The sequence below is a fragment of the Streptomyces sp. NPDC020958 genome (genome assembly GCF_055562175.1).
This window is the reverse complement of sequence record NZ_JBVHFU010000011.1, coordinates 165,226-220,445: the sequence shown is the minus strand read 5'-3', so window position 1 is coordinate 220,445 and position 55,220 is coordinate 165,226. Positions and strand designations below refer to the sequence as shown.

The following is a 55,220-nucleotide window of genomic DNA, read 5'->3' as shown; positions in this document are numbered from 1 at the left end:
TCGTCGGCCGACGCGTTTCCCGTGTCAGTCTGCTGCGAGCGCGGGAGACGAAAGTCTCCGCGGTCGGCCGATGACGGGGGAGCCGGGGCTGGGAAGCGTCGACGGGTGCCGTGACGTCCGGCCCGTGAGGAACGGACCGGCCTGCCCCGGCCTGCCCCGGCCGGTGGCGCCGACCACCGCAGCGCCTGCGCGGCCCCGACGTGCTTGTGGGTGTTCCGCCGCGCGAAGGGCGCACAGCGGCCACCCGGATGTGGTTCGCTGCGGGGGTGAATCAGGACTTGGAGATCGTCGCGTTCGAATCCGCCGAGGCGTTCCAGGAATGGCTAGGCGAGAACCACGCCGTCTCGCCCGGCGTGTGGCTCAAGCTTCGCAAGAAGGGCCCCGGAATCGTCGCGCTGGACTACGCCCAGGCGCTCGACGTGGCCCTCTGCTACGGCTGGATCGACGGCCAGAAGGCCAGGTTCGACGACCAGTGGTGGCTCCAGCGGTTCACCCCGCGCAAGCCGCGCAGCAAGTGGTCGAAGATCAACCGGGACAAGGCCACCTCCCTGATCGAACAGGGCCGGATGCGTCCGCCGGGGCAGGCCGAGGTCGACCGCGCCAAGGCGGACGGCCGCTGGGAGGCCGCCTACGACGGGGCGAAGACGGCCACGGTGCCGGACGACCTCGCGGCGGCCCTGACCGCCGAACCGGCCGCTGCGGAGTTCTTCGAGACACTCGACCGGCAGAACCGCTACGCGATCCTGTACCGGATCCAGGACGCCAAGAAGGCCGAGACTCGGGCGCGCCGGATCGAGACGTACGTGGCGATGCTGGCGAAGGGCGAGAAGCTCCACCCGTAGCCACCAGGCGTGGACGAGCGCCGGTGAACGTCCACGTGTGGTCCCTGGTGCCCGCTGAGCTTGCGCGTCGGTGTCAGGAGCGGAGGGTGCGCAGGCCGGTGCGGATTTCGCTGACCAGGATCTCGGGCTGTTCCAGGGCCGCGAAGTGGCCGCCCTTGTCGGCCTCGCCGTAGTGGATCAGATTGCTGTAGGTGTCTTCGATCCAGCTACGTGGCACGCGTGGGATGTCCCTCGGGAAGACGGTCACCGCGACCGGAAGCGTCACCTTCGGGCCGGCGAAGGTGAGCGACCTGTTCTCCCAGTAGATGCGGGCGGACGACGCTGCGCTGTTGGTGAACCAGTAGAGGGATATCGCGTCGAGCATGTCGTCGACGCCGAGAGCGTCCTCGGCGAGCCCGTGGTTGTCGGTCTTGGACTGGAACTTCTCGTAGATCCAGGCCGCCTGGCCGGCGGGAGAGTCCGCCAGGGCGAATCCGACGGTCTCCGGCTTGGTGCCCTGAAGATGGTTCGACCCACCGAGTTCGCCGGTGTAGAGGGCGAGGGTCTCCACGGCGTGGCGCTGTTCGGGCGACAGGGTGTCGGGGATCCGTGCGGGAAAGGCGTACTGGGTGTTCAGATGAATTCCGAGAAGCCCCGCAGGTTGCATGGCCCCGAGGGCGGTGGTGACGACGGCACCCCAATCGCCGCCCTGCGCGGCCCATCTCGTGTAACCGAGTCGCTTCATCAGCTCCGCCCATGCGCGTGCGATGCGCGATACGGTCCATCCGGTCTCCGTGGGTTTCTGGGAGAACCCGAACCCGGGGAGCGACGGGACGACGACGTCGAACGCATCGGCGGCGTCTCCTCCGAACGAAGCCGGATCGGTCAGCGGGCCGATCAGCTTCAGGAACTCGACGATCGAGCCCGGCCATCCGTGCGTGAGGATCAGCGGCATCGCGTGGGGGTTCTTGGACCTGACGTGGATGAAGTGGATGTCCAGCCCATCGATCTCGGTCAGGAACTGGGGGAAGCGATTGAGCTCGGACTCGAAGCGCCGCCAGTCGTAGCCGCGCTCCCAGTGCTCGACCAGAGATCTGGCGTTCTCCACGCGAACCCCCTGCGACCAGTCGCCCACAGTCTCCGGATCCGGCCATCGAGTTCTGGACAGTCGCTGCTTGAGGTCGTCGATCGCCGATTCCGGGACCGAGACGGTGAACGGGCGGAGGGGGGCCGAGGCGGGTGGCGTCGGTGCGGTCATGGCCTTCTTCTCTTCTCGTGAGCTTCGAAGGGCAGCGCAGCTCTTCACTGCACACTGCTGTACAGTCAATCTCACTGTACACCGGTGTGCAATACTGACGCCGTGTCCACCAAGTCCTCCCGGGTGCGCTCGATGATCGAGACGCGCGATCGCATCCTCGACGTCGCCCTCGATGTGCTGGGCGAGAACCCCGACGCCGGAATGGGCGAGATCGCTACCACCGCCGGAGTCGTCCGTCGCACGGTCTACGACCACTTCCCCTCCCGCCTCGACCTGGTGCGGACACTCACGGAACGCGCCGTCGCCGAGATGACAGCCGTGCTCACCGAAGTCAACGCCTCCGACGCGGAAGCGGATGCGACGTGGGTCGAATTCATCGCCCGCCTCTGGCCGGTCGCGCACCGGTACCGAGTGCTGCTGGCGCTGCGCCGTGGCGAGTACGGCGAGGCGATCCACGGTCTGCTCGGGCCGGTCGACGAGCTCCTCGCCGACCTCGTGAAACGCGGCCAGGACACCGAGGTGTTCGCACAGCACCTGCCGGCGGGCATTTTGAGCCAGGTCGCCTACGGCGTGGTGTTCGCCATCGCGGACAGCGACCTGTCGAACGGGACCCTCGGCGCCCGAGCAGCGACGATCACGAGCCTGCTGATGCTGGGAGTTCCCGAGACGCGCGCCGTCGCTCTCGTGGGCGACCAGCCCTGACCCCCGGTACGCACCACAGCCAAGCCCTACAGGTCAGAGCCGCAACCGGGCCAGAGCTTCAGCCATCACCCGTGCGAGGCGCTTCGACCCGTTGACATTGGGATGGGTGTGGTCGGGGGCGGCGTATTCGCCTTCGAGGAGGGAAGGGTCGGCTTCGGAGCGGATCGCTGCGTCGAAGTCGACGAACTCGTGCCCAGACGTGCGGATCCATTCGTTGACCGCAAGGCGGAAGTCTTCTCGGCCGAGGTCGACCGCGAGATCGGGGCCAAGCGGGGTGACGGTGGTGAGAAGCACGGCGAGCCCTGCCGTCCGGGCCCGGTCGATGAGCTCTCGGTAGCCGTCGATCAGCTGGGCGAGGGTCGGCATCTCGTCCAGCGGCGTCACCCTGCCGGGAAGGCACCAGTCGTTGCTGTTGTAGGAGATCACCAGGTGCGTCACGCCGTGGGTTCCGAGCACGTCCTCATCGAACCGGGACAAACCGGCCCGTCCCCATGACGGAGTCGCCGATGGCGCGTCGCGTCGGATGCGGTTCCCTGCGATTCCTCGATTGACGACGGCGATCCCGGCGTCAGCGGGAAGCAGGGCTGCGGTGTACTGCGGCCACCCCATTGCCGTGCTGGACGCCCCGAGGCATACGACCACCGCCTTCACCTCGGCTCCGGCCACCTCGATGGTACGCAGGAAAGGACCTCCCGGAGGCAGGGACCAACCAGTCCCGTCGGGCTCGGGTTCGGTGTCGGTGTCGGTGTCGGTGTCGGTGTCGATGGCAGGGAATGCGCGCGATTCGTCGGCCTCCGCCGGCGTCGATCCTTCGCGCGGCAACGCCCGTGATCCCACGAAGTCGCCCGGCAGGGACCGGTCGAACGTGAATCCGTTCGCCGACGTGTAGGGCGTGAACTCGGGCAGATACAGATCGACGACGATCTCGTCGCCGTGGCTGACGGTCAGGTCGACCGGGTCGGTCCACCGCGATGTGCCGGCCGGGATCTCGATCGATGACTGCCCGTCGATGGAGACCTCGACGAACCGGCCCCGGACTCCGATGGCGCCGCGTGCGATCCGAACGGCGCCGTCCCCGAAGAGATGGGACAGCTCCACCCGGACGCGGCTGCCACCGATGCCGGCGGGCACGGTCATGCGGACGGTGACGTCGTCGAAGGGCGGCTCGTCGTCCTCACCGCGGAAGTCGGTCATGGCCTGGGTCCACGTCGGCGCCCAGCCCACGCCGTCATCGGTCCCGTATGTGCTCAAGTCGGCCTCTTCTTCGTCTGCTGCGGTTCGGCTGCCGGGTGTCGACGTCACTCGGCCTGGTCCGCGGCGGTGAAGAGGTCGAGGAATCCGGACGGTGCGTTGTCGCCGATCATGAGGTTCAGCATGGCGTGCGCCTCGGCGTAGAAGGGTTCGGTTCGGGCGAACAGCGCCTCCTCGTAGGCAGTGAGAGCCGCCTCGACGTCGTGGGGGTGAGCGGCGATCGCCTTGCCGAGTTCGGCGCCGTCGAACATCGCCAGGTTTGCGCCGTCACCGGACGGTGGCATCAGGTGCCCGGCATCGCCGAGGAGCGTCACTCCGGGCACGCGCTCCCACCGGTGTCCGTCCGGGAGTGCGTGAATCGGGCGGGCGACCGGAGCGGTCTCGCCGTCGGTGATCAGCGCGGTGAGCTCCGGGGCCCAGCCGTCGAACTCGGCCGCGATCCGGGCGGTCGAGGCGGCGGCGTCGGTGAAGTCGATGGCGGCGATCCACTCGGCGGAGCGGTTCAGTTCGACGTACGTGTGCAGGACGTTCCCCGCCTCGCGGTGCGCGATGATCCCCTTGCCCGGAGCCAGTGCGTACATCGCGCCGGCACCGACCGCCTCGGCCGCCGCGGGGTGCCGCTCGTCGGCGTCGTGCAAGTAGATGTCGATGAACGTCGTGCCGGTGTACCGGGGTTCGGCGTCGGAGAGCAGTGGGCGGACCTTCGACCAGGCGCCGTCGGCGCCGACGAGGAGACCGGTGGTCGCGGTCGTGCCGTCGGTGAAGGTCAGCTCGTGTCGGCCGTCGCCGAGGGGCCGGACCCCGGTGACCTTGTGTCCCCACCGGACCGTCTGATCGGGCAGGGAGTCGAGCAGGATCCGCCGCAGGTCTCCGCGGAGCACTTCGGGACGCCGCCCCGCGCCGTCGTCGGGAGCGTCGAACAGCAGCTTGCCGTCCTGGTCGAGCACGCGCGACGCCTCGGCGCCTTCGTGGATGATCGCGCGGAACTCCTCGGTGAGGCCGGCCTCGGCGAGCGCGCGCTGTCCGTCGGCCTCGTGGATGTCGAGTTGGCCGCCCTGCGTGCGGGACCTCTCCGAGGGATCGGCCTCGTAGACCGTCGCCGGTATGCCGTGGACGTGCAGGACCCGGGCGAGAGTCAGGCCGCCGAGGCCGGCGCCGACGATGGCGATCGGATGGTGGCTGGTGTTCATGGGCTTCCTCGTTTCCGCAGGCGCAGCGTCGGACGTGCCCGACGTCTATATGGACCGGCGTTCCATTAGGAATATGGAACACCGGTCCAGGGTGTGTCAAAATGAGGTCATGCAGCGGACGCGAGGAAGAGCACCCACCGGGGGGCGTGCCGGCGCCCTCTCCCAAGAGCTGATCGTCGGCGCGGCCGTCTCACTGCTGGACGAGCTGGGCGAGCGGGGGCTCACCTTCCGGCTGCTGGCCAAAGAGCTGAACACCGGCCCCGGCGCGCTGTACTGGCACGTGTCGAACAAGGACGAGCTGGTCGCCCTGGCCGCCGATCAGGTGCTCGGGCACGCCTTCGTCACGCGCCCGAGCCCTGAGGAAGAGGCCGGCTCCGGGCTGCGCGCGCTTGCCGTCGCCGTCTTCGACGCCCTTGACCGGCACCCGTGGGCGGCGTCCCACGTCTCCGCACCGCCCACGCTGGCGAACGCGCTGCGCCTGCTCGACCGCATCGGCACCCTGGTCGCACGCACCGGGCTGCCGGCCGAGCGGCATTTCGCGGTCTCCACCGCGATCTCCTACTACATCACGGGCGTCAGCGCCCAGATCATCTCCCCGCGCATCACCCACGACGCGACCGTCAGCCGCGACGACTTCCTCGCCCGGACCGCCCGACGCTGGGAAGAACTCGACCCGGCCGAATACCCCTTCCTGACGCACACCACCGAGTACCTGCGCGACCATGCCGATCGCGACCAGTTCATCGCCGGCCTCGACATGCTCCTGGACGGCCTGAACACGACCGCGGACCCGCGACCGCCCGCCCCGAGGTGAGGAACGCGAGGGGGCGCGCAGCAGCCGGGGGCGTGGCCGAGGAGGGGCCGGCGACCGACTGCGGCCCTTGCCCACGCGCTCACCGCACGGAGCGTTCCAATGCGGCCCGGTGATCGGAAACCCACTGATGGGCCGCCCGAACGTGCCGCACCGCCCCTGCGTCACGGAGCCGGGCCATGGCGACGTCACCCGCGTCGGCCTGCCTGTCGATGCCCCGCCAGCACCGGTCCTGCCACCACAAGATCGTGGACACGAGACGGTGCCGGTCCAGCAACTCGTAGTTGTCGACGATCAGCCTCATGCGCCGGGCTGCCTCGCCGACGTCGGTGACCGAAGGGCCCAGATCGAGGTACTGCCAGCAGACATGAGCGATGTCGTGGATCCGCGCGCCAGGCGCAGCAAGGTCCCAGTCGATGAACGCCGTCGGGCGAAGCTCGCCACTGGACAGGCGATAGACGGTGTTCTTGGGCGACAGGTCGTTGTGACACACGACCTCTTGGTCGCCGACCAGTGGGGTGCCGGCCGTCAGGTCGTGGAATTCACGCACGAGGCGGGCGACCGTCACCAGACTCTCGTCGCATGACACAGCGGCGGGTTGCTGCGGCTCCCATGCCACATGGCCATCGAGGTAACCGAGGACTTCACGGCCCTCGTCATCCACACCGAGATACCGCGGAGCACCACTCCAGCCACTGGCTTCGAGCAACCTCAGCAGATCACCCACGAACTTCGTGCGGGCCGAGGCCGGACGGCGCACCGTCTCCCCGACACGAACGACCGCATTGACGAAACCTCCGGGCAAGGACGACTCAGGCATCCGTCCACGACAAGCGTCGATACTGCCGTCAGGAGAACGAGGCCCTGCGGCGGGCCGCGGCCTGTCTGTCGCAGGCACATCTGCCGGAAAAGCCGACCGGACCCGCTCCTCGAGGTTCATGCGCACGTCGCCGACCCTAGCGCGCTTCGCCGGTTCAGCAGCCGACCCGGGAGGCTAGAGGCCCAGGTCGAGGGCCAGGCACGAGTAGTACTTCCAGCTGCCTTCGGGGGTGTACGAGTCCATAGGGCCGCCGGGGGCGGCCTTCACCTCCTGGGTCATCTGGTCGAAGCGGATGCGCTCGGGGAGCCGGCCGAACCGGGCGTGACGCAGCTCCGCCGCGGCGGCGTCCATGGTGAGTTCCTTCTTCATGACCATTCTCCACTTCGTGGACCGCGCCTCTGTTCGTCGCCTGGACGGCTATCAGCATGCCCCTCCTGGCGTCACCAGTCAAGACGGTGACGGAAGCGTGAGGTCCAGACCCGGGGTGGCCGCGTGGACCGTGGACGTATGGGTGCAGCGGCCGGACGGCGCCGATTACGACGCTCCGCACCTGGCCGGCGTGGTTCGCGCCAGCCCGCGCAGCCACGCGTGGGCGCGGTCGGTGTCGTAGCGCTCATGCCACGACAGGTACACCGGTGCCGACGCCAGTGCGAGCGAGAGGGGGAGCACGACCAGGCCGCCCGGGCCGCACAAGCCGCGATCCTGTTCGTACCGCACGTCATCCGGTCCGCCGGATTCACACCCTTCACGATCTCGATCGCCCGCTGACGAGCTGCGCCGGCTGGAGGCAGCCGGAGACGGCGCGTGGCATGGGTGGTACTGCAGGGTTGCGCCGGCCGTCGAGCCCGGCCATGTACGCGGCTACGCCGCCCGGCGGGTTCAGACGGTGATGGTCTTGTACTCGGTGTAGGTGCCGAGGCCGACCGCACCGTACTCGCGGCCCACGCCGCTGGCCTTGAAGCCGCCGAAGGGACCGTCGAAGGCGACGGAGGCGCCGTTGACCGTGACGGTGCCGGTGCGGACGCGGCGGGCGACGGCCAGGGCGTGTTCCTCGTCGGCGGACCAGACGCCGCCGGAAAGGCCGTACTCGGAGTCGTTGGCGATGCGGACGGCGTCCTCCTCTTCGTCGTACGCGATGACGACCAGGACCGGACCGAAGATCTCCTCCTGGGCGATCCGCATGGAGTTGTCGACGTCGGCGAAGACGGTGGGCGTGACGTAGTTGCCCTTCTCCAGTCCCTCGGGGACCTGCGGGCCGCCGGTGACGAGGCGGGCGCCCTCGTCGATGCCGAGCCGGATGTAGTCGCGTACGCGCTGCTGCTGGTCGGGGCGGATCATCGGGCCGATGAAGGTGTCGGGGTCGTCCGGATCGCCCACCTTCAGCGACTCGACCAGTTCCTTCAGCGCCGTCACGACCTGCTCGTACCGCTCGCGCGGGGCCAGGATGCGGGTCTGCGCGATGCAGGACTCGCCGTTGTTGAGCAGGGAGCCGAACTTCAGGCCCGTGACCGCCTTCTCGATGTCGGCGTCCGGCAGGATGATCGCCGCGGACTTGCCGCCCAGCTCCAGACTGACCCGCTTAAGCTGCTCGCCCGCGATGGCGGCGATACGGCGGCCGGCCCGCGTCGACCCGGTGAAGGCGATCTTGTCGACCTGTGGGTGCGAGATCAGGTGCTCGCTGGTCTCCCGGTCGGCGGGCAGCACGCTGATCACGCCCTCGGGCAGGCCGACCCGCTCCAGCAGCTCGGCCAGAAAGCCCATGCTCAGCGAGTTCTCCGGGGACACCTTGAGGACCACGGAGTTGCCCGCGACCAGGGCGGGGATGATCTTCGAGGTGGCGGAGGAGAACGGCGAGTTCCACGGGATCACCGCGGCCACGACGCCGATCGCCTCCCGGCGCACCACGCTCCGCACCGGGGACGCCGGGTCAGAGGGCGCCAGGGCCTCCTCCCAGCCGAACTCCTCCGCCGCCTTGAGATAGGCGTTGGCCTGCCGGGTCAGCCCGGGCTGTCCGGCGCGGGTGAACCAGCCGGCCGAGCCGTTCTCCAGGGAGATCAGATGCGCGATCCTCTCGGCGTTCTCCTCACGGAGCGCGTTGAACCTGCGCAGGGCCGCGATCCGCTGTGCGGGCGGGGTGAGACGCCACTCACCGGTCTCGAAAGAGGCCCGCGCCGCGGCCACCGCACGGTCGATGTCCGCGGGCCGGGCCTGGGCGGCGCGGCCGACCACCGACCTGTCGTGCGGCGAGGTGATGTCGAGCAGTTGGGGGGCGCTCGGCTCGGTCCAGGAGCCTCCGATGAAAAGCCGGTCATAGATGATCACGCGCGTTCCTTTTCCGTCCATCAAGCCAAACCGTCACTTAAATGTAGCAGTTACATACACTAGATGCACACAGTCGCAGCACTACAACACTCATAGGCCTCACTGAGGCTGCTGACTACTCTTTCGCCACGCGAGTCGACGCCGCACGCAACCTGGCCACCGCCCCAACGGCGCGCACGCATACTCGCCACCGATCCAGCGAGCCATCGCGGACGTGCAACTGCGGGCGGCACCCGCACCCGTCGCACTGCACCAGTGCGTCGAGAACGTGGTCGCCGCCAACCGCAGCCGGCCGGTGGGCGGGAGCGCTGCCCGTCGAGCTGGTGACCCTCGCTCCGCGCACCCAGTCACACCTGAGTCCGGCGCAGGCGGCCGACACGATGGTGGACACGTTCCTCAGGGGCCCGCACACCCGGCCCCACCAACCGTCACCGGTTTGACAGGTGACGAGCGTTGTGCGAGGGTCGTATCACACCAATGAGCCGTGCGGTGATCCCACTTGCCGAAGCGAGCGGGAGACATCCCGGGCGCGGGCCGGTCACCGGAAACGCACGAGAGGGACTCACATGATCAACAGGCGCACCTTCAGCAAGGCCGTCGGCCTGGGCACCGGCGCCGCCGCGGTCTCGCTGTCCGGCCTCCAGACCGGCGCGTCCGCTGCCACCTCGAAGCCCACCGAAGGCGGTTCTCCCGCTCCCACGGTGCCCACCATCACGCCCGGCACCCATACGGAGTTCAGCTCGCTCAAGCACGTGAAGGCGGGCGTCCTGGACATCGGGTACGCCGAGGCGGGCCCCGCACACGGCCCGGTGGTCCTCCTGCTGCACGGCTGGCCCTATGACATCCACAGCTTCGTCGACGTCGGGCCGCTCCTCGCCGACCAGGGCTACCGCGTCCTCGTCCCGTACCTGCGCGGCCACGGCAGCACCCGCTTCCTGTCCGGGCACACCCCGCGCAACGCCGAGCAGTCGGCCATCGCGCTGGACATCATCGCCTTCATGGACGCCCTCAAGATCCACCAGGCGGTCCTCGCCGGCTTCGACTGGGGCTCGCGCACCGCGGACATCATCGCCGCCCTGTGGCCGGAGCGCGTCAAGGCGCTCGTCTCCACCAGCGGCTACCTGATCACCAACGTGAAGGCCCAGCTGGAACCCGCCGCCCCGGCCGTGGAGCACAACTGGTGGTACCAGTGGTACTTCGCCAGCGACCGCGGCAAGAAGGCGATGGAGAACGAGGACCAGCGCATCGCGCTGTGCCGCTACGTGTGGACGCTCGTCTCGCCGAACTGGAACTTCGACGACGCCACCTTCGCGCGCACCGCCCAGGCCTTCAAGAACCCCGACTACGCCGCCATCGTCCTCTACAACTACCGCTGGCGCATCGGCCTGATCGAGGGCGACCGCCGCTACGACCGCTACGAGAAGCAGCTCGCGGCCCAGCCCCCGATCCACGTCCCCACGGTCACCCTCGACGCAGCCCTCGACCCCTTCACCCCGCCCGGCGACGGCGCCGCCTACCGCGACCACTTCACCGGCCCGTACCAGCACCGGACCGTGGCGAACATCGGCCACAACCTGCCACAGGAGGCACCCACCACCTTCGCCCAGGCCGTGGTCGACGCCGACCGTCTCTGAGAGCCTGTGGAGACCCGGTTGGGCGAAGTCGTGCGGAGCCGGCTGACAGCTGCCGAACCGCGCACCCTGGCGACATGCGACGCGGTGGTGCTGCTGCCCGCCGGAGTCACCTGACAGCACGGTCCGCACCTGCCCACCGGTGGCGGCGACCTGCTGGCCGCGGCGGTGTACCACCGGACGGCACTGCCGGCCGCCGAGCAGACCGGTGTGATGGTGACCCCGTCGATCGCCACGGGACTCACCGAGCACCACAAGACCTTCGGCGGCACCCTCTCGATCAGCCCTCCCACCCTGCACGCGCTCCTGCGCGCCCTGTGCCGTTCCATGGTCCGAGCGGGTCTCTCCCGCATCCTGATCACCAACGGGCACGGCGGCAACATGACCGCCCTCAACGCCCTCACGACGCAACTGACCGCGGAGCTGTCGATGCCGATCACGTTCGACGGCTACTTCGGCGCGAACGAATGCTGTCCAGCTGCGCGCAGGCGGAGATCATCCTCAAGGATCCGTGGGCACAACTGCGGCCAGCACCCTTGCCGACGCCCCGAGAAGGCGCGAGTGGCTTCGTTCACTTCAAGCAGCAGCGTTCGTCCATCGGTTTGAGCGTCGATGGGCGGTCTGCGGGGCCGTGATGTTCGCGAGAAATGACGTCACTTCGTGGGACGCCCCGCAGCCCGTGAGGGCCGCGGGCCGTCGAGTGCCTGACCAGCCTTTTCAGCCGGCCTCGAGTGGGTCCTTGCGTCACCTTCGCCAGAACAGGTGGTGCGTCACGCCGCTCGGGCTGGGCACGACCTCCAGGTGGAAGCGGTCAAGCAGCTCATCGGGGGACTCCCAGAGTCGTAGCCCGGACCCGAGCTTTACCGGCGAGACCGCCACATGCATGGTGTCCACGAGATCGGCGTCGAGGAACTGCCGGATGGTGGTGATCCCGCCGCCGAGCCGGACATCCTTGCCCTGTGCCGCTTCCCGCGCCCGTTCGAGGACCGTGGCCGGGTCGCCGTCGACGAAGTGGAACGTGGTGTCGCAGAGCGTGAACGACGGACGCGTGTGGTGGGTCATGACGAACACCGGGGTGTGGAAGGGGGGCTCCTCCCCCCACCAGCCGCGCCACTCGTCGTCTGGCCAGGGTCCGCGCTGGGGCCCGAACTTGTTGCGGCCCATGATCTCGGCGCCGATGTTGCGTGCGAAGTCTCGCGTGAAGTAGTCGTCGAGGCCCCGGCTCCCGCCGGGATCCGTGCGCATGGGCCAGCTCGCCGTGGCTCCGGCCCAGGCGAACAGCCTCTCGGGATGGTCGAGGCCGAACGGTCGCTTGAAACTCTGGTGCTCACCGGCACCGATCCCGTCACCCGAGACGTTGAAATTCATCACTCTCAGCAGTTGATCCACGTGTTTCCTCGTCAGGTCCTGTCGCGTCACTGTGTGGCGAGGCGCCGCACATCATGACGTCGAACGGGACACGGCCGGATCGACACTGGGACTTCGGAGGGCGCCGCGGTTCCTCTGGCGGGTGTCCGAACAGGCGCATCGGCCCGAACTCCAGGTAAAGAGGTGCAAAGGTCACGCGAGGAGGCAGGTGAGAGCGCTATAGGCTCCCGCTGCACTTGCAGGTCTGCAGCTCGTCGTGGGCACGGCGGCGCTCGGCCGGCCCTCGGCGGCGGCGCGCGCCGCTTCCTCCGGCACCGTGCCGCCAGGGCCTACCCGAGGGTCCTGCCCGCGTCGGAGAGGCTGTCCTTGCCGATGGTGTCCGTGACCGTGCCCACGGTGTCGTCGACGCTGAGGTCACCGAGCACGGGCTGTGATCGCCGAGGACGTGGTGGTCCCCGGTGTGCGTGGGGCTGATCGCCGCGACGACGAACCCGGCGGCGAGGGAGGCGTTGGCTATCATGCTGCGCTTCTTCATGCCCCGATCAACTGCCGGACCCGGGCCGGGGTCAAGCATGCGGCAGGCGGCTTCGGCGGGACCTCCGATGACCGCCGACTCTTGGACTGAACCAATGGCACAATCCCACACGACCGCTCCTCTTCCAACACGCTCCGACACGTCCTAACGTAAACGCGCAACTATGACGGGAACATGACGTCATCCCACCTTTGTGTGTTCGGAGGAACGTAACGATGCGTCACCCGCACACCCGCCACACCCGCACATCGCGCCGGAGATTCGTCGGAGCGCTCACGGCCGGGCTGCTGTGCACCGCCGGTCTCGCCGCACCGGCCGTCGCCGCACCCGTCGCCCGGCCCGCGGCGCCCACCCTCGCCGACGGCCTCGCCCTCACCCCGCCCATGGGGTTCAACAACTGGAACTCCACGCACTGCCGCGCCGAGTTCAACGAGTCCATGGTCAAGGGGATTGCGGACCTGTTCGTCGACAAGGGCCTGAAGGACGCGGGCTACCAGTACGTCAACCTCGACGACTGCTGGGCCCTGCCGAACCGTGACGCGGACGGGCGGCTCGTCCCGGACCCGGTCCGGTTTCCGAACGGGATCAAGGCCGTCGCGGACTACGTGCACTCCAAGGGCCTGAAGCTGGGCATCTACACCAGCGCGGGCACGAAGACGTGCAACAGCGCCGGCTTCCCGGGCGCGCTCGGCCACGAGTACAGCGACGCCCGGCAGTTCGCCGACTGGGGCGTCGACTACGTCAAGTACGACAACTGCAACAACCAAGGCGTGGACGCCAAGTCGCGCTACACCACCATGCGCGACGCCCTCAGGGCGACCGGGCGGCCGATCGTCTACAGCATCTGCGAGTGGGGCGAGAACAAACCGTGGGAGTGGGCCGCCGACGTCGGTCACCTGTGGCGCACCACGGGCGACATCAGTGACAACTGGGGCTCGATGCTCGGCATTCTGAAGCAGAACCTGCCGCTCGCCCCGTACGCCGGCCCGGGCCACTGGAACGACCCCGACATGCTGGAGGTGGGCAACGGCGGCATGACCGACACCGAGTACCGCAGCCACTTCTCCATGTGGTCGATCATGGCAGCCCCGCTGCTCATCGGCTCGGACCTGCGCAAGGCCACCCCGGCGACCTTCGACATCCTCGACAACAAGGAGGTCATCGCCGTCGACCAGGACCCGCTGGGCAAGCAGGGAAGGGTCGTCTCCTCGGAGGGTGGCCGCTGGGTCGTGGCCAAGGAGATGAAGGACGGCACCCGCGCGGTCGCCCTCTTCAACGAGACTGGCACCGCCCAGCACATCTCCACCACCGCACAGGCCGTCGGCCTGTCCGGCGCCCGCGCCTACACCCTGCGCGACCTGTGGCGGCACAGCAGCTACAACACCGCGGGCACGATCTCGGCGACCGTGCCCGCGCACGGCACGGCGCTGCTGCGCGTCTCGGCCGACCGCTCCTGGGCCACCCACCCGCCGGCCGTCGAACTGGGCCTGAACGGCAGCCCGTTGGTCGAGGCGGGCACAGCGGCCACGCTCACCTCCGTCGTCACCGACTGGGGTCGCACGCCGGCCGTCCGGGTCTCGGTCTCGCTCACCGGCCCCGACGGGTGGACGCTGCGCGCGGCCTCGCGCAGGACCGCCGCCGTGCTGCCCACCGGCCGCTCCCTGAGCACCAGGTGGACGGTCACCGCTCCGCAGGGGACACCGACGGGGTCGTACGACCTGACGCTGAGGGTGAGTTACCGCTCGCCGACCGGGCTGCGTGCCCAGGAGACCCTGCCGCTGAGCGTGTCCGTCGTCGTCCCGCCGCCGTCCGGAACCTCCGGGCTCGGCGACCTGCCGTGGCTTTCGGCCACCAACGGCTACGGACCGGTCGAGCGCAACACCAGCAACGGGGAGAGCGCCGCGGGCGACGGACACCCGATCACCATCGGCGGGGTGGTGTACGCCAAGGGCCTCGGCGTCCACGCGGAGAGCGCGGTCGAGTACTACACCGGCCGATCCTGCGAGACGGTCACCGCGGACGTAGGGGTCGACGACGAGAAGGGCGCCAACGGCACCGTCGCCTTCGAAATCTGGGCCGACGGCACGAAGGTCGCCTCGACCGGCGTCCTGACCAACGCGATGCCCGCCCAGCCGCTCACCGCGGACGTGAGGGGCGCTCAGGTGGTCCGGCTCGTCGTCACCGACGGCGGGGACGGCATCGACTCCGACCACGCCGACTGGGCGAACGCACAGGTGAGCTGCTGACACCGGCAGAACAACAGGTGACCTGGCGACACCTGAGGAGCAGGTGAGCTGCCGACACCCGAGGAGGGAAGTCGGCAGCCCGCCTGAAACGTTCCTGCCGCCAACGCCTCCGGCAGCGCCTCTAGACCGTGGCCGCGTCCGCCCGCCTGGCGAGCGCGGCCGCGGCCGCTCCCACCGGCCCGGCGTCCGTGCCCATCTGGGCGGGCGTGATCTCCAGGCGTTGCACGAAGGACAGGATGGCGTCGCGGGCGACGCTCGGCAGTCTGGGAACTTCTCCCTCAGCGCGGTCACGTTCGCAGCCGCCTGTCGGCTGAGTTCGAGCGCCAGCGGCGTGAACTGGTCCTCGGTGCGGAACAGCTCGGAGCCGACCCGGACTGCGTCCACGTGGAAGGCTAGGTGGCCCACGTCGTGCCACAGCCACATCGCACCGACGCCCAGACCGCTGCCGGCAGTGCGCGGCGGGGTGAATTCCCCGATTCCCAGCCACCACCCGTGATCATCAATCCACAGCCGCGACCGCCCACGCTGGGCCAGGCCGAGCGGCTTCAGGGACTCCCGCGCCGCCGAGGTGATGATCCGGAGAACCGGACTGCGATCTGCCACGACCGGCATCGTCAACCGTCCTACCGACACCCCCGTCGGTACCGAGCGTCACCGGTCCACAGAAGTTGGACCAGAACCACGACTCGTGAACAAAGCCACGCGAGGGCGGGGCCCCGGGCACACATGTCTCCGGCTCCACCGCAAGCGGCCGGGAGGGCACCGCCCCTCCCGGCCGCGTCGGCGTTCGGCACCCACCCCACCTTTCGTCACCACCTTGACAGGTGACGAGGGGCATGACAAGTTAATCACCCGTCAGGGCGGTGACGCTGGCCCGGTCGAGCCTCTCACCCTCCCGGACTTTTTCGACCGTATTCGCGGAACGGTGAGGGTTTTGTCATGGCTAGCATCAAGAGTGGGCGCAAGCGGCTGGTGACGGGCGCGGCGGGTCTGGCCCTGGGCGCGTTCGCCGTGGGCGGGACCGCCAACGGCGCGACGAACAGCGCCCGGGCGAACAGCCACACCAAGCCCACGATCGTCCTGGAGCACGGCGCCTTCGCCGACGGCTCCAGCTGGAACGGCGTCATCACCGCACTGCGCGCCGACGGATACCCGGTCGTCGCCGCGGCCAACCCGCTGCGCGGCCCGTCCTCCGACGCCGCCGCCCTGCGCACGGTCCTCGACCATGTCAAGGGCCCGAAGATCCTCGTCGGCCACTCCTACGGCGGCAACGTCATCACCGAGGCCGCCACCGGCGACCCCGACGTCAAAGCCCTGGTCTACGTCGCGGCCTTCCTGCCGGCCCCCGGGGAAAGCGCCCTGGAGCTCACCGGCAAGTACCCCGGCTCCACCCTCCCGGACGCCCTCGACCCGGTCACCTACCGGCAGGCCGACGGCTCCACCGCCACCGACCTGTACATTCAGCAGGACAAGTTCCGCCACCAGTTCGCCGCCGACGTGCCCGCCGGCCAGGCCGCACTGATGGCCGCCGAGCAGCGGCCCATCGCCCAGTCCGCCCTGGCGGAGAAGGCCACCAGCGCCGCCTGGAAGACCATCCCCAGCTGGGACATCGTCACCACCCGCGATCTCAACATCCCCGCGGCCGTGCAGCGTTTCATGGCCAAGCGGGCTCACGCCCGCACCACCGAGGTCGCCGCGTCCCACTCGGTCGCCGTCTCCCACCCCCGCCTGGTGGCCGGTGTGATCGAGCGGGCCGCCCACGCCACCGTGCGCTGACCCGCCCGGAGGGCGGCGGGGCGGACGCTCCGCCGCTCCGGGAGCTGCCACGGACACCGCACGGCACACCTCACGGGTGCGCGGAGCACGGGAGAATGGACGCCATGACCTCACACACCGACCCCCGTGCGCTCGGGAAGTTCCTCAAGGCGCGCCGGGCTCAACTGGATCCGGAGGACTGCGGTCTGCCCGAGGCGGACGCCCCGCGCCGGGTTGCCGGGCTGCGCCGCGAGGAGGTCGCCCGGCTCGCCGCGATCAGCGTGGACTACTACATCCGGCTCGAACAGGGCCGGGTCCGCGCCTCCGCGCCCGTCCTCGCCACCCTGGTCCGCGCCCTGCGCCTCGACGACGACCAGCAGAGCTACCTCTACGAACTCGCGGGACGCACAGACGACCGCCCGCGCCGCCGCCGGCCCGTCCAGCAGGTGCGGCCCGCCATGCGCCGCCTGCTCGACCAGCTGAACGGGACGCCCGCGCTGGTCCTCGGCCGTCGCCTGGACATCCTGGCCTGGAACCAGGCCGCCGTCGCCCTCTACACCGACTTCGCCGGGATCCCGGCCGACCGGCGCAACTACCTGCGTCTGATGTTCACCGACCCGGAGATCCGGGAGATGCATCGGGAGTGGAGCCACGACGCCCGGGACGCTGTCGCCGCCCTGCGCATGGCGGCCGCCGCCGACCCCGACGACCCGGAGCTGGACGGCCTGGTCGCCGAACTGTCCGCGCGGGACGCGGACTTCCGCACCTGGTGGGCAGAGCACCGCGTCAACAGCGCGACCTACGGGACCAAGCAGTACCGGCACCCCCTGGTCAGCGACCTCACCCTCGACTGCGACACCTGGAACGGTGCCGACGGCTCCGGACAGCGGCTGATGGTCCTCACCGCCGAGACCGGCACCCCCTCCCACGACGCCCTGCGCATCCTCACCTCGTGGACCCCCGGGCGGGCGGAACCGCGCCGGGCGCGGGACACCGCGCCGCGCGGCTGAACCCGCACACCTTGCCCGCTCGAATCGCCTCACCTCATTGACTGTATAGATCTCAACTGCGACTCCAATGACGCAGTTAATTCCCAATGTTTCGCCTCGAAGAGGCGCTAGCTGTCTCAGGTTGCACATCCGAGCACTACTATCAGGCCAGTGAGAGCCGACGCAGCACGCAACCTGGAAGCCGTCCTGACCACCGGGGCGCGCATGCTCGCAGCCGACCCGGGCGCGAGCATCGCGAGCATCGCCGCCGAGGCGGGAGTGGACCGGCGCACGGTCTACCGGCGCTTCGCCTCCCGCGAGGACCTCCTCGCCGCGATCTACGAAGTCAGGCTGAAGGCGGTCGAGGACGCCATTGAGGACGCCCGGCTACGGGAGGCGCCCGTGGCCGTCGCACTGCACCGCTACGTGGAGAACGTCATCGGCGTGAACCGCACCTGGCCGGTCGACCTGAGCCGGATGCTCGCCGACGACACCGTCCGCGCCAGCCGTGACGCCTCGGTGCGCGAGGTCGACTCGTTCCTCGAACGGGCCACCGAGGAGGGCCTGTTGCGCCGGGATCTGCCGCGGGGATGGGCGAGCGCGCTGCTGCCGCAGCTGATGCACCTGGTGAACCGCCAACTGCCGGAGCTGACCCCGGGACAGGCCGCGGACGTCGTCGTGGACACCCTGCTGCACGGCCTCGGGACCCCCTGACACACCGACGGCCCGCGCAGCACGCCTCGGGTCACGCACTCCGGGGCCCGGGCGGGCAACAGGCTGCTGCGTCAGCCCCGGCGGACTCCCGAGAGGAAACGGCCGGCCAGGTCGAAGCGTGCCCGCCCGAGGTCGGTCGCGGTGTCGGTCAGTTCAGGGTTGACGCACAGCGCGGTTCACAGCTCCTCCAGGTCGCGTCAGGCCTCGGCCGCCTCCTTGCGGACGACGTCCCACATGCCCCTCAGGTGGGGCAGCGGCATCGCCACCGGCAGCCGGCCCTCCAGCCGCCGCCCGATGCGCCGGGGACCGCCGGGCGTGAATGCGGCCAGCACCCCGGTGGTGCGGGCCGGGTGCTCGGTTTGAGCCCCAGCCGCGCGCCGCACCCCCTCCAGGGGCCGAGACCGCTGTGTACTCGTCGGGCATCCAGCCGAGGCCCAGGCCCACGACCAGACGGCCCTGGCTGAGGACGGCCAGGGACCGCGCGGCGCATGCGGACGGCCACAGCCGCGTATCCCGGTAAGGAGGTGCGCCGGGCCAGGAAGCAGCACGGGCGTGGGGTGTCCGCTCGCTCCTCCGTTGTTCTACTCCCGCCCGGCCGCCTGGCGGAGGTGCCTGCTCACGTCGCCGACCAGGTTGATGCGTACCCGTCGCTCCACGAACCGCCACTGACCGTCCCGGCGCTCGAAGCGATCGTGGTACCGCCCGCCGGCGATGGCCTGAAGGGGCAGTCCGGGAAGGGCCTGAAGCACGGTGACGTACGAGCGGGCCGCCGCCGTGCCCGCCTCCTCGTCGACCTCGACGGCGACGTTGGTGGTGACGTGCTGGGTCCGCGGGGTGCCGTCGGTGTAGACGATCACTGTGTCGCGGAACATCTTCTCGATCGCGTCGTGTCCGCTCACCGGGCCGCCGCTGCCCGTGAAGACCGCGTCGGCGAGGAGTTCGCCGACTCCGCCGAAGTCCCCGTCGTCCACCAGCTCGGCGTACCGGGCGATCAGGTTCTCGACGGCACGGTGGCTCGGTGTCCGGTCTGCGGGTGTACGGGGGGATGCAGACATGATCGCCTCCAGGCGGGACGGGCCGGGGGCGCGCGCCGCCTCCGGTCCTCGGAGCTGCGCGGCGGCCGGTGATGACACTCAGCTTGCCAGGGCGCAGACACCTGGTCGGAGGCTCCGAGTCACACCTGGGCAGGGCGGGGCGACGGCCAGCCGGTCCGCGACCTGGCGACCTTCCCGACAGGTGCCTGAACCGCCTTCAGGAGTAACCAGCTTGACGGGTGACGGGAATGCGTGCAAGCCTTTCGTCACCGGCCAGACCGGTTACTTCTCGGTGAGGACACATCCCATGGCAGTCGTACGCTTCCACCTCGTCTCCACGCTCGCCCCCAAGGACGTGCTGGGGGTGCTGACCGACTTCGGCCCTTCTCGCGCCGAAGCCTGGCCCACCATCGACGCGGACCACTTCGAGGTCCACCACCTCGACGACACCTGGGCCGAGGTCACCGAGGGCACCGCCGCCGCCTGGGAGCGGGCCCGCTACGCATGGCAGCCCGGCGGCGACACCGTCACCGTCAGCACCCTCGACTCCAAGCTCTTCGGCGCCGGCGGCGGCTGGGTGTTCAGGATGACCCCCGAGGGCGACGGCACCCGCGTCGACGTCGAGCTCACCCGGCAGCCGGCCACCCTCAAGGGCAGGATGCTCGCCTCCCTGCTCCCCCTCGCCGCCCCCGGCTCCCTGCGCACGTCCTTCGCGGGCCCCCTCCAGGCCAAGTGACCCCCGGCACGAAGGGGCCGGCCCCTTCGTCATGCCTTCGTGGGCGGGGTCACTTCCCGGCGCCGAGGCCCGCGGTGAAGAAAGCAGTGAGCTCCGCGACGGCCGGGTCGACGTACTCCTTCTTGTCATAGAGGTCGACGTGGCTCGCGCCCTCGATCCAGCGCAGTTCCTTCGGGCCGGTGGCACGCTGGTGAACGTCTACGGCCATCCACGAGGTGACGGCACGGGTGCCGACGATCTGCAACAGCGGACGGTCGCCGATCAGCGGGACGGCCTGGAAGGCGTCGAAGGCGGCCATCCTGTCGACGCTCTCCCACACGAAGAACTTCGCGGACCGCTCGTGCGCCCCGCGGGGCGTGCAGTAGTAGTCGAAGCCGTCGGCACCGTGCTCGCCGGCGAGCGCGGCCTGTTCGGCCGTCTCCGGGAAGATCGGCAGGACCGCCGGCTCCGCGCCCCGGGCGGCGGCGGTACGGGCCTGGGCGGCGGCGTCCAGCATGCCCTGGAAGACGGCGGGGTTCTGGGTGCCGTCGGCACCGAGGCGGAACTGGCGGGCGATGTCGACACCGCTGACGGTGGCCACCGCCTTGATCCGGTGGTCGCCTCCGGTGGCGGTGAGCACGTAGCCGCCGGAGGCGCAGATGCCCAGGGCGCCGATGCGGTCGGCGTCGACCTCGTCGCGTGTGGTGAGGAAGGAGACCGCGGCCTTGAGGTCCTCGACCCGGTGCGCGGGGTCCTCCAGACCGCGCGGCAGACCGCCGGACTCTCCCTGGAAGGCGGAGTCGAAGGCGAGCGCGACGAAGCCCTGTTCGGCCAGCCGGCCGGCGTACAGACCGGCCGTCTGCTCCTTGACACCGCTGCCTGGGTGACCGATCACGATCGCGGGCCGCGGGCCGGGTGCCGCGGTGTCGGGGAGGTAGAGGTGACCGGCGATCTCGATACCGGCGCTGTCGAAGGTGACACGGGTCCTGGGCATGGGGGAACTCTCCTTTGGGTGACGCTGAAGTCCGGGGGCCGCCGCACCGGTCGGTCGGCTCGGTGTCCGCACCGTCCGGGCCGGGCACACACCCACCATGCGTCCGGCCGGCCCCGGCCGGGAGAGCCAGGTTTCTGCCTGGGAAGGATCCTGCCCCCTCACACCTGCGTCTGCTCCTGCTCGACGAGCCCACCAACCACCTCTCCCCCGCCCTGTGCGACGAACTGGAGGCCGCGCTGGGCCCCGGCCCCGGCGCGATCGTCATGGCGAGCCACGACCGCTGGCTGCGCCGACGACGGCAGGGCCGCGAACTGCGGCTGGCGCCTTCGTAACACCCACCGCACCGCCGTACGATTCCGCGCACGCCCCACGACCGCGCACCACCTGGAGCGGTGACGAACGCTTGCTTCGCCTGGAGTCACCTGTCAAGATGGTGACGTGAATCTTAACCACGTGTTCGTATGCGGCCACCCCGCGCTCGACTTCGCAGCCACGCTCCGGGCCCGGCGCTCGACCCGGTTCGAGATGTTCGTGACCCCGGAGCGGCTGAATGCCTGGTACCTGGAGTCCGGGCTGGTCGACACGATCATGCAGGCCGAGGAGGACGACGTCCGGGAGGCGACCGCCGTACGCGAGGCGGTCTACCGGCTCGTCACCGACCGCCGCCTCGGCGAGCGCTTCGATCCCGAGGCGCTCAAGACGGTCAACGCCGCCGCCCGCAAGAGCCCGGTAACGCCCCAGCTCACCGAGAGCGGCCGGCTCACCGAGGCGACCCCCGAGCAGGCGCTGGCGACCGTCGCCCGGCAGGCCGTCGAACTGCTCAGCGGCCCGGACGTCCCCCTGATGAAGGAGTGCGGCAACCCCGAGTGCACGCGTGTCTACATCGACCGCTCCCGCGGGATGCGGCGCCAATGGTGCGGCATGGAGTCCTGCGGCAACAAGATCAAGGCCGCCGCCTACCGCGCCCGCAAGAAGACCGAGCCCGCCGCCGCTCACTGACCGCTCAAGTCCCCGCCGCGCCGCGAACCCGCCGGGCCCCTCACCGGAGAGGGCCAGGTGTGCTGTCCCGGGACGTTGGTGACACGCGTGCTGGGTGCTTGAACAGGTGAGGGCCTTCTGGGTTCGGTGTGGATTGCGACATCTACGCCCGACCGCAGGAGGCCCTCGTGTCCCACCGTAATACCCCGCCGTGCCGACCCCGAGCTGCGACCGGCCGACGACCTCCGAAGTCGTTCGCGGGCCATCCGCTCCCCTCGGCGTGACCTTCGCTGCTGCAAGGTCGATACTGCCCACAGCAGGATTTTGACCGCCCGGCCACCGATCACCAACGGATACCTGACACCTCATCAGGAAAGTCAGCACCAGGACCGCCAGGACCCGCTTCCAGCCGCGCTGGACCGCCGAGGTCGAAAATCGGCTGCACCCGTCCTGACCAGCAAGGACTTACATCAGAGGCCCACTGTTAACATCGCCAGGAGGAACCCGTGAAGATGCTCATCAACGTTCCGGAGACCGTGGTGGCGGACGCGCTGCGGGGTATCGCGGCGGCGCATCCCGATCTCGCCGTGGACGTGGAGAACCGGGTGATCGTGCGGCGGGACGCGCCCGTCGCCGGGCAGGTGGCGCTGGTCTCGGGCGGGGGATCCGGGCACGAACCCCTGCACGGCGGGTTCGTCGGTCCCGGGATGCTGTCGGCGGCCTGCCCCGGTGAGGTGTTCACGTCCCCGGTGCCGGACCAGATGGCCCGGGCCGCCGCGGCCGTGGACAGCGGGGCCGGGGTGCTGTTCATCGTGAAGAACTACACCGGTGACGTGCTCAATTTCGACATGGCCGCCGAGCTCGCCGAGGACGAGGGCATCCAGGTCGCGAAGGTGCTCGTCAACGACGACGTGGCGGTCACCGACAGCCTCTACACCGCCGGCCGGCGGGGCACCGGCGCGACCCTGTTCGTGGAGAAGATCGCCGGTGCCGCCGCTGCCGAGGGACAGCCGCTGGAGCAGGTGGAGTCCATCGGGCGCCAGGTGAACGAGAACTCCCGCAGTTTCGGCGTCGCGCTGAGCGCCTGCACCACCCCGGCCAAGGGCACCCCGACCTTCGACCTGCCGCCGGGCGAGCTGGAGTTGGGCATCGGCATCCACGGCGAACCGGGCCGGGAGCGGCGGGCCATGATGACCTCCGGCGAGATCGCCGACTTCGCGGTCAACGCCATCCTGGAGGACATGACCCCGCGCCGGCCGGTGCTCGTACTGGTCAACGGCATGGGTGCGACCCCGCTCCTGGAGCTGTACGGGTTCAACGCCGAGGTGCAGCGGGTGCTCGCCGAGCGCGGTGTGAGCGTGGCGCACACCCTCGTCGGCAACTACGTCACCTCCCTGGACATGGCCGGTGCGTCGATCACCCTCTGCCAGGTCGACGAGGACCTGCTGCGGCTGTGGGAGGCGCCGGTGCGCACGCCGGCCCTGCGCTGGGGGATGTGAGCGAGCACCGGAACCGACCCGCATCCGTATCGCACGTACCGCACGCAAGGAGATTCCGTGCTCGACGCCGATTTCTTCCGCCGCTGGATGGCGGCGACCGCCGCGTCCGTCGACCGTGAGGCCGAGCGGCTCACCGCCCTCGACTCGCCGATCGGGGACGCCGACCACGGCAGCAACCTCCAGCGCGGGTTCAGGGCGGTGGTGGCCGCGCTGGAGAAGGACTCGCCCGGCACTCCGGGTGCCGTGCTCACGCTCGCCGGGCGGCAGCTGATCTCGACGGTGGGCGGCGCGTCCGGACCGCTGTACGGCACGCTGCTGCGCAGCACCGGCAAGGCGCTCGGCGACGCGGCCGAGGTCAGTGAGGCGCAGTTCGGCGAGGCCCTGCGGGCGGGGGTGGACAAGGTGATGGCGCTGGGCGGGGCCGCTCCGGGGGACAAGACGATGATCGACGCCCTGGTACCGGCCGTCGACGCGCTCGCGGACGGCTTCGGTGCGGCGCGGGCCGCGGCCGAGGAGGGTGCCGTGGCGACGACTCCGCTGCAGGCGCGCAAGGGCCGGGCCAGTTACCTCGGGGAGCGCAGCATCGGTCACCAGGACCCGGGTGCCACCTCGTCGGCACTGCTCGTCGCCGCGCTCGAGGAGGCGGCCGGTGAGTGACGGCAAGCTGGTGGGGATCGTGCTGGTGTCGCACAGCGCCGAGGTGGCGGCTTCCGTGGCGGAACTGGCCAAGGGGCTGGCGGGCGGTGCCGTCGAGGTACCGGTCGCCGCGGCCGGTGGCACCGAGGGCGGCGGGCTCGGCACCAGTGCCGAGCTGATCGCGGCCGCCGCCCTGTCCGTGGACCGGGGTGCGGGGGTGGCCGTCCTGACCGATCTGGGCAGCGCGGTGCTGACCGTGAAGGCGCTGCTCGCCGAGGGCGACGAACTCCCGGACGGCGCCCGCCTGGTGGACGCCCCGTTCGTGGAGGGCGCGGTCGCCGCGGTCGTCACGGCGGCCACCGGGGCCGACCTCGACGCCGTTGAGGCCGCGGCCGCCGAGGCGTACACCTACCGCAAGGTCTGAGCACCCCGGAAGCGGGCGGGCCGCCCGTGGCTTTCGCAGCCGGCCCCAGGCCCCTTCTGCCGGGCGTCGCGACGCCGCGGAGGTCCCTCAGAAGGGTCCTAGGACAGGCCGTCCGCCACGACGGCGAGGGCCGAGCGCATGGTCTCCATGAGTTCGGCCTCCGCCGTGGCGGGGTCGGCCGTCCCGTCGGCCGCGCGCCACGCGTGGTGTTCGACGGCCGCGCGCAGGGCCGCGTTGAACATCGCGGCCTGGATGGCGGGCCGCAGATCGTCGGCGGGCAGCCCGGCGCGCGCCGCGAGGGCCCGGGCGAACGCCGGTTCGGCCTCGTCGTAGGTCTGGAGCCATTCCGCGCGCAGGCCCGGCTCGGTCCGGGTCAGCCGGACCAGGGCGCCGACGGTGGCCCGGTCGGGGCCCCGCACCAGCCGGTTGTCGCCGCCCACGGCGCTCTCGAAGGCCTCCGCCAGCGGGCGGCCGGGCCGCCAGGCGCGCAGGCCGTCGGCGACCACCTCGATACCGGCCGCGAACAGCGGTCGTACACAGGCCTCCTTGCTCGGGAAGTAGCGCCACACCGTGCGCGCCGAGACCCCGACCGCCTGGCCGATCTGCTCGCCCGTGGTCGCGGTCACGCCCTGGGCGACGAACAGGTCCACCGCGGCGCGGGCGATCTCCAGTCTGATCTCGGCCTTGCGCTCCTCGGTCAGGGGCGGCCGTCCCGTGCGTCCCCCTGCTGTGGTCATCTGCCCCTCCGGTTCCGGTGCCTGGTCCCCGGAATTCTCTCCGAGGAACGGGAGCGGCGGAAGTTTTCGGCCATGATTTTATGTCACTGGGCGACATTAAGTCGTAGGGTGGGGGCGACACCGGGCGCCGAGCGCCCTTGACACACCCGAGAGGGGCATCACATGGCCGACGGACTCGACGGGCGCGGCGTCATCGTCACCGGCGCGGGATCGGGGATCGGCCGGGCCGCCGCCCTGGCCTTCGCGAGGAAGGGTGCCCGGGTCCTGGTCGCCGACCTGAACGCCGAGGGCGCGCTCGCGGCGGTCCGGGAGATCGAGGAGGCGGGCGGCACGGCGGTGGCCGTCACCGGCGACCTCAGCGAGCAGTCCGTGGTGGACGAGGTGGTCGCGACCGCCGTGGCGCGCTTCGGCGGGGTGGACGTGCTGGTGAACAACGCCGGGATCATGGACCGCATGTCGGCCCTGGCGGACGTCGGCGACGCCGAGTGGGAGCGGGTGATACGGGTCAACCTCACCGCCCCGTTCCTGCTCACCCGGGCCGTGCTGCCGCACATGCTGGCGGCGGGCCGGGGGGCGATCGTCAACACCGCCTCCGAGGCCGGCCTGCGGGGCAGCGCGGCGGGCGCCGCCTACACGGCCTCGAAGCACGGCGTCGTCGGCCTCACCAAGAACCTGGCCGTGATGTACCGCAACCAGGGCATCCGGGCCAACGCGATCGCGCCGGGCGGCACCAGGACCGGGATCCGGCTGGACCTGGAGGAGGGCGCCCACGGTCCGGCCGCTCTCGGGCCCTATTTCGGCAACGTGGGCCAGGTCTCCGAGCCCGAGGAGCAGGCGGCGGCGATCGTCTTCCTCGCCTCGGACGCGGCGAGCAGCATCAACGGCGCGATCCTGCCGGTGGACAACGGCTGGGCGGCCGTCTGACCCCGGCACCGGAACACCGGGCGGGAGGCGCCCGCGCCCGGCGGCTCAGCCTCCGTCGGTGAACTGAGCGGCCAGGCGCTCCCCCTCCGCCTCCGCCGTCTCGCGGTTCTCGATGGGGCTGATCTCCGAGTCCCGGAAGACGATGTACGTCACGCCGGAGGAGACCCCGCCGGACCGCGGGTCGGCGTTCATCTCCAGCCCCTTGGCGGTGGCGTACGACGCCTCACCGATGATGTCGCGCGGTCCCGTGTCGCCGACGACGGCGTACTGCACCCGTCCCTTGTAGATCACCGCGGCGACCGCCCCGCCCCGGATGCCGTACGCCCGGGGGTCCCAGCGGCGGCTGGGGCCGGGCACGACGACGTAGGGGAGTTTCTCCGCGTTCAGATGGCGGCCGTCGGACTGCTGGAAGGCGGTGGCGGCGGAGAACGCGGGATCGGCGGCGCGGTTGCAGTGGGCGGTGACCCGGCCGTCGCAGTCGATGTCGAGGTCGGCCTTCCAGAAGACGGCCCGGTCGGTGCCGCATACGGGGACGGTGGCGGCGGTACCGGCGTCCGTGCGGTAGCGGCCCCTGGACACCTGGGTGCAGTCACGCACCCGGGCCAGCAGATCGGTGGCGGTGATCCGGTGCCGGTCGCCGTGGACGGTGAGCGAGGCGGCGGGGGTGGGCAGCGTGGTCGGGGTGAGCAGGGCGGCGCCGGCCGCGGCCAGCGTCAGCGTCTGGACACGCACGATGAGGGACCCTCTCCGTGGGGGACATGGAGTCAACCGGTCCAATCTGAGGGGGTCCCGGCGCCCGGGCCAGCAGGTGCGGGCCTTACAGGGCCGTACGGAGCAACGAACTGACACCCCGTGAGAATCCGTCAGGGGCCGGGGCCGCCTGAACCGGTGTCGGCCCAGGCGGCCCCGGCCACCCGCGTCGGCGCGGCATCAGCGACGACAGCGTTCCGCGCCACGGGCGCGAACTGACCTGCTCACGCGGGAAGTTCGGCCGCAGTGTGCTCAGCATACGTAACCCCACCCGCCCGTGGGCAATACGGGCCTCTTGCCGACGGCGTCCCGGGCGGGCCATATTGGTCCGGACCATTGCCGTGCTGCCGTCCCGGGAGGCGGAACCGTGCGCCGTGTCGTCGTGGTCTGCGCCCTGCTGGGGGTGACGTCCTGCGGCCGGGGCGGGGCCGCCGACGGTGACAGCGTCGGGCTGCCCGGCGCCCCGGGCGGGGTGACGGCGGTGGCCGGGAGCGCCACCAGTGTGCACGTCATGTGGAACGCGCTCCCGGACGGTTCGGGGGTCCGCGTCTACCGGGTGTACCGCGGCACCACCGAGGTGGCGGAGGTACCGGGGGCGCAGCACATGGTGGACGTCACCAGGCTCAGGCCGTCCACCGGGTACGTGTTCACCGTGCGGGCCCAGGGCGCCGACGGCAGCCTCGGCCCGCGCAGCCCCGAGGTGCGGGCGACCACGGCGGCGTCGGTCGCGGCGGACCGGTCGGCGCCGACCCGCCCGCTGCGGCCGGGCGGACGCGCCGTGGGCAGCCGAGCGGCGCAGCTGTCCTGGGGTGCCTCGACGGACGACCGGGCGGTGTCGTCGTACGACATCTACCAGGGCGATGTGAAGATCCACAGCGTGGGCGGGAACCAGACCGCGACCGTGGTCACGGGACTGCGTCCGGGCAGCCGCTATGTGTTCACGGTCCGGGCCCGGGACGCGGCCGACAACATCTCGCCCGCGAGCGCCACGGTGCGCCTGACCACGCCGGGCGGCGACGACGGCCGGGACACCGCGCCGACCGGGTTCACCGCCGGGACGCACGAGGAGGGCGGGGCGTACTACCTCGATCTGGCCTGGGACCCACCACACGTCGGCGGGGTGGTCACGGAGTACCAGGTACGTCTCGACGCGGGGACGACCACCTCGCTGGTGTGGGGCGGGACCCCGCCGAAGGGCCGCTCGACCTACAGTTTCTGGGTGGGGCGGGAGCGCGGGGCCGGGCACCGGGTGCGGTTGCGGGCGCGGCTCCCGGACGGCACCTGGGGCGACTGGTCGGCGGTGCGGTCGGTGACGACGGGCGCCTGACCCGCATTCCGGCCTGGGCCGGACGGATGAAGAGATCACCTGACCGGGCGTCTGCGCGTGCGGGGCGGACCGGGGCGGCTTTCGCTGAGTCCGAGGCAGCACGGGAGTTCCCCGACCCTCGGCGGCGCACAGGGACGTTCCGCCAACCGTGCCGCCGGAGGGCAGCCCATGCGCACTACCCGACTCCTCCTCCGCTCCGGCCTGACCCTGGCGGCCGCCGCCGCGCTCCCGGCCTGGCTCGCGGGGCCGTCCGCCGCCGTCTCCGGCATCTCGGTGAGCACCAGCGGGACCACGGTCTCGGTGGTCACCAGCGCCTGTACCCAGAACAACGGCAGCTGGGGCAACGCCTCGCTGCTCAACAGCAGTCAGAGTTCGTTCGCGCAGGGGCGCCAGGTGGCCCTGGCGGGGACCACGGTGAGCCAGTCGGCCGCCTGGTCCGGCGTGTCGCCGGGCACCTACACGGTGGTCGTCGTCTGCTCCAACGGCGGTACGGCGGGCAACCAGTCGGTGATCGTCTCGGCGCCCGCCGCGCCCACGACATCCTCCACCACCAGGTCGGCCGCGCCCTCCCGGGGCGTGATGGGCGGTCTGGGCGGCGCCGCGCGCGACTACGGCCCGCTGACGCTGGGCATCGGAGTGGCTCTGGTCGGCTCGGGCGTCATCGCCACGGGCTGGTACCTGCGCAAGCGCTCGAAGCCGTACCGGCTCTGACGCGGCTCAGCGGTCGGGGAGTTCGCCGAACTCCCCGACCGCGCGGGTGAGCCACTGCGTCCAGAAGGTCTCCAGGTCGATGCCGGCCCGCAGCACCAGGTGCCGCAGCCGGTCCTCCGGGCTGTCCTTGCCCGGCGGGAAGTCGCGCCGCTCGATCTCCTCGTACTCCGCCAACTGCCGCTGATGCAGCGCCAGATGACGACGCAGGTCGGTTTCCAGGCCGGCCGTGCCGACCACCGCCGCCGCGCGCAGGCGCAGCAGCATGACGTCCCGGACCGGCTTGGGGTCCTGGGCCGCGGCGGTCCACCGGGCCAGTTCGGCGCGGCCCGCGGGCAGGACCTCGTAGCTCTTCTTCTGCCCGCGGGCCGGCTGCTCGGCCGGCAGGGTGCGGATGTGGCCCTCGGCCTCCAGTTTTCCCAGTTCGCGATAGATCTGCTGGTGCGTGGCCGACCAGAAGTACCCGATCGACTTGTCGAACCTGCGCGTCAGTTCGAGCCCCGACGACGGCTTCTCGAGCAGGGCGGTGAGGATCGCGTGCGGGAGTGACATGGGCTCATCCTAGGGACGGGGCCAGGGCCCTTCTGATGGAGAGCCGTCAGAAGGGCCCTAGAGGGCGGCCGCCAGCTCGGTGCCCTGCTTCACGGCCCGCTTGGCGTCCAGTTCGGCGGCGACGTCGGCACCGCCGATGAGGTGCGCGCGGACGCCCGCGGCGACCAGTTCCTCGTAGAGGTCGCGGCGCGGTTCCTGCCCGGTGCAGAGCACGACGGTGTCGACCTCCAGGACGGTGCGCTCCCCGGCGACGGTGACATGCAGCCCGGCGTCGTCGATCAGGTCGTACTGCACGCCCGGGACCATGGTGACGCCCCGGTGCCTGAGTTCGGTGCGGTGGATCCAGCCGGTGGTCTTGCCGAGGCCCGCGCCGACCTTGTCGGCCTTGCGCTGGAGCAGGTGGACGGTGCGCGGCGGCACGGGACGCTCGGGCACGGCGAGACCGCCGGGCTCCCGGTACTCCATGTCGACGCCCCAGAGCCTGAAGTACGTTGCCGGGTCCTCGCTCGCCTTGTCGCCGCCGTCGGTCAGGTACTCGGCGACGTCGAAGCCGATGCCGCCGGCGCCGAGGATCGCGACCCGGTCGCCGACGGGGGCGCCGTCGCGCAGCACGTCGAGGTAACCGACGACGCTGGGGTGGTCGACGCCGGGGATGTCGGGGGTGCGCGGGCGGACGCCGGTGGCGACCACGACCTCGTCGTAGCCGGCGACGTCCTCGGGTGCGACGGTGGTGTTCAGGCGTACGTCGACCCCGTGGGCGTCGAGCTGGTGGCGGAAGTAGCGGAGGGTCTCGTCGAACTCCTGCTTGCCCGGGACCTTGCGGGCCACGTTCAGCTGGCCGCCGATCTCCGCGGCCGCCTCGAAGAGGGTGACACTGTGGCCGCGTTCGGCGGCGGACACGGCGCAGGCGAGTCCCGCCGGGCCGGCGCCGACCACCGCGACCCGCTTCTTCGTCCGCGTGGGGGCGAGCACCAGCTCGGTCTCGTGGCAGGCGCGCGGGTTGACCAGGCAGGAGGTGATCTTCCCGCTGAAGGTGTGGTCGAGGCAGGCCTGGTTGCAGCCGATGCAGGTGTTGATGGCCTCCGGGGTGCCGGCGGCGGCCTTGGCGACGAAGTCGGGGTCGGCGAGCATCGGGCGGGCCACGGAGACCATGTCCGCACAGCCCCCGGCGAGCAGCTCCTCGGCGACCTCCGGGGTGTTGATGCGGTTGGTGGTCACCAGCGGGACGGACACCTCGCCCATCAGCTTCCGGGTGACCCAGGTGTAGGCGCCGCGCGGCACCGAGGTGGCGATGGTGGGGATGCGGGCCTCGTGCCAGCCGATGCCGGTGTTGATGATGGTCGCGCCGGCCGCCTCGACGGCCCTGGCGAGGGTGATCACCTCGTCGAGGGAGGAGCCGCCGGGCACCAGGTCCAGCATCGAGAGCCGGTAGATGACGATGAAGTCGTCGCCGACGGCCTCGCGCACCCGGCGGACGATCTCGACGGGGAACCGCATCCGGTTCTCGTACGAGCCGCCCCAGCGGTCGGTGCGCCGGTTGGTCCGGGCGGCGATGAACTCGTTGATGAGGTAGCCCTCGGAGCCCATGATCTCGACGCCGTCGTAGCCGGCCCACCGGGCGAGGCGGGCGGCGCGGGCGTAGTCGTCGATGGTCCGCTCGACGTCCTCGTCGGTCAGCTCGCGGGGCGGGAAGGGGCTGATCGGCGCCTGCAGCGGACTGGGGGCGACCAGGTCCGGGTGGTAGGCGTAGCGGCCGAAGTGCAGGATCTGCATCGCGATCCGGCCGCCCTCGCGGTGCACGGCCTCGGTGACGGTGCGGTGCTGCTCGGCCTCCGCCTCCGTGGTGAGCCTGGCGCCGCCCTCGCCGGGGCGCCCCTCGTCGTTGGGGGCGATGCCGCCGGTGACGATCAGCCCCACTCCCCCGCGGGCCCGGGCCGCGTAGAACGCCGCCATCCGCTCGAAGCCGCGCTCGGCCTCCTCCAGGCCCACGTGCATGGAGCCCATGAGCACGCGGTTGGGCAGGGTGGTGAATCCCAGGTCGAGGGGTTCCAGCAGATGGGGGTAACGGCTCATCGGGCCCTCCGTGCACGGTGTCGTCTCCGTAGTTCTAGAGGACCGCACACGGTTTATGCAACTAGTTGCACAAAGGCTCCGGGGTGACGTGTCTCAGATCACCGGTCACCTGCTTTCGAGCAGGACGTGCAGCTCCCGCTCCTGGTCGCCCGAGGCGGTGGCGAGGTCGCGCACCGCGAACAGGGAGTCGAGGGTGGTGCGGAGCCGTTCGATCGCCCAGTAGCCGCCCTGCGCGTCCGCCTCGACCGAGGCGGAGAGCCGCGGCGGCGGGGTGCACCCGTGGGCGTCGGTGACCTCGAACGTGCCGAGCCACACCATCGGGCGGCTCTCGTGCAACTGCTGCGGCACGTCCTCGGCGTCCCGGTCGGACTCGAAGCACTGGCACAGCGCGTCGAAGACGATCCGGGCGTCCTCCTTGCTGCATCCGCTGATCTCAAGGGAGACGGCTTCCTCGTGCAGTCGCTCAGGGCCCATCGTGAACGCTCCTCTCATGACAATGGCGCGGTGTCACGGGTTCCCCCGCGAACCGCGCCATGCCAACAGAAAAGCACCGATTTTCGGGGACTGCACCATCCGCTTGAACGTGCGCCCCTGTCGCCCCGGTGGTCACCTCGCCGTGACGGCGGCCAGATGTCGGGAGATGGTGGAAGAGTCGGTGGTGACGGCGGAGAGTCGGGTGTGAGCGGAACAGAACAGGGGGAGTCGGCACGGGGGACGACGTGCCGTACGAAGGTGCGAAGGCGGTGCGTGCGATGAGTCCAGCCGATGCCCCGGCTCCCGGGGGTGCGGAGTCCGCGCGCGGCCCCGTGCGGCCGGGCGGGCTCCTGGACGTCCTGGGCGTGGCGTCCGTCGTGCTGGACGCCGCGGGCCGCATCGTGCTGTGGAGCCCGCAGGCGGAGGAGTTGTTCGGCTATCCGGCCGCCGAGGCGCTCGGGCAGTACGCGGCCCGCCTGATGGTGCACGAGCATCACATCGAGCTGGTCGGCAAGCTGTTCGCCGAAGTGATGCGCACCGGGCAGAGCTGGGCCGGCGGCTTCCCCATCCGGCACAAGGACGGCACCACCCATGTGGTGGAGTTCCGCAACATGCGTCTCATGGACGACCACGGAGACGTCTTCGCACTGGGGCTGGCCGCCGACCAGTCGACGGTTCGCCGGCTGGAACAGGACGTCGCGCTGTCCGAACGGATCGTGAAGCAGTCGCCGATCGGACTGGCCGTCCTCGACACGAACCTGCGGTTCGTGTCGGTCAACCCGGCGATGGAACGGATGAACGGCGTCCCGGCCGGGGACCACGTGGGGCGGTCGATCCGCGAGGTGCTGCCCTCCCTGGACGCCGACGAGCTGGAGTCGGCCTACCTGCGGGTGCTGCGGACCGGCGACCCGGTCGTCGACGAAGCGACGGTGGGGCGCACTCCGGCCGACCCCGACGAGGAGCACATCTGGTCGGTCTCGGTCTACCGGCTGGACGACGCGCTGGGCAACGTGCTGGGCGTGGCGACGTCGGTGGTGGACATCACCCAGCCGTACCGGGCCGGGGTGGAGGCCGAGAACGCGCGCCGGCGGCTGGCCGTGATCGCGGATGCCTCGGCCCGGATCGGCACCACCCTGGACCTGGAGCGCACCGCCCGTGAACTGGCCGACGTGGCCGTGCCGGAGCTGGCGGACGTGGCGGCGGTGGATCTGCTGGACATGGTCGTCGAGGGGCGGCGCAGCACGCTCGGCCCCGCCGAGCCCGCGGTGCTCCGCTCGCTCGCCGTGCGCGCGGAGCGGGAGACCGAGGCGGTGCGGGCCACCGAGACGCCGGGCACCGTCGCCCCGTACGCGCCGGACCGGCTGATCACCGAGTGCGTACGGACCGGGGAGGCCGTCGTCGTGCCGCGGGTCGGGGACGAGGACCTGCCGCGGATCGCCCGCTCGGCCGAGGCGGCCGACCTGCTGCGCCGGGCCGGGGTGCACTCGTACCTGGTGGTGCCGCTGATCGCCCGCGGTGAGGTGCTGGGCGCCCTCGACCTGCGGCGGACCCGCAATCCGGCGCCCTTCGACGACGACGACCTGCTGCTGGCGCGGGAGCTGGCGGCGCGGGCGGCGGTGCAGATCGACAACGCCCGCTGGTACCAGAACGCCCGCACCACCGCGCTGACCCTCCAGCGCAGCCTGCTGCCCACCCATCCCCGGGTCACCACCGGCCTGGAGGTCGCCTCCCGCTACCAGCCCGCGGGCGCGACCGTCGAGGTGGGCGGTGACTGGTTCGACGTGATCCCGCTGGAGGGCGGCCGGACGGCGCTCGTGGTGGGGGACGTGATGGGCAGCGGCATCAACGCGGCCGCGACCATGGGCCGGCTGCGTACCGCGACCACCACCCTGGCCTCGCTCGGCCTGGATCCGGCGGTGCTCCTGGAGCACCTGGACAAGACCACCTCAGGCCTGGACCACTCCATCGCGACCTGCGTGTACGCCGTGCACGACCCGCGGCGGCGGCAGGTCCGCATCGCCAACGCCGGTCACCTGCCCCCCGCCCGGGTCCGCCCCGGCCGGCCACCGGAACTGCTGGACCTGCCCACCGGGGTCCCGCTGGGCGTGGGCGGGATCCCCTTCGCCACCACCACCGTGGACTTCCAGCCCGGCGACGAGCTGGTGCTCTACACCGACGGCCTGGTGGAGACCCGCAGCCATGCGCTGGACGAACGGCTGGACGCGCTGCTGGCCCTGCTGGACGATCCCGGCCGCCCACTGGAGGAGGCCTGCGACCTGCTGCTGCGGGAGCTGCACCACCAGGACAACCACGACGACGTGGCGCTCCTCATCGCGCGGGCGCAGGAGCTGTCCTAGCGACTGGCAGCAGCCGCCGGGACACCGGCACCGTCCTCGTCGGCGCCGGACGGGCGCGGTCCCGGGCACGGCTGGTTCGGCTCGGACGTCACGAGTGCGGGAACGACGGCAAGCCGACCGCTTCGGCCACGTTCTCGGGCGACTTCCTGGGCAGAGGCCGCGGTGGCATGCGCGGCACCCTTGATCCCGCGCCCGGCGTCACCGCGCGTTCTGCTGGAAGGGAGGCTGGTCGCGGACGCCGATCACGACGTTGGCGCCCAGCTCCTCCGACACCGCGAGGCGGGTGGTCAGGCCGGCGCGGGTGAAGGTGTCGACGGCGGTGTCGGCCTGGCGTTCGCTCGTCTCGACGAGGACGCAGCCGCCCGGCGCCAGCCACTCGGCGGCCCCCGCGACGACCCTGCGCAGCACGTCGAGGCCGTCGCCGCCGCCGTCGAGGGCGACCAGCGGCTCGTGGTCGCGGGCCTCGGCGGGCAGCAGCCCGACCTCCGCACTGGGGACGTAGGGCACGTTGGCCGCGAGGATGCCGATGCGGCCACGCAGGCCGGCGGGCAGGGCGTCGTACAGGTCGCCGGAGTGGGCGTGGCCGCCGTAGGGGGCGATGTTGCGGCGGGCGCAACCGACCGCGGCCGGGTCGATGTCGGCGGCGTGCAGTTCGACGTCGCCGAGGGCGGCGGCGAGGGCCGCGCCGACGGCGCCGGAGCCACAGCACAGATCCACCACGACGGTGGCGCCGGGGACCTGCGCCAGGGCCTGGTCGACCAGGAACTCGGTACGGCGGCGGGGCACGAACACGCCCGGCTCCACCTGGACGCGCAGTCCGTGGAACCCGGCCCAGCCGAGGACGTGTTCGAGCGGCTCTCCGGCGGCCCGCCGCGCCACCATCGCGGCGAGTTCCTGCGGAGTGCGGGCGGTGGCGAGGATCAGGTCCGCCTCGTCCTCGGCGAAGACGCAGCCGGCCGCGCGCAGTGTGGCGGCCACGGTGGTCGGGTCGGTGAGTGAAGTCATCGCCGCGAGCCTATCGGGAGACCGCAGCGGTACGACCCGGTCATCAAGTTGTATTGTGCAACTAGACCGGCGAGGAGGTATTCCCATGACAGCGGCGGAGACGGCCGTCGAGACCATCCAGCGCGAGATGACCGCCTTCGCGCGCCGGGCCCGGGCCTCGGCCGGGCGCATGCACCCCGAGCTGTCGCTGGTGTCGTACACCCTCCTCGGGCACCTGGAGGAGAGCGGCGGCTGCCGGGCGACCGATCTGGCCGCGCACTACGCGCTGGACAAGTCGACCGTCAGCCGGCAGGTGGCGGCGCTGGAGCGGACCCGGCTGATCGAGCGCCGCCTGGACCCGGAGGACCACCGGGTCCAGGTGCTGCACCTCACGCAGGCCGGGCAGGACATCCTCGCCCAGGTCACACACAGCCGCCGGACCGCGTTCCGGGAGCGGCTGGCGGACTGGCCGGAGGAGGACCTGGTCAGGTTCGCCGGGTACCTGGAGCGCTACAACACGGGCGCGTCGGCGGGCACCGGCGCCGGCTGACCGAGCGTCTCGGGCACCCGGGCGGCGATGAAGGCGGTACGGCGGCGCAGGCGGAAGCCCAGCGACTCGTACAGCCGCACGGCCGTGGTGTTCTCGGCGCCGGTGTGCAGGAACGGGGTCTCGCCGCGCTCCCTGATGCCGTGCGCGACGGCACGGATGAGCCGGGTCGCGAGGCCCTCGCCGCGGTGCGCGGGGTCGGTGCAGACCGCGCTGATCTCCGTCCAGCCCGGCGGGTGCAGCCGCTCCCCCGCCATGGCTATCAGCCGGCCCTCGCGGCGGATGCCCAGGTAGGTGCCCATCTCGATGGTGCGGGGCAGGAACGGACCGGGCCGGGTGCGGGCGATCAGGTCGAGTATCTCCGGTACGTCGGCGGGGCCGAGGCGGACGGCCGCCGGCTCCGGGGCGGTCTCCATCCCCTCGTCCACCAGCTGCACTCCGGCGATGTTCATGGTCAGCTCCCAGCCGTCCGGCAGTTCGCCGCGGTAGCCGGGCACACCGACCTCCGCGCCGGGACCGGCGAGGGCGGCGAGATCCGCCCAGTCGGCTGCCTCGGGGCGGTCGGGCAGCGCCAGCCACGGGGAGACGTCGACCGGGTAGCGCAGGACGCGGCCGCGCCGTTCGGCGAAGTGCGCGTGCGGGCCGGTGAGCGAGGCGAGGGCGGGGTTGTCGAGGACGTGCGGGGCGTTCTCGCGGGGGCCGGGGACGCTCATCCGGCGACCTCGATCACGATCTTGCCGCGGGCGTGCCCGTCCTCGACGGCGCGCAGTGCCCGGTCGGCCTGGTCCAGCGGGAAGGTCGCCGACACATGCGGGTCGAGTTCACCGCCCACGACGAGTTCGGCCACCTCGTCCAGGACGGCGGCGGTACGGGCGCGCTCGACGCGGGCGCCGCCCAGGGCGGCGACAGTCTCGGGCGCGGCCCCGGCGGTGATCAGCCTGGTGCGGTCGGCGAGCAGGCCGGCCGCCTCGGCGAGCACCTCGCCGCCGACCAGGTCGTAGACGCCGTCCACGCCGTCGGGTGCGGCGGCCTGCACCCGCTCGACGAGGCCGGGCCCGGAGGGCACGTGCACGGCGCCCAGCGACTCGACGAACTCCTTCTTCGCCTCGCTCGCCAGGCCCACCACCCGCAGACCCCACGCGCGGGCGATCTGCACGGCCGCCGCGCCGACCCCGCCGCCCGCCCCGGTGACCAGCAGGGTGGCTCCCTCGGGCAGGTCGAGCTGGCGCACCCCGTCGTAGGCGGTGGCCGCGGCGACCGGCAGGGTGGCGGCGTCGGTGAACGACAGGGCGGCGGGCTTCCGGGCGGTCACGGCCGCCGGCAGCACGGCGTGCTCGGCGAACGCACCGCCGACCGTGTTGCCGAAGACCTCGTCGCCGACGGCGAACCCGGTCACGCCCTCGCCGAGTTCCTCGACGACACCGGCGGCCTCACTCCCGAGGACGACCGGGAACACGGGCTCGGCGGCACCGGGCCGGCGCATACCTCCCCGCAGCTTCCAGTCGACGGGGTTCACCCCCGCCGCGCGCACCGCGATCAGCAGCTCGCCGGGGCCGGGGCCGGGCCGGTCCACGTCGGCGAAGGCCTCGGTCTCGGGCCCGCCGTGCCTGGTGTAGACGTACGCCTTGGTCATCGTGTTTCCTCGCTCTCTGGTGCAGTCACCGGTGTCCCGGTAGCGGCACTCGCGCCAAGGATGTGTGCGGGGCGGCTATTCCCGCACGCGGGGATCGTTCACACGGCCGCAATGATCCGGGGGGGGGGATGACCTGGACCGGAGCGCCGCGGCGCAGTGGCGCGGTGCGGTGGCGCGGCGCAGTGGCGCGGTGGTGTGGCGAACGGCCGCGGCGTGTGCCGTACGGGGTACCAGACCCCTGTGGACGCTCACGCGCGGGCGGGGCACGCTGGGAGCTGGGGACCGGTGGTCCGGCCCGTCGGCTCCTGTGGCGGCGAGGAGGTCGGCATGCGTACCCGGGTGCACGGCTGGCGTTGGCGGCAGAACCCGCTGCGGCGCAGGTCGGACATGGTGGAGGCGTGGATCGCGCTGGTCGTCGCGGTCCTGCTGTGCGCGGGCGCGCCCCTCGCGGGAGCAGTGGCGGGACTGTGGGCGCACGGCCAGGCGCGAGCGGTGGCCCTGGCGGAGCGCGCCGAGCGGCACCGGGTCCGCGCGGTGGTGGTCGGCAACGTCCCCGAGCAGTTGCCCTCGGTGCAGGGCGGCGACGCGGACCACGCCTACCAGGCGGACGTCCGCTGGATCGTGCCCGGGAAGGGCGCCCGCACCGCCCTCGCGCGGGTGCCCGGCGGGGCCAGGGGCGGCGACGTGGTGGACGTCTGGTTCGACCGGCGGGGGCACGGGGTCGCCCCGCCGCCGAGCGAGGTCGCCGTCTGGCAGCACACGGTCACGGTGGGCCTGTGCGGGGCGGGCGGCGCGGCGGCCGTGGTGCTGCTCGGTCACGGCATCGTCCGCCGGGTGGCGCTGCGGCACCGGCTCGCCGAGTGGGAGCAGGAGTGGGCACGCACCGGCCCGGACTGGACCCGCGGGCGCGCCTGACCCAGGCGCCGCCCCTTGGAGCTCCGCGCCGCCGTGCGCGAGGCGCGCCGCGGGCCCGTGACCAGGGGGTCGGCCGCCGCCCGTGGCGTCCCCGCGCTCTGGCGAGCGCTCGGGCCGCCCGCGTACGGTGTGATCATCCGCACCTTCCCTTCACCAAGGCGGTTGTTGATGGCCCTGTTCGACCTTCCTCTCGACGAGTTGCGCGACCACCGCAGTGCGTCGGTGGCGCCCGACGACTTCGACGCCTTCTGGTCCAAGACGCTCCAGGAGGCCCGTGAGCACGATCTCGACGCCCGCTTCGAGCCGGTCGACACCGGGCTGTCCACGGTCGACGTCTACGACGTGACGTTCGCCGGGTTCGGCGGTCACCCGGTCAAGGGCTGGCTGCGGCTGCCGGCCGGCGCCGGCGAACCGCTGCCGCTGGTCGTGGAGTTCATCGGCTACGGCGGCGGACGCGGGCTGCCGCACGAGAACCTGCTGTGGGCCTCGACCGGCCGGGCGCACTTCGTGATGGACACCCGCGGCCAGGGCAGCGCCTGGGGCGGCGGGGGCGGCACCGCCGACCCGGTGGGCGGTGCGCCCGCGTACCCGGGGTTCATGACCCGCGGTGTCGACGCGCCCGAGAACTACTACTACCGGCGGGTGTACACGGACGCCGTCCGGGCGGTGGAGGCGGCGCGCTCGCACCCGCTGACCGACGCGGCGCGGACCGTGGCGCTCGGCGCGAGCCAGGGCGGGGGGATCACCATCGCGGTCGGCGGTCTGGTCCCGGACCTCGCCGCGGTCGCCCCGGACGTGCCGTTCCTGTGCGACTTCCCGCGGGCCACCACGCTGACGGACCGTCACCCGTACCGGGAGATCGGTCTGTTCCTGAAGACCCACCGCGGCCGCTCGGCCGACGTCCAGCGCACCCTCTCCTACTTCGACGGTGTGCACTTCGCGGCGCGCGGCCGGGCCCCGGCGCTGTTCTCGGCGGCCCTGGAGGACCAGACCTGCCCGCCGTCCACGGTCTTCGCGGCGTTCAACGCCTGGGCGCACGAGGACAAGGCCATCGAGGTGTACGACTTCAACGACCACGAGGGCGGCGGCCCGTACCACGAGGCGGCGAAGGTGCGCTGGCTGCGTTCGTACGCCTGAACGCAAGGGCCCGGGAGGCCGGGCCCGTCCTCGGTCTTCCCTCCGGTCCGACCAGTCGGTACGTTCTGGTCGCCCGGGCCGCAGCGTCGCGGCCCGGGGTACGGCGTACGACGGAGGGCGCATGTCCGAGCACGAGACACAGGTCCAGGGTCACTGCGCACCGCGCTTCACGGCGGTGCGCAAGGCGTTCGAGGAGAACTTCCGGGACCGGGAGGAGCTGGGCGCCGCCGTCACGGTGACGGTCGGCGGCGAGACGGTGGTGGACCTGTGGGGCGGCTGGGCCGATCCGGCGCGGACCCGGCCGTGGGAGCGGGACACCCTGGTCAACGTCTGGTCCACGACCAAGGGGCCGGTGGCCCTGTGCGCGCACATCCTGGCCGACCGGGGGCTGCTGGACCTCGACGCGCCGGTGGCCGCGTACTGGCCCGAGTTCGCGGCGGCGGGCAAGGAGCGGGTCCTCGTCCGCCATCTGCTGTCGCACCGCGCCGGCCTGTCCGGTTTGCGTGAGCGGCACTCCCTCCAGCAGCTGTACGACTGGGAGTTGACGACCGCGCGGCTGGCGGCGACGGAGCCCTGGTGGGAGCCGGGGACCAGGTCCGGGTACCACGCGCTGACCTACGGCTTCCTGGTCGGCGAGGTGGTGCGGCGGGTGTCGGGGCTGCTGCCGGGGGCGTTCCTGGCGCGGGAGGTGACCGGACCGCTGGGGATCGACTTCACCGTCGGGCTGCCGGAGAAGGAGTCCGGTCGGGCGGCCGAGCTGACCCATCCGCGGGTCGTTTCGGACAGTGAACAGGCGGCTGTCTTCAGCCAGTTGGCACCGGCCGCGGTGGCGGCCCTCGCCAACCCGGGGGTGGGGGCGTCGGCGGCGAACACCCCCGAGTGGCGGGCGGCCGAGATCCCGGCGGCCAACGGGCACGGCACCGCACGGGCGGTCGCCGCACTGTACGGCGTGTTCGCGGGCCGGGGCGCGTACGGCGGTCTGCGCCTGCTGTCCCCCGAGGCCGCCGAACGGGCGCGCGAGGGGCAGGGCAGCTGCCGCGACCTGGTGCTCGGGGCCGGTTTCGAGCACGAGACCGAGGTCGCGCTCGGGCTGTGGCTGAGCGGCGCGAACGGCTCGTACGGGCCGAACCCGCGGGCCGTCGGACACGACGGCTTCGGCGGCTCCTGCGGGCTGGCCGACCCGGAGGCGGGCGTCTCGCTCGGGTACGTCATGAACCGCATGGGACCGCGGATCGCGGACGACCCGCGCAAGACGGCCCTGGTGGCCGCGGTGTACGCGAGCCTGTGAGGCCGGTGCTCGGCGAGGCCGCGCGGTTTCGGCCGAATCCCGCGGGCCACCCTTCCCTGATGGTTTAGACCAATGCTAGATGTGGTCGCGCACCGAATCCGCACGGCTACGTCTTGTCATCCACAGGAGGCCGCGGCATGGCCCGCACCGGCATGACCCGCACCATCCCGCACGACCGTCCCGAGATCGAACCCGGCAGCCACCCCGGCAGCGAGGGGCATCCCCTGTACTGGCGGATCGCGACACGGCTCCTCGGCGAGCTGCACGACGGCACCGTCCCCCCGGGCGAACGGCTGCCGTCGGAGCGGGATTTGGCCCGGCACTTCGGAGTCAGCCGGGAGACCGTCCGGCAGGCGCTGGAGGTACTGCGGCGCAGCGGACTGGTCGCCACCGACCGGCGGGGCAGTCACGCCGCGCTGCCCGGCCGTCCGGTGGAGCGGCCGGTCTGCCTGGCCTTCCCGGTGGGCGCCGGGACCGTGGACCATGGTGCGGTGGACCGGACCACCGTGACCTGGGAGGAGCCGCCGCCCGAGCACGCGGCGGCGCTCGGACTGTGCCCGCACCGGCCGACCCTGGTGCACCGCTACGAGTCCGCGACACCCGACGGCCGGGCCCTGCGCACCGCCGTCACCTCCTTCTCGGCGGTGGCCCTGACCGAGGTCGAGGAACTGGGCCGGTACCGGGACCGGGCCGACGGCACCGCCGCCACCACCGCGCAACTGCGCCGCGCCTACGACTGGATGCGCAAGGCGGGCCTGGCCCTGCACCACCGGGACTCGATCACCCAGGTCGCCGACGCGGCCACGGTCCGGGTGACCCGCCGGGTGCACGACCAGTACGCCCGCCCACTGGAGATCACCGACCTGGTGGTGGACGCCCAGCAGGACATGCTGGTCTACGAGTTCACGGTGCCCGCCGTGGACTGACCCCGGCGGCCCACGACCAGCCGGGCGCGCGGGCTGCCGTCGTCACGGGCGCCGAGCCCGGGCAGCGCGTACAGGTCGGTCACGAACCCCGCCCGCGCCAGCTCGCCCAGCACGTCGCCGAGCCGGAAGGCCCGGTAGTACATGACGAACGGCGGCCGCCACAGGGCGTTGCGCACCCGCATCACGGCGTCGAAGCCGAGCAGCGTCCAGAACGCGGGGCTGCCGGGGCGGGGCGGCGCCACCACCGGGAAGGCGAAGGTGCCGCCCGGTCGCAGCACCGAGTGGACCTGGCCGAAGAGGCCGGGCAGCTCCCGGGGCAGGAAGTGACCGAACGCGCCGAAGCTGACGACCAGGTCGAAGGCCGGCCCGAACGGCAGCGCCCGGGCGTCGGCCCGCACCCAGGTGACGTCGGGACCGTCGGGCGGGGGCAGCCGCCGGGCGACGTCGAGCATGCCGGCGCTGAAGTCGACGCCCGTGACCGTTCTCCGGCACACCTGGGCCAGCACGTCCAGACCGGCGCCGGTGCCGCAGCACAGGTCGAGACCGTCCGCGAACGGGCCGAGCGGGGCGAGCACCTTCGCGACCGACTCCAGGACCGGGTCCGGCGTCCGGAAGGGGGTGTGGTCGAACTTCGGGGCCAGCAGGTCGTAGCCGCGCTCGACCGAGGACAGCGCCTGCACGGCGAGTTCTCGGGGACTCGGTCCTTCGGGGCTGAACATCCGGCCAGCCTACGGGAAGCACGGTCACCGCGGCGTCGACGGCGGCTTCTCCGCCAGGTCTGAGCGTCAGCCCTTGAGCTGTTCCAGCGTGGACTTGGTGTCGGTCTTCAGCCAGCCCGTCACGTCGCCCAGCGCCGGCGGGTTCGTGTCGCTCTCGTACGACGAGAGGTACACGCTGTAGCTCATCGTGTACGTCATCCAGCCGTCCCGCACCGCGAGTGTCGCGTACCGCGAGCCGCTGGTGGTGGAGCCGCTGCTGGTGTCCTGGGTCACCAGATAGGCCTCGTCGCCCATACCCCGCACCGGCGTCACGTCGTAATCGGTGTGGCTGTCGCCGTAGTTCTTCCAGGTGGCGGTGAACTCCGGTCCCGGGTCGGTCTTCTTGTGCAGGTCGACCTGCATGGACAGATAGGCGTCCGCGTACGTGGACCCGGTCTTCTTGAGGGTGAGACTGCAGGAACTCTCGTCCAGGGCCGGGTCCTTCAGGGTGTTCTTGGTCGGGGCCGAGTCGTCGACCGGGTACTCGTCCTTGAACGACGAGTAGTCCGCGCCCGAGCACAGGTTCGCGGGCGCCTGGTAGCCGCGCAGGTCGGCGGCGGTCCCGAAGCCGCCGGTCAGGAAGAGGCCGCCCGCCCAGGCGGCGGAGGCGGCCACCGCGCCCACGACGGCCCACAGCACCGCTCTTCCGGCGGCGCCGCTGCGGCCGGCCGGCGGCGGGTAGCCGTAACCGGGCGGTCCGGCATAGGGGTTGGCCGGTGTCGGCGGTGCGGGCTGGTTGACGAGGGTCGGCTGGGCGTAGGGGTTCGGCGGGGGCGGCGACTGCGGGTTCGGGTACGGGTAGGCGGTCGGCTGCGGCGGCGCCACGGGCGGCTGGGGGGCGGCGGGGTCGGACTGCTGCGGGGCGGCGGGTCCGGGCTGCTCCGGGGCGGCAGGTTCGGGCTGTTGAGGTGAGGCGGGCGGCTGTTGCGGTGGCGTGGACATGTCGTGAAGATAAGGCATAACCCGACATCAAGTCCCGTGCCCGGCAGAACTGTTGTCACATCATGACCGCGAATCCACCCCGCGGTCCGCGACCCGTACCGGCACCGCCCGCATTGACCACGGCGAGCGGACCGGCCGGGAATATCGGTGCCCGGCATCATGTTGACGCTGCCGGAACCGTGGGTATAGTGCGGTCAGCACATACGGTCGTCCGGCATCGGGCGCCGTGTGCGGTTCCCTTCCACCGGCCCTGCCGTCCGTCGCTCAGCGACCGGCCGCCGGCTCCTCCGCACCACCTCGTGACCAGGGTTTCCATGCCGTTCCCGAGGTGCCGTTCCCGCCGCCCGGAGGCCTGCGTGTACGCCCTCCCGCTCGCGGCCCACTCCCCCTTCCTGCCATGTCCTCCGTCCTCGAAAGGACCCCTCTCATGACCACCACACTCGAACCTCCCGTACAGCAGCAGGCGCAGCCCGCCACCCGTCCCGTCAGCGGTGTCCTCGACATCGACGCGGCCGGCAAGGGGCAGCTGCGGGCGCCGAGCTGCCTGCCCTCCCCCGGCGACCCGCAGGTCTCCCCCGCCCTGATCCGCCGTCACGGCCTGCGCCGGGGCGACCTCGTCGAGGGCGTCCGGGGCGACCGGCGCACGCTGACCGAGGTCACGCGCGTCAACGGCCGTCACCCTGAGGAACTGCGCGGCCGGCCCCACTTCCGCGACCTGACCCCGCTGCACCCGAACGAGCGCATCCGCCTGGAGCATCCGGCGGCCGGGCTCGCCGGACGGGTCGCCGACCTGTTCACGCCCGTCGGCAAGGGGCAGCGCGGCCTGATCGTGGCCCCGCCGAAGACCGGCAAGACCGTGCTGCTCCAGCAGTTCGCGGCCGCCGTCGCCGGCAACCACCCCGAGGCCCATCTGATGGTGCTGCTGCTGGACGAGCGCCCCGAGGAAGTCACCGACATGCGGCGCTCGGTGCGCGGCGAGGTGTACGCCTCCACCTTCGACCGGCCCGCCAAGGAGCACATCGCGCTCGCCGAACTCGTCGTCGAGCGCGCCAAGCGGCTCGTCGAGGACGGCAAGGACGTCGTCATCCTGCTCGACTCGCTGACGCGGCTGTGCCGGGCCCACAACAACGCGGCCGCTTCCAACGGACGTACGCTCAGCGGCGGTGTCGACGCCGGCGCACTGCTCGGCCCCAAGCGGTTCTTCGGCGCCGCCCGCAAGGCCGAGGAGGGCGGCTCGCTCACCATCCTCGCCACCGTCCTGGTGGACACCGGTTCGCGGGCCGACGGCTACTTCTTCGAGGAGCTGAAGAGCACCGGCAACATGGAGCTGCGCCTGGACCGCGAGCTTGCCTCCCGGCGGGTGTTCCCCGCGCTGGACATCGCCCCCTCCGGTACCCGCCGCGAGGAACTCCTCCTCGCCCCGGCCGAGTTGGCCGTCGTCCACGGACTGCGCCGGGCGCTGCAGGGCCGGGAGGGCACGCCGGGCGGCCTGGAGACACTCCTGCAGCGGATGCGGGAGACCCCGGACAACGTCACCTTCCTGCGCCGGGTCCAGCCGACCCTGCCGGCGGGCTGACGCCTCGCGTCGGGCCGACGCGGGACGCCCCGTGTGCGGCATCCGGGTTGCTCCGCGCGTCCATCCGGCCCAGGCCACGCGCCGTAGGGCGCCACCCTTCCTACGTTGATCGTATGACGATCGGATTGACTGACCGATTTCCGCGCCGGGCGACGGTGGCCACCTGCGCCCTCTGCCTGGCCGGGCTGCTGGCACTGGCACCCGCCACGGCCGCCGCGGAGGCCACCGCGCCCGCCCCGGCGTCGGCGGTGCCCGGGCCGGCGCTGCTCTACCGCTCCGGCGTCCAGGTCCGGCCGCACGCGGGGGCACCCGCGGTCCCGGACGTCTCCGCGCTCTCCTGGCTGGTGGCCGACGCGGACAGCGGCCAGGTGCTGGCGGCGCACGAGGCACACCGCAGGCTGCCGCCCGCCAGCACGCTGAAGACCCTGTTCGCGCTCACCGTGCTGCCGGTGCTGCCCGCCGGCCTGGAGCACCGGGTGACCTCCGCGGAACTGGCGGACGTCGAGGAGGGCAGCAGCCTGGTCGGCGTCGAGGAGGGACACACCTACCGGGTGGCGGACCTGTGGCGGGGCGTCTTCCTCAGCTCGGGCAACGACGCCGTGCACGTCCTGGCCGCGCTCGACGGCGGCTGGGAGCGCACCGTCACCCTGATGCAGAGCAAGGCCCGCTCCCTGGGCGCCCTGGACACGCAGGTGGAGTCCCCCGACGGCTACGACGCACCGGGCCAGGTCTCCTCGGCCTACGATCTGGCAGTGTTCGGCCGGGCCGGGCTGCGCAATCCCGACTTCGCCCGCTACTGCTCCACCGCCGAGGCCCGGTTCCCGGCCGGCAGGGGCTGGTCGTTCGGCATCGAGAACACCAACCGGCTGCTGACCGGTGAGGACGGCGTCGAGCGGTACCCCGGCATGATCGGGATCAAGAACGGCTACACCAGCAACGCCGGCAACACCCTGGTCGCCGCCGCCCGACGGGGCGGCCGGACCCTGGTGGTGACCGTGCTGAACCCCCAGGACGGCGGGGTGTACGACGAGGCCCGTCAACTGCTCGACTGGGGCTTCGGCGCGGCCGGACGGGTCGATCCGGTCGGCTCGCTGGCCGCGCTGCGACCCGCCCCGCGGCCGGGTCCGAGCACCGTGCCGATGGCGGCGGACACGGCACCGGGGAACGGCTCCGGCTGGCCGGACGCGGCCCTCGTCCTGGCGTGCGCGGCACTCGGCGCGGGGGCGGTGACCCTGGCGGCGCGGCTCAGGGGCGACCGCGCCGGCCGGTCCGAGGGCTCCGGCCGGTCCGAGGGCTCCGGTCCGACCGGCCGCGGCTGACCCGTCGGCAGGCCGCACAGCAGGCCCAGCGTGACCCAGGTGTAGAGGTTGCCGCCGAGGAAGCCGTCGATGCCGGACGCGTCGTCGACCCACAGCCACACCACGCTGGTGCACATCACCGCGTACAGGGCGCCCGCGATCCGCGGGTACCCGGCGCGGGACAGGACCACGAACGACGGCAGCACCCACACCAGGTGGTGCACCCAGGTGATGGGGCTGACCAGGCAGGCGGCGAGGCCGGTGAGCGCGAAGGCCGCCGTCCAGTCCCCGGCGGCCACCGCCCTGCGGGTCCGCCACCCCCACACGGCCAGCGTGAGCAGGACGACGATCGCCCACAGCGGCTTGTCCGGATGACCGAGCCGGGCCAGCACGCCCTGGAGCGACTGGTTGGACACGTAGTCGAGCCGGCCGACCCGACCGGTGTCCCACAGCGCCCGTGTCCAGTAGAAGCGGGACGCCCCCGGGTCGGCCCAGGCGGCGAGCCCGGTGGCCGCGAGCGTCACGGCCGTGGCCGTCGCCGCCGCCCGCCATCTGCGGGCGAGCAGCAGCATGCCGATGAACAGCGCGGGCGTCAGCTTCACCGCGGCGGCGAGCCCGATCCCGGCACCCGCCCAGCGGCCCCGGCCGCTGCGCAGCAGACAGCAGTCGGCAAGGACCAGGGCGAGCAGTACCAGGTTCACCTGGCCGAAGCTGAAGGTGTCCCGCAGCGGCTCGAACAGCGCCAGCGCGCACAGCGCCAGCGCCCAGCGGTACCAGCCCAGACGCCGCCAGCCGGGCCCGGCCAGGACGCGCAGCACGAACGCCAGCGCGGCCAGGTTGAGCAGCAGGGAGGCCGCGATGGCCGGCCGCAGCCCCACCAGTGCCATGGGCAGCATGCCGAGCGCGGCGAACGGCGGATAGGTGAAGCCGTACTCGGTGCCGGGCACCCGGTAGTCGTAGATCCGGCCGCCGTGGTGCACCCAGGTGTGCACGGTGCCGTAGTAGACGCGCAGGTCGAACCAGTCGCGCAGCAGCGGCACGGTGGCCGTGAACACGGTCACGGCGGCGACGAGCACCACGACCAGGAGCAGCCTGCCCCGCTCGGTCCGCGGCCCCCTCATGCCGTACGTCCCAGCGCCGGGGCCTGCGCCGCCTGGTGGGCCTGCCAGAGCACGACCACGCCGAGCACCCCGCCCAGGACGGCGAGGACCAGCTGGCCGGCGTCGGCGGGACCGCCGCTGGGCAGGACCGCGAGGGCGAGCACGCCGGTGACGGCGGCCACCCGGTGCCGTACCGAGGTGCTGGGTGCCGCCGCGGCTATGAGGAAGAGGCCCCAGAGGGCGTACCAGGGGCGGATCGCAGGACCGAAGGCGGCGACCGCGGCGAGGCTGAGGCCGAGGGCGTAGACCGGGCGGGGCCGCAGGCGGACCCAGATCAGCAGGACGGTCAGCGCGGTCAGCGCCAGCCCGAGCAGGTGCCAGGCGGGCACGGCCAGCGGCGCCAGGGAGCTGCCGAAGTGTTCGAGGATCCGGCCCGTGACCCGGCCGAGCAGGCTGCTGAGCGCCCAGTTGTGCGGGGAGACAGGAGTGTCGAGGGCACTGATCCAGCCGTAGCCCGTCCCGGCGAGGGCGGTCGCGACCACGGTCGTGGCCCCGGAGGCGGCGGCCGTCAGCAGGGTGGCCCGCGCCGGGCTGCGGCCCCTGCGCGCCTGTACGACGACGATCGCGAGCAGCCCGAGCGCGGCGGGCGCCTTCACCAGCGCCGCGAGCGTGACCAGCACGGCTCCCAGGACCGGCCACCGGCCGAGCGCCGCGACCAGGCCCAGGCCGAGCAGACCGAGCATGATCGCGTCGTTGTGGGCGCCCGCCACCAGGTGCAGCAGCACCAGCGGATTGAGGGCGCCGAGCCAGAGGGCGGCGGCCGGGTCGGCGCCGCTGTGCCGGGCGAGCCGGGGCAGGGCGGCCGCCATCAGGCCGACGCCGAGCAGCGCCACCAGCCGCATCCCGAAGAGCCCGGCGGGGAGCTGGCCGCGGGTTAGTCCGGACAGCAGTGAGGCCACGCCCATGAACGCGGGGCCGTACGGGGCGGCGGTGTTCTGCCACACCGGCGCGACCTCGTCGGCGAGCGGGCCGCCGAGCTGCGCGGGGCCCGAGGTGTAGACGTCCATGTGGGCGTCGACCATCGCGCCCTGGGCGAGGTAGCTGTACACGTCCCGGCTGAAGAGCGGCGGTGCGAGCAGCAGCGGAGTCGCCCAGACGGCGAGCACCAGCAGCAGCCGGCGCGGGGTGGGCGGGTCGGCGCTGCGCACCAGGCGGCCGAGGAGCAGCCAGGCCGCGATCAGCAGGACGACGCCGAAGTAGACGCCGACCAGGCCGAACGCCGCCTGTACGGAGCCCGGTGCGAGCAGGTCCGCCACGGGCAGGGCGCCGGCCGTCTCACCTCCCAGGGCGAGGAAGGCGGTGCCGGCCAGGCCGAGTACCTGGCAGCGGCGTAGATCGACGGGAAAAGCCATGGCCAACACTGGGTCAGCGTGGCAAGGGTGGGTTGCCGTTGGGCGACGGCATGCTTTCCCGGGGGCGGCCCGGTTGTTACCGGTGAGTGGTGCGTTGCCGGGACGCTCCGCACCCGGGCGACGAGAGTTCTGCCTCCAGAACCTCTGGAACCTCTAGAACACCGACAGGCCCGTGAGGGTCGTGAATCTGTCCAGCGCCGCCACTCCCGCCACCGAGTTGCCCCGTTCGTCCAGGCCGGGGCTCCACACGCACAGCGTGCAACGGCCCGGCACCACCGCGATGATCCCGCCCCCGACCCCGCTCTTGCCCGGCAGCCCGACCCGGTAGGCGAAGTCGCCGGCCGCGTCGTACGTGCCGCAGGTCAGCATCACCGCGTTGACCTGCTTGGCCTGGCTTTTGGTGAGGAGGCGGGTGCCGTCGGCGCGGATGCCGTGGCGGGCCAGGAAGGTGGTGGCCAGCGCGAGGTCGGCGCAGGAGGCGGCGACGGAGCACTGCCGGAAGTACTGGTCGAGGAGGACCGGGATCTCGTTGTCGATGTTGCCGTAGGACGCCATGAAATGGGCGAGTGCGGCGTTGCGGTCGCCGTGCTGGGACTCGGAGGCGGCGACCTCCTTGTCGAAGTCCAGGGAGGGGTTGCCGCTCTCCGCCCGCAGGAAGCCCAGGAGCTCGCCGGCCGCGTCGCCGGTACGGGTCTGGAGGCGGTCGGTGACGACCAGGGCGCCCGCGTTGATGAAGGGGTTGCGCGGGATGCCGTTCTCGTACTCCAGCTGGACCAGGGAGTTGAAGGGGTTGCCGGAGGGTTCGCGGCCGACGTGTTCCCAGAGTTCGTCGCCCTCGCGGGCCAGGTCGAGGGCGAGGGTGAAGACCTTGGTGATGGACTGCGTGGAGAACGGCTGCCGCCAGTCGCCGACGCCGTAGACCGTGCCGTCCAGCTCGGCCACGGCCATGCCGAAGCTGCGGGGATCGCAGGCCGCGAGCGCCGGGATGTAGTCGGCAGTCCGGCCGCGTCCCGGGGTGCGGCCTATTTCCTCGGCTATGCGCTCCAGGACCGGCAGGAAGGCGGGGGACGACGTCGTTGTCATGATCACCATTGTGCCTCCGGGCCGGTCCTGGTGCGTACGCGCAGGTCAGGCGAGCGACGACCCGGTGCCGGCGACGACCTCGGGACGCAGCAGGTCGGCAAGCCGCTCGGCCGGCAACAGACCCTTCTCCAGTACCAGTTCGGCGACACCGCGGCCGCTGGCGAGGGCCTCCTTGGCGATGTCGGTGGCCGCCGTGTACCCGATGTGCGGGTTGAGGGCGGTGACCAGGCCGATGGAGTTCTCGACGGTCGCGCGCAGCACCTCGGTGTTGGCGGTGATGCCGTCGACGCAGCGTTCGGCCAGCGTGAGGCAGGCGTTGCGCAGATGCGTGATGCTCTCCGACAGGGAGTGCAGGATGATCGGCTCGAACGCGTTGAGCTGGAGCTGCCCCGCCTCGGCGGCCATGGTGATGGCCACGTCGTTGCCGATCACCTCGAAGGCGACCTGGTTGACGACCTCCGGGATCACCGGGTTGACCTTGCCGGGCATGATCGACGAGCCGGCCTGCACCGGCGGCAGGTTGATCTCCCCGAGCCCGGCCCTCGGCCCGGAGGACAGCAGCCGCAGGTCGTTGCAGCCCTTGCTGAGCTTGACCGCGATCCGCTTGAGCACGCCGGACATCTGGACGAAGGCACCGCAGTCCTGGGTCGCCTCGACCAGGTTGGCGGCGGTGACCAGGGGCAGTCCGGTGATCTCGGCGAGGTGACGGCGGGCCGACTCGGCGTATCCGGCGGGCGCGTTGAGCCCCGTGCCGATGGCGGTGGCGCCGAGGTTGATCTCGTGGATGAGCTCGACGGCCTCGGCGAGCCGGCTGCGGTCCTCGTCGAGCATCACGGCGAAGGTGGAGAACTCCTGCCCGAGCGTCATGGGCACCGCGTCCTGCAACTGCGTACGGCCCATCTTCAGCACGTCACGGAACTCGACGGCCTTGCGTCCGAAGGAGTCCTGCAGCACGGCCATCGCCCGCAGCAGCCCGCGCACCGCGAACACGGTCGCTATCTTGACGGCGGTCGGGTAGACGTCGTTGGTCGACTGCCCCAGGTTGACGTCCTCGTTGGGGTGCAGGTACCGGTACTCCCCCTTCCGGTGCCCCATCAACTCCAGTGCCCGGTTGGCGACGACCTCGTTGGCGTTCATGTTCGTCGACGTACCGGCACCGCCCTGGATGACGTCGACGACGAACTGGTCGTGCAGCTTGCCGCCGCGGATCTCCCGGCAGGCGGCGACGATGGCGGCCGCCTTCTCGGGCGTCAGCAGCCCCAGTTCCTCGTTGGCGAGGGCGGCGGCCTCCTTGACGGCGGCGAGGGCCTCGATCAGATGCGGGTACGCGGAGATCGCCATACCGGTGATCGGAAAGTTCTCGGTCGCCCGCAGGGTGTGCACACCCCAGTACGCGTCGACGGGTACATCCCGGTCACCGAGCAGATCGTGTTCGCTGCGACTGGTCATGGGTTCCTGTTCCAAAAGAGTGAGGGTAAAGCGCCCCGTAAGGGGCGCGGGGCGTTATTGATATGCGGCTACCGCCGCGCGGGCGCGACCAGCCACACCCGGCCCGCAGCCGCCCGACAACAAATCGACTCGCCCCACTAGGCGCAAGCCGCAACCGGCTCCAGCGAACGCACGGGCCGCACACACCCGACCGGCCGCCCGCCGCCGAGGAGCGCCTCCCCGGCGAACTCGGTGAGCAACTCCGGCGAAACCCCGGCCCGCGCCAACGCCGCCGCGGCGACCGGCACCCGCGCCCGATCGGCCCCGTCGGCTATCTTCACGGCCACCGCCCGCCCGTCCGCCAGCGCGGCGACCTGCACGCCCTCGAAGCCGTCCTTGGCGAGCAGCCCCGGCACGGCCGCCATCAGCGCGGCCACGTCACGCCCCGCGCCGGACGCCATCTCGGCGTGCTCCCGCATCGCGTCGGCGACCTTCGCCTCGGGCGTGCCCGGCGCGGCGGCGGCGATCCGCGACACTGCGCGGGCCAGCCCGTGCAGGGAGATGGAGAACAGCGGCGCCCCGCAACCGTCCACGGTCGTCGCCGCCACCCGCTGCCCGGTCAGGTCCTCGACGATCTCGGCGATCGCCTGCTGGAGCGGGTGCGCCGGGTCCAGGTAGTCGTCCAGCGACCAGCCGTTCAGCTTCGCGGTCCACAGCATCGCCGCGTGCTTGCCGGAGCAGTTCTGCGCGAGCCGCGAGGGCTGCCGGCCCTCGCGGATCCAGGTGTCCCGGACGGCGGCGCCGTACGGCATGTCGGGAACGTTGCGCAGGTCGGCCTCCGTCAGCCCGGCGAGGTCGAGGATCCGCCGGGTCCCGGCGAGGTGCCGCTCCTCGCCGGAGTGGCTCGCGGCGGCCAGCGAGAGCAGGTCGCCGTCGAGAGGCAGCCCGGCCCGCAGCATCGCCACGGCCTGGACCGGCTTGAGGGCCGAGCGCGGGTAGAACGCGGCCTCGATGTCGCCGAGCTGGAACTGGACCCGGCCGTCGGCGTCCAGGACGACGACGGAACCGTAGTGGATGCCCTCGACGACCCCGCCGCGGATGAGGTGGGCGACGGGGGCGTGGAGGGGTTCACGGACGATGGGTGCGGCCGCGGGGGAACTGCTGTACATCACTGCCTGGTCTCGGGTGAGGTGGTACGGACCGGTGCGCGGTTCACGCGTCGGATCCGGCGGACGAGCGCGCGAGGCGGCCGCGGATGGCGTACCAGCCGGCGACCAGCGCGGCGACGATCAGCGGCAGGCACAGCACGGTGGTGCGTCCGGCGCCGCCGTCGGCGTACATGAGGACCAGGACGGAGGCGAGGAACGCCAGCGTCACGATCTCGGTCCAGGGGGAGCCCGGCAGTCGGTAGCCGGGGCGGGTGAGTTCGCCGTTCTGGGTCTTCCGCCAGAAGAGCAGGTGACAGAGCATGATCATGCCCCAGGTGGCGAGGATGCCGATCGCCGCGAAGTTGAGGACGATCTCGAAGGCGTCGGCGGGGACCACGAAGTTGAGGCCCACGCCGAGGACACAGATACCGCTGGTGAGCAGGATGCCGCCGTACGGGACCTGGCTGCGGCTCATCTTCGCGGTGAACTTCGGGGCGGAGCCGTTGACGGCCATGGAGCGCAGGATGCGGCCGGTGGAGTAGAGGCCGGAGTTGAGCGAGGACATGGCCGCGGTGAGGACGACGAGGTTCATCACGCCGCCGGCCGCCGGGACGCCGATGTGGGAGAGCACGGTGACGAAGGGGCTCTGGCCCGCCGTGTACTTGTTCCAGGGCAGCAGCATCGACAGCAGCACCACCGAGCCGACGTAGAACAGGCCGACCCGCCACATGATCGAGTTGATCGCCTTCGGCATGATCTGCTCGGGGTTCTCGGTCTCGCCGGCGGCGACGCCGACCAGTTCCACCGAGGCGTAGGCGAAGACGACACCCTGGATGATCAGCAGCATCGGGAGCAGGCCGTTGGGGAAGACGCCGCCGTTGTCGGTGATCAGGGACGGGCCGGGGGTCGCGCCGTCCACGGGGTGCTGGGTGACCAGCAGGAAGATGCCGATGACCATGAAGACGACCAGGGCGCTGACCTTGACGATCGCGAACCAGAACTCCAGTTCGCCGAAGATCTTCACCGAGATCAGGTTCACGGTGAGGACCACGGCCAGGGCTATCAGGGCGATCACCCACTGCGGGATGTCGGAGAACATGCCCCAGTAGTGGGTGTAGGTGGCGACCGCCGTGATGTCGGCGATACCGGTGGTGGCCCAGTTCAGGAAGTACATCCAGCCGGCCGTGTAGGCGCCCTTCTCGCCCAGGAACTCCCGGGCGTACGACACGAAGGCGCCGGAGGACGGGCGGTACAGGACGAGTTCGCCGAGGGCGCGGACGACGAGGAAGGCGAAGACCCCGCAGACCGCGTACGCGACGAAGAGGGAGGGGCCCGCGTCGGCGAGGCGGCCGCCGGCGCCGAGGAAGAGGCCGGTGCCGATGGCGCCGCCGATGGCGATCATGTTGACGTGCCGGTGCTTCAGCGACTTGCTGTAGCCGTGGTCTCCGGCGTCGATGTGACGGGACGAGGGGCGCGTCTCGTCTTTGAGGTGCTGTTCGCTCACGCCTCGGTTCCGCCTTCCTTGTGCTGGACCGTGCGCGCGGGGCGCACGATGTGGGTGAGGGTGGTCTCGACGCGGTCCAGGTGGTGGCTCATGGCGTCCACGGCGTCGGATTCGGAACCGTCCATCAGCGCTTCGACGATGGCCCGGTGCTCCCGGTTGGACTGCTCGCGGCGGAATCCGCCCAGTTCGTTGAGGAAGGCCGACTGACGCGCCAGTGCGTCCCGGATCTCCTCGATGACCCGGCGGAACACCGGGTTCTGGGCGGCCTCGGCCACGGCCAGGTGGAAGAGGGTGTCCATCGCGACCCACGCGGTGGTGTCCGTCTCCCGTTCCATGCGGTCGAGCAGATGGGTCAGGTGGTCCAGGTTCTCCGGGGTGCGGCGCAGCGCCGCGTACCCGGCGACCGGGATCTCGATGTGCCGGCGCACCTCCAGCAGGTCGCTGGCCGCGTAGTCGCCGAAGGTGGGGTCCTCGACGGCGTTCGCGACGACGAAGGTGCCCTTGCCGGTCTTGGAGACGGTCAGGCCCATCGTCTGCAGGGCCCGCAGGGCCTCGCGCAGGACGGGCCTGCTGATCTCCAGGGTTCGGCAGAGCTCCGCCTCCGAGGGGAGCTTGTCGCCGATGGCGTACTCGCCGCGCTCGATGGCGCCGCGCAGATGCGCCAGCACCGCCTCCATGGCGCTGATCCGCCGAGGAGGCTGCTGTCCGGCTGTCCGGCTGTCTGACAGGTTCACGGGTGAGATGTTCCGGGTTGCGGGACGAGGCTGTCAAGGTGTCGCGAAAGGAAACATTCACGGGGCGCGACACCTGAATGCGCAGGCGTCACACCCCGTGGCGGAGCGGTGACCGGGCGGTCGCGGGGCGCCCGGCCGGTCAGGCGTTGACGGTCCCGGTGGCGAGCAGGCCGAAGACCACCAGGCCGATGACGATCCGGTAGATCACGAAC

The 55,220-nt window shown here is 71.8% G+C and carries 52 protein-coding genes and 5 pseudogenes (1 of these 57 running past the window's edge); 27 read left to right on the top strand and 30 right to left on the bottom strand.

Annotated elements, in window-relative coordinates; all coding sequences use genetic code 11:
- The first annotated feature begins 248 nt into the window (after positions 1-248).
- Entirely contained in the window at positions 249-842 is a 594-nt protein-coding gene (locus ACZ3KP_RS28500; protein WP_467502737.1) for a YdeI/OmpD-associated family protein, read from the top strand.
- Between the two features lie 73 nt (positions 843-915).
- Here the strand turns inward: ACZ3KP_RS28500 and ACZ3KP_RS28495 are convergent, their stop codons facing one another.
- A complete protein-coding gene (locus ACZ3KP_RS28495) occupies positions 916-2,079 on the bottom strand; it encodes an epoxide hydrolase family protein (RefSeq protein WP_467502735.1) in 1,164 nt (387 codons plus the stop codon).
- A gap of 102 nt (positions 2,080-2,181) precedes the next feature.
- Between ACZ3KP_RS28495 and ACZ3KP_RS28490 the strand changes: the two genes are divergently transcribed.
- A complete protein-coding gene (locus tag ACZ3KP_RS28490) occupies positions 2,182-2,781 on the top strand; it encodes a TetR/AcrR family transcriptional regulator (RefSeq protein WP_467502734.1) in 600 nt (199 codons plus the stop codon).
- Between the two features lie 33 nt (positions 2,782-2,814).
- Here the strand turns inward: ACZ3KP_RS28490 and ACZ3KP_RS28485 are convergent, their stop codons facing one another.
- Together ACZ3KP_RS28485 and ACZ3KP_RS28480 are read right to left on the bottom strand one after the other, a co-directional pair.
- A complete protein-coding gene (locus ACZ3KP_RS28485) occupies positions 2,815-3,975 on the bottom strand; it encodes a GDSL-type esterase/lipase family protein (protein WP_467502733.1) in 1,161 nt (386 codons plus the stop codon).
- Positions 3,976-4,079: 104 nt separating this feature from the next.
- Positions 4,080-5,222 (bottom strand): FAD-dependent oxidoreductase, encoded by a 1,143-nt coding sequence (locus ACZ3KP_RS28480; RefSeq protein ID WP_467502731.1) that lies wholly within the window; start codon positions 5,220-5,222, stop codon positions 4,080-4,082.
- Positions 5,223-5,331: 109 nt separating this feature from the next.
- Here ACZ3KP_RS28480 and ACZ3KP_RS28475 point away from each other — a divergent pair, with 109 nt between their 5' ends.
- Positions 5,332-6,036, top strand: a complete 705-nt coding sequence (locus ACZ3KP_RS28475; protein WP_467502729.1) for a TetR/AcrR family transcriptional regulator C-terminal domain-containing protein — start codon at positions 5,332-5,334, stop codon at positions 6,034-6,036.
- 79 nt (positions 6,037-6,115) lie between these two features.
- Here the strand turns inward: ACZ3KP_RS28475 and ACZ3KP_RS28470 are convergent, their stop codons facing one another.
- The 3 genes and pseudogenes from ACZ3KP_RS28470 to ACZ3KP_RS28460 form a co-directional block, all read right to left on the bottom strand.
- Entirely contained in the window at positions 6,116-6,853 is a 738-nt protein-coding gene (locus ACZ3KP_RS28470; RefSeq protein WP_467502727.1) for a phosphotransferase, read from the bottom strand.
- Positions 6,854-7,027: 174 nt separating this feature from the next.
- Entirely contained in the window at positions 7,028-7,222 is a 195-nt protein-coding gene (locus ACZ3KP_RS28465; RefSeq protein ID WP_467502726.1) for a hypothetical protein, read from the bottom strand.
- Positions 7,223-7,387: 165 nt separating this feature from the next.
- Positions 7,388-7,531 (bottom strand): annotated as a pseudogene (locus ACZ3KP_RS28460) (LysR family transcriptional regulator); the annotation flags it as partial.
- Here ACZ3KP_RS28460 and ACZ3KP_RS28455 point away from each other — a divergent pair.
- Positions 7,526-7,621: pseudogene (locus tag ACZ3KP_RS28455) on the top strand (NADPH-dependent F420 reductase); the annotation flags it as partial. The pseudogenes ACZ3KP_RS28460 and ACZ3KP_RS28455 overlap by 6 nt on opposite strands.
- A 111-nt stretch (positions 7,622-7,732) precedes the next feature.
- On the opposite strand, the gene ACZ3KP_RS28450 reads toward ACZ3KP_RS28455, so the two are convergent.
- Complete coding sequence (locus ACZ3KP_RS28450; RefSeq protein ID WP_467502725.1) at positions 7,733-9,175, bottom strand: aldehyde dehydrogenase; 1,443 nt, start codon at positions 9,173-9,175, stop codon at positions 7,733-7,735.
- A gap of 566 nt (positions 9,176-9,741) precedes the next feature.
- On the opposite strand from ACZ3KP_RS28450, the gene ACZ3KP_RS28445 reads away from it, so the two are divergent.
- Both ACZ3KP_RS28445 and ACZ3KP_RS28440 read left to right on the top strand, forming a co-directional pair.
- Positions 9,742-10,809 carry an alpha/beta fold hydrolase gene (locus tag ACZ3KP_RS28445; RefSeq protein WP_467502723.1) on the top strand — a complete coding sequence of 356 codons (1,068 nt, stop codon included), beginning with the start codon at positions 9,742-9,744 and terminating at the stop codon, positions 10,807-10,809.
- Between the two features lie 126 nt (positions 10,810-10,935).
- Positions 10,936-11,412, top strand: a pseudogene (locus tag ACZ3KP_RS28440) (creatininase family protein); the annotation flags it as partial.
- A gap of 138 nt (positions 11,413-11,550) precedes the next feature.
- On the opposite strand, the gene ACZ3KP_RS28435 reads toward ACZ3KP_RS28440, so the two are convergent.
- The gene (locus ACZ3KP_RS28435) at positions 11,551-12,195 is read right to left on the bottom strand and encodes a dihydrofolate reductase family protein (RefSeq protein ID WP_467502721.1); all 645 of its coding nucleotides are present in this window, start codon (positions 12,193-12,195) and stop codon (positions 11,551-11,553) included.
- A 729-nt stretch (positions 12,196-12,924) separates the two neighbouring features.
- Between ACZ3KP_RS28435 and ACZ3KP_RS28430 the strand changes: the two genes are divergently transcribed.
- Positions 12,925-14,955, top strand: coding sequence for an NPCBM/NEW2 domain-containing protein (locus tag ACZ3KP_RS28430; protein ID WP_467502719.1), 2,031 nt, complete (start codon positions 12,925-12,927; stop codon positions 14,953-14,955).
- 121 nt (positions 14,956-15,076) lie between these two features.
- Here the strand turns inward: ACZ3KP_RS28430 and ACZ3KP_RS28425 are convergent.
- Positions 15,077-15,196, bottom strand: a pseudogene (locus tag ACZ3KP_RS28425) (ROK family protein); the annotation flags it as partial.
- Positions 15,197-15,894: 698 nt separating this feature from the next.
- Here ACZ3KP_RS28425 and ACZ3KP_RS28420 point away from each other — a divergent pair.
- From ACZ3KP_RS28420 to ACZ3KP_RS28410, 3 genes are all read left to right on the top strand, one after another.
- Positions 15,895-16,731 (top strand): alpha/beta fold hydrolase, encoded by an 837-nt coding sequence (locus tag ACZ3KP_RS28420; RefSeq protein WP_467502717.1) that lies wholly within the window; start codon positions 15,895-15,897, stop codon positions 16,729-16,731.
- A 104-nt stretch (positions 16,732-16,835) separates the two neighbouring features.
- Positions 16,836-17,720: a helix-turn-helix domain-containing protein gene (locus tag ACZ3KP_RS28415; RefSeq protein WP_467502716.1), complete on the top strand. Its 885-nt coding sequence runs from the start codon at positions 16,836-16,838 to the stop codon at positions 17,718-17,720.
- Positions 17,721-17,924: 204 nt separating this feature from the next.
- The gene (locus tag ACZ3KP_RS28410) at positions 17,925-18,413 is read left to right on the top strand and encodes a TetR/AcrR family transcriptional regulator (RefSeq protein ID WP_467502831.1); all 489 of its coding nucleotides are present in this window, start codon (positions 17,925-17,927) and stop codon (positions 18,411-18,413) included.
- Between the two features lie 197 nt (positions 18,414-18,610).
- Here ACZ3KP_RS28410 and ACZ3KP_RS28405 read toward each other — a convergent pair whose 3' ends face one another.
- Together ACZ3KP_RS28405 and ACZ3KP_RS28400 are read right to left on the bottom strand one after the other, a co-directional pair.
- Entirely contained in the window at positions 18,611-18,745 is a 135-nt protein-coding gene (locus ACZ3KP_RS28405) for a hypothetical protein (protein WP_467502714.1), read from the bottom strand.
- Positions 18,746-18,994: 249 nt separating this feature from the next.
- The gene (locus ACZ3KP_RS28400; RefSeq protein WP_467502713.1) at positions 18,995-19,468 is read right to left on the bottom strand and encodes a nuclear transport factor 2 family protein; all 474 of its coding nucleotides are present in this window, start codon (positions 19,466-19,468) and stop codon (positions 18,995-18,997) included.
- A gap of 286 nt (positions 19,469-19,754) precedes the next feature.
- On the opposite strand from ACZ3KP_RS28400, the gene ACZ3KP_RS28395 reads away from it, so the two are divergent.
- Positions 19,755-20,183 carry an SRPBCC family protein gene (locus ACZ3KP_RS28395; RefSeq protein ID WP_467502711.1) on the top strand — a complete coding sequence of 143 codons (429 nt, stop codon included), beginning with the start codon at positions 19,755-19,757 and terminating at the stop codon, positions 20,181-20,183.
- A gap of 49 nt (positions 20,184-20,232) precedes the next feature.
- On the opposite strand, the gene ACZ3KP_RS28390 is transcribed toward ACZ3KP_RS28395, so the two are convergent.
- Positions 20,233-21,156 carry an alpha/beta hydrolase gene (locus tag ACZ3KP_RS28390; protein WP_467502709.1) on the bottom strand — a complete coding sequence of 308 codons (924 nt, stop codon included), beginning with the start codon at positions 21,154-21,156 and terminating at the stop codon, positions 20,233-20,235.
- Between the two features lie 14 nt (positions 21,157-21,170).
- Between ACZ3KP_RS28390 and ACZ3KP_RS28385 the strand changes: the two genes are divergently transcribed.
- The 5 genes from ACZ3KP_RS28385 (at position 21,171) to ACZ3KP_RS28365 (ending at position 24,693) form a co-directional block, all read left to right on the top strand.
- Positions 21,171-21,488, top strand: a complete 318-nt coding sequence (locus tag ACZ3KP_RS28385; protein WP_467502837.1) for a hypothetical protein — start codon at positions 21,171-21,173, stop codon at positions 21,486-21,488.
- A gap of 106 nt (positions 21,489-21,594) precedes the next feature.
- A complete protein-coding gene (locus tag ACZ3KP_RS28380; protein ID WP_467502707.1) occupies positions 21,595-22,155 on the top strand; it encodes a CGNR zinc finger domain-containing protein in 561 nt (186 codons plus the stop codon).
- Between the two features lie 485 nt (positions 22,156-22,640).
- Entirely contained in the window at positions 22,641-23,633 is a 993-nt protein-coding gene (gene dhaK / locus ACZ3KP_RS28375; RefSeq protein WP_467502706.1) for a dihydroxyacetone kinase subunit DhaK, read from the top strand.
- Positions 23,634-23,690: 57 nt separating this feature from the next.
- Positions 23,691-24,290 carry a dihydroxyacetone kinase subunit DhaL gene (gene dhaL, locus ACZ3KP_RS28370; RefSeq protein ID WP_467502705.1) on the top strand — a complete coding sequence of 200 codons (600 nt, stop codon included), beginning with the start codon at positions 23,691-23,693 and terminating at the stop codon, positions 24,288-24,290.
- Positions 24,283-24,693: a PTS-dependent dihydroxyacetone kinase phosphotransferase subunit DhaM gene (locus ACZ3KP_RS28365; protein ID WP_467502704.1), complete on the top strand. Its 411-nt coding sequence runs from the start codon at positions 24,283-24,285 to the stop codon at positions 24,691-24,693. The genes dhaL and ACZ3KP_RS28365 overlap by 8 nt, the downstream gene beginning before the upstream one ends.
- Positions 24,694-24,791: 98 nt before the next feature.
- Here the strand turns inward: ACZ3KP_RS28365 and ACZ3KP_RS28360 are convergent, their stop codons facing one another.
- On the bottom strand, positions 24,792-25,430 hold the full coding sequence (locus tag ACZ3KP_RS28360) for a TetR/AcrR family transcriptional regulator (RefSeq protein ID WP_467502703.1): 639 nt from the start codon (positions 25,428-25,430) through the stop codon (positions 24,792-24,794).
- 162 nt (positions 25,431-25,592) lie between these two features.
- On the opposite strand from ACZ3KP_RS28360, the gene ACZ3KP_RS28355 reads away from it, so the two are divergent.
- Positions 25,593-26,354 (top strand): SDR family NAD(P)-dependent oxidoreductase, encoded by a 762-nt coding sequence (locus ACZ3KP_RS28355; protein ID WP_467502702.1) that lies wholly within the window; start codon positions 25,593-25,595, stop codon positions 26,352-26,354.
- Positions 26,355-26,399: 45 nt separating this feature from the next.
- Here the strand turns inward: ACZ3KP_RS28355 and ACZ3KP_RS28350 are convergent, their stop codons facing one another.
- Positions 26,400-27,086, bottom strand: coding sequence for a glycoside hydrolase family 75 protein (locus ACZ3KP_RS28350; RefSeq protein WP_467502700.1), 687 nt, complete (start codon positions 27,084-27,086; stop codon positions 26,400-26,402).
- Between the two features lie 385 nt (positions 27,087-27,471).
- On the opposite strand from ACZ3KP_RS28350, the gene ACZ3KP_RS28345 reads away from it, so the two are divergent.
- Positions 27,472-28,431 carry a fibronectin type III domain-containing protein gene (locus ACZ3KP_RS28345; RefSeq protein WP_467502698.1) on the top strand — a complete coding sequence of 320 codons (960 nt, stop codon included), beginning with the start codon at positions 27,472-27,474 and terminating at the stop codon, positions 28,429-28,431.
- Between the two features lie 168 nt (positions 28,432-28,599).
- On the top strand, positions 28,600-29,142 hold the full coding sequence (locus tag ACZ3KP_RS28340) for a hypothetical protein (protein WP_467502696.1): 543 nt from the start codon (positions 28,600-28,602) through the stop codon (positions 29,140-29,142).
- Between the two features lie 6 nt (positions 29,143-29,148).
- Here the strand turns inward: ACZ3KP_RS28340 and ACZ3KP_RS28335 are convergent, their stop codons facing one another.
- The 3 genes from ACZ3KP_RS28335 to ACZ3KP_RS28325 form a co-directional block, all read right to left on the bottom strand.
- Positions 29,149-29,691 (bottom strand): PadR family transcriptional regulator, encoded by a 543-nt coding sequence (locus tag ACZ3KP_RS28335; RefSeq protein WP_467502694.1) that lies wholly within the window; start codon positions 29,689-29,691, stop codon positions 29,149-29,151.
- Between the two features lie 57 nt (positions 29,692-29,748).
- Positions 29,749-31,764: an NADPH-dependent 2,4-dienoyl-CoA reductase gene (locus ACZ3KP_RS28330; RefSeq protein ID WP_467502692.1), complete on the bottom strand. Its 2,016-nt coding sequence runs from the start codon at positions 31,762-31,764 to the stop codon at positions 29,749-29,751.
- Between the two features lie 105 nt (positions 31,765-31,869).
- Complete coding sequence (locus ACZ3KP_RS28325; RefSeq protein ID WP_467502690.1) at positions 31,870-32,238, bottom strand: hypothetical protein; 369 nt, start codon at positions 32,236-32,238, stop codon at positions 31,870-31,872.
- Between the two features lie 278 nt (positions 32,239-32,516).
- On the opposite strand from ACZ3KP_RS28325, the gene ACZ3KP_RS28320 reads away from it, so the two are divergent.
- Complete coding sequence (locus ACZ3KP_RS28320) at positions 32,517-34,595, top strand: SpoIIE family protein phosphatase (protein ID WP_467502688.1); 2,079 nt, start codon at positions 32,517-32,519, stop codon at positions 34,593-34,595.
- Between the two features lie 198 nt (positions 34,596-34,793).
- Here the strand turns inward: ACZ3KP_RS28320 and ACZ3KP_RS28315 are convergent, their stop codons facing one another.
- Positions 34,794-35,600 carry a putative protein N(5)-glutamine methyltransferase gene (locus ACZ3KP_RS28315; RefSeq protein WP_467502686.1) on the bottom strand — a complete coding sequence of 269 codons (807 nt, stop codon included), beginning with the start codon at positions 35,598-35,600 and terminating at the stop codon, positions 34,794-34,796.
- Between the two features lie 85 nt (positions 35,601-35,685).
- Here ACZ3KP_RS28315 and ACZ3KP_RS28310 point away from each other — a divergent pair, with 85 nt between their 5' ends.
- On the top strand, positions 35,686-36,129 hold the full coding sequence (locus ACZ3KP_RS28310; protein ID WP_467502685.1) for a MarR family winged helix-turn-helix transcriptional regulator: 444 nt from the start codon (positions 35,686-35,688) through the stop codon (positions 36,127-36,129).
- Here the strand turns inward: ACZ3KP_RS28310 and ACZ3KP_RS28305 are convergent.
- Positions 36,090-36,839, bottom strand: coding sequence for a GNAT family N-acetyltransferase (locus tag ACZ3KP_RS28305; protein ID WP_358973767.1), 750 nt, complete (start codon positions 36,837-36,839; stop codon positions 36,090-36,092). The genes ACZ3KP_RS28310 and ACZ3KP_RS28305 overlap by 40 nt on opposite strands.
- Positions 36,836-37,759, bottom strand: a complete 924-nt coding sequence (locus tag ACZ3KP_RS28300) for an NADP-dependent oxidoreductase (RefSeq protein ID WP_467502683.1) — start codon at positions 37,757-37,759, stop codon at positions 36,836-36,838. The genes ACZ3KP_RS28305 and ACZ3KP_RS28300 overlap by 4 nt, the downstream gene beginning before the upstream one ends.
- A gap of 327 nt (positions 37,760-38,086) precedes the next feature.
- Here ACZ3KP_RS28300 and ACZ3KP_RS28295 point away from each other — a divergent pair, with 327 nt between their 5' ends.
- The 4 genes from ACZ3KP_RS28295 (at position 38,087) to ACZ3KP_RS28280 (ending at position 42,025) form a co-directional block, all read left to right on the top strand.
- The gene (locus ACZ3KP_RS28295; protein WP_467502681.1) at positions 38,087-38,674 is read left to right on the top strand and encodes an Rv1733c family protein; all 588 of its coding nucleotides are present in this window, start codon (positions 38,087-38,089) and stop codon (positions 38,672-38,674) included.
- A 168-nt stretch (positions 38,675-38,842) separates the two neighbouring features.
- Positions 38,843-39,811 (top strand): acetylxylan esterase, encoded by a 969-nt coding sequence (locus ACZ3KP_RS28290; protein ID WP_358973759.1) that lies wholly within the window; start codon positions 38,843-38,845, stop codon positions 39,809-39,811.
- A 121-nt stretch (positions 39,812-39,932) separates the two neighbouring features.
- Positions 39,933-41,099, top strand: a complete 1,167-nt coding sequence (locus tag ACZ3KP_RS28285; protein WP_467502679.1) for a serine hydrolase domain-containing protein — start codon at positions 39,933-39,935, stop codon at positions 41,097-41,099.
- A gap of 152 nt (positions 41,100-41,251) precedes the next feature.
- On the top strand, positions 41,252-42,025 hold the full coding sequence (locus ACZ3KP_RS28280) for a GntR family transcriptional regulator (protein WP_467502830.1): 774 nt from the start codon (positions 41,252-41,254) through the stop codon (positions 42,023-42,025).
- Here the strand turns inward: ACZ3KP_RS28280 and ACZ3KP_RS28275 are convergent.
- Positions 41,995-42,744 (bottom strand): class I SAM-dependent methyltransferase, encoded by a 750-nt coding sequence (locus ACZ3KP_RS28275; protein WP_467502678.1) that lies wholly within the window; start codon positions 42,742-42,744, stop codon positions 41,995-41,997. The two genes, ACZ3KP_RS28280 and ACZ3KP_RS28275, sit on opposite strands and share 31 nt — an antisense overlap.
- Positions 42,745-42,810: 66 nt before the next feature.
- Positions 42,811-43,725, bottom strand: coding sequence for a hypothetical protein (locus ACZ3KP_RS28270; protein WP_467502677.1), 915 nt, complete (start codon positions 43,723-43,725; stop codon positions 42,811-42,813).
- 427 nt (positions 43,726-44,152) lie between these two features.
- Between ACZ3KP_RS28270 and rho the strand changes: the two genes are divergently transcribed.
- Together rho and ACZ3KP_RS28260 are read left to right on the top strand one after the other, a co-directional pair.
- Positions 44,153-45,301, top strand: a complete 1,149-nt coding sequence (gene rho, locus ACZ3KP_RS28265) for a transcription termination factor Rho (RefSeq protein ID WP_467502675.1) — start codon at positions 44,153-44,155, stop codon at positions 45,299-45,301.
- A 113-nt stretch (positions 45,302-45,414) separates the two neighbouring features.
- Positions 45,415-46,248, top strand: a pseudogene (locus ACZ3KP_RS28260) (D-alanyl-D-alanine carboxypeptidase family protein); the annotation flags it as partial.
- Positions 46,249-46,337: 89 nt separating this feature from the next.
- Here the strand turns inward: ACZ3KP_RS28260 and ACZ3KP_RS28255 are convergent.
- From ACZ3KP_RS28255 to ACZ3KP_RS28220, 8 genes are all read right to left on the bottom strand, one after another.
- A complete protein-coding gene (locus ACZ3KP_RS28255) occupies positions 46,338-47,720 on the bottom strand; it encodes a glycosyltransferase 87 family protein (protein ID WP_467502673.1) in 1,383 nt (460 codons plus the stop codon).
- Entirely contained in the window at positions 47,717-49,111 is a 1,395-nt protein-coding gene (gene mptB / locus ACZ3KP_RS28250; protein WP_467502671.1) for a polyprenol phosphomannose-dependent alpha 1,6 mannosyltransferase MptB, read from the bottom strand. The genes ACZ3KP_RS28255 and mptB overlap by 4 nt, the downstream gene beginning before the upstream one ends.
- Before the next feature lie 153 nt (positions 49,112-49,264).
- Positions 49,265-50,203 (bottom strand): glutaminase, encoded by a 939-nt coding sequence (locus ACZ3KP_RS28245; protein ID WP_467502670.1) that lies wholly within the window; start codon positions 50,201-50,203, stop codon positions 49,265-49,267.
- Positions 50,204-50,239: 36 nt separating this feature from the next.
- A complete protein-coding gene (gene aspA / locus ACZ3KP_RS28240) occupies positions 50,240-51,643 on the bottom strand; it encodes an aspartate ammonia-lyase (RefSeq protein ID WP_467502669.1) in 1,404 nt (467 codons plus the stop codon).
- Positions 51,644-51,780: 137 nt separating this feature from the next.
- Positions 51,781-52,791: an asparaginase gene (locus ACZ3KP_RS28235; protein WP_467502667.1), complete on the bottom strand. Its 1,011-nt coding sequence runs from the start codon at positions 52,789-52,791 to the stop codon at positions 51,781-51,783.
- A 43-nt stretch (positions 52,792-52,834) separates the two neighbouring features.
- Entirely contained in the window at positions 52,835-54,274 is a 1,440-nt protein-coding gene (locus ACZ3KP_RS28230) for an amino acid permease (protein ID WP_467502666.1), read from the bottom strand.
- Entirely contained in the window at positions 54,271-54,951 is a 681-nt protein-coding gene (locus ACZ3KP_RS28225; RefSeq protein ID WP_358973849.1) for a FadR/GntR family transcriptional regulator, read from the bottom strand. The genes ACZ3KP_RS28230 and ACZ3KP_RS28225 overlap by 4 nt, the downstream gene beginning before the upstream one ends.
- Positions 54,952-55,147: 196 nt before the next feature.
- Positions 55,148-55,220, bottom strand: the end of a protein-coding gene (locus ACZ3KP_RS28220) for an undecaprenyl-diphosphate phosphatase (RefSeq protein ID WP_467502664.1). Its footprint extends 764 nt past the window's final position; the window shows 73 of its 837 coding nt (coding positions 765-837); its start codon lies off the right edge, out of view; the stop codon is at positions 55,148-55,150.

Coding starts and splice junctions, on each gene's coding strand:
- ACZ3KP_RS28500 (WP_467502737.1), top strand. CDS start 249: ATGTGGTTCGCTGCGGGGGTGAATCAGGACTTGGAGATCGTCGCGTTC.
- ACZ3KP_RS28495 (WP_467502735.1), bottom strand. CDS start 2,079: ATGACCGCACCGACGCCACCCGCCTCGGCCCCCCTCCGCCCGTTCACC.
- ACZ3KP_RS28485 (WP_467502733.1), bottom strand. CDS start 3,975: ATGACCGACTTCCGCGGTGAGGACGACGAGCCGCCCTTCGACGACGTC.
- ACZ3KP_RS28480 (WP_467502731.1), bottom strand. CDS start 5,222: ATGAACACCAGCCACCATCCGATCGCCATCGTCGGCGCCGGCCTCGGC.
- ACZ3KP_RS28475 (WP_467502729.1), top strand. CDS start 5,332: ATGCAGCGGACGCGAGGAAGAGCACCCACCGGGGGGCGTGCCGGCGCC.
- ACZ3KP_RS28470 (WP_467502727.1), bottom strand. CDS start 6,853: ATGCCTGAGTCGTCCTTGCCCGGAGGTTTCGTCAATGCGGTCGTTCGT.
- ACZ3KP_RS28465 (WP_467502726.1), bottom strand. CDS start 7,222: ATGAAGAAGGAACTCACCATGGACGCCGCCGCGGCGGAGCTGCGTCAC.
- ACZ3KP_RS28445 (WP_467502723.1), top strand. CDS start 9,742: ATGATCAACAGGCGCACCTTCAGCAAGGCCGTCGGCCTGGGCACCGGC.
- ACZ3KP_RS28430 (WP_467502719.1), top strand. CDS start 12,925: ATGCGTCACCCGCACACCCGCCACACCCGCACATCGCGCCGGAGATTC.
- ACZ3KP_RS28420 (WP_467502717.1), top strand. CDS start 15,895: ATGGCTAGCATCAAGAGTGGGCGCAAGCGGCTGGTGACGGGCGCGGCG.
- ACZ3KP_RS28415 (WP_467502716.1), top strand. CDS start 16,836: ATGACCTCACACACCGACCCCCGTGCGCTCGGGAAGTTCCTCAAGGCG.
- ACZ3KP_RS28410 (WP_467502831.1), top strand. CDS start 17,925: ATGCTCGCAGCCGACCCGGGCGCGAGCATCGCGAGCATCGCCGCCGAG.
- ACZ3KP_RS28400 (WP_467502713.1), bottom strand. CDS start 19,468: ATGTCTGCATCCCCCCGTACACCCGCAGACCGGACACCGAGCCACCGT.
- ACZ3KP_RS28395 (WP_467502711.1), top strand. CDS start 19,755: ATGGCAGTCGTACGCTTCCACCTCGTCTCCACGCTCGCCCCCAAGGAC.
- ACZ3KP_RS28390 (WP_467502709.1), bottom strand. CDS start 21,156: ATGCCCAGGACCCGTGTCACCTTCGACAGCGCCGGTATCGAGATCGCC.
- ACZ3KP_RS28360 (WP_467502703.1), bottom strand. CDS start 25,430: ATGACCACAGCAGGGGGACGCACGGGACGGCCGCCCCTGACCGAGGAG.
- ACZ3KP_RS28355 (WP_467502702.1), top strand. CDS start 25,593: ATGGCCGACGGACTCGACGGGCGCGGCGTCATCGTCACCGGCGCGGGA.
- ACZ3KP_RS28340 (WP_467502696.1), top strand. CDS start 28,600: ATGCGCACTACCCGACTCCTCCTCCGCTCCGGCCTGACCCTGGCGGCC.
- ACZ3KP_RS28335 (WP_467502694.1), bottom strand. CDS start 29,691: ATGTCACTCCCGCACGCGATCCTCACCGCCCTGCTCGAGAAGCCGTCG.
- ACZ3KP_RS28330 (WP_467502692.1), bottom strand. CDS start 31,764: ATGAGCCGTTACCCCCATCTGCTGGAACCCCTCGACCTGGGATTCACC.
- ACZ3KP_RS28325 (WP_467502690.1), bottom strand. CDS start 32,238: ATGGGCCCTGAGCGACTGCACGAGGAAGCCGTCTCCCTTGAGATCAGC.
- ACZ3KP_RS28320 (WP_467502688.1), top strand. CDS start 32,517: ATGAGTCCAGCCGATGCCCCGGCTCCCGGGGGTGCGGAGTCCGCGCGC.
- ACZ3KP_RS28315 (WP_467502686.1), bottom strand. CDS start 35,600: ATGACTTCACTCACCGACCCGACCACCGTGGCCGCCACACTGCGCGCG.
- ACZ3KP_RS28310 (WP_467502685.1), top strand. CDS start 35,686: ATGACAGCGGCGGAGACGGCCGTCGAGACCATCCAGCGCGAGATGACC.
- ACZ3KP_RS28305 (WP_358973767.1), bottom strand. CDS start 36,839: ATGAGCGTCCCCGGCCCCCGCGAGAACGCCCCGCACGTCCTCGACAAC.
- ACZ3KP_RS28300 (WP_467502683.1), bottom strand. CDS start 37,759: ATGACCAAGGCGTACGTCTACACCAGGCACGGCGGGCCCGAGACCGAG.
- ACZ3KP_RS28295 (WP_467502681.1), top strand. CDS start 38,087: ATGCGTACCCGGGTGCACGGCTGGCGTTGGCGGCAGAACCCGCTGCGG.
- ACZ3KP_RS28290 (WP_358973759.1), top strand. CDS start 38,843: ATGGCCCTGTTCGACCTTCCTCTCGACGAGTTGCGCGACCACCGCAGT.
- ACZ3KP_RS28285 (WP_467502679.1), top strand. CDS start 39,933: ATGTCCGAGCACGAGACACAGGTCCAGGGTCACTGCGCACCGCGCTTC.
- ACZ3KP_RS28280 (WP_467502830.1), top strand. CDS start 41,252: ATGACCCGCACCATCCCGCACGACCGTCCCGAGATCGAACCCGGCAGC.
- ACZ3KP_RS28275 (WP_467502678.1), bottom strand. CDS start 42,744: ATGTTCAGCCCCGAAGGACCGAGTCCCCGAGAACTCGCCGTGCAGGCG.
- ACZ3KP_RS28270 (WP_467502677.1), bottom strand. CDS start 43,725: ATGTCCACGCCACCGCAACAGCCGCCCGCCTCACCTCAACAGCCCGAA.
- rho (WP_467502675.1), top strand. CDS start 44,153: ATGACCACCACACTCGAACCTCCCGTACAGCAGCAGGCGCAGCCCGCC.
- ACZ3KP_RS28255 (WP_467502673.1), bottom strand. CDS start 47,720: ATGAGGGGGCCGCGGACCGAGCGGGGCAGGCTGCTCCTGGTCGTGGTG.
- mptB (WP_467502671.1), bottom strand. CDS start 49,111: ATGGCTTTTCCCGTCGATCTACGCCGCTGCCAGGTACTCGGCCTGGCC.
- ACZ3KP_RS28245 (WP_467502670.1), bottom strand. CDS start 50,203: ATGGTGATCATGACAACGACGTCGTCCCCCGCCTTCCTGCCGGTCCTG.
- aspA (WP_467502669.1), bottom strand. CDS start 51,643: ATGACCAGTCGCAGCGAACACGATCTGCTCGGTGACCGGGATGTACCC.
- ACZ3KP_RS28235 (WP_467502667.1), bottom strand. CDS start 52,791: ATGTACAGCAGTTCCCCCGCGGCCGCACCCATCGTCCGTGAACCCCTC.
- ACZ3KP_RS28225 (WP_358973849.1), bottom strand. CDS start 54,951: ATGGAGGCGGTGCTGGCGCATCTGCGCGGCGCCATCGAGCGCGGCGAG.